The sequence below is a fragment of the Variovorax sp. 10N432 genome, from assembly GCF_056394465.1.
Window position 1 is genome coordinate 1 of record NZ_JBFTHX010000034.1, and the last position, 56,488, is coordinate 56,488.

Genomic DNA, 56,488 nt, shown 5'->3' on the forward strand with positions numbered 1-56,488 from the left:
GGAGCGTGGGGGCCTGGTCCGCCGCCGGGCCGCCCCAAGGCGGACCGCACCCCTCGGGGGGCAGCGACCCACRCGAAGTGGGGGAGCGTGGGGGCCTGGTCCGCCGCCGGGCCGCCCCAAGGCGGACCGCACCCCTCGGGGGGCAGCGACCCACGCGAAGTGGGGGAGCGTGGGGGCCTGGTCCGCCGCCGGGCCGCCCCAAGGCGGACCGCACCCCCTCGGGGGGCAGCGACCCACACGAAGTGGGGGAGCGTGGGGGCCTAGAATCCGCCGCCATGGCAAGCAAGGAACCAGGCAGTTACGGCGAATCCTCGATTCGCGTCCTCAAGGGCCTCGAGCCCGTCAAGCAGCGGCCGGGGATGTACACCCGCACCGACAACCCGCTGCACATCATTCAGGAAGTGCTCGACAACGCGGCCGACGAGGCGCTCGCGGGCTATGGCAAGAAGATCAAGGTCGTGCTCCACGCCGACGGCTCGGTCAGCGTCGAGGACGACGGCCGCGGCATTCCGTTCGGGCTGCATCCGGAAGAAAAGGCGCCGGTGGTCGAGCTGGTGTTCACCCGGCTGCACGCGGGCGGCAAGTTCGACAAGGGATCGGGCGGCGCCTACAGCTTCTCGGGCGGCCTGCACGGCGTCGGCGTGTCGGTGACCAACGCCCTGTCGACCCGGCTCGAAGTGACCTCGTACCGCGAAGGCTCGGTGGCGCAGCTCGCGTTCTCGGCCGGCGACGTCGTCGAGCAGCTCAAGGTCCGGCCCCAGGAGAGCGCCGCGGCCTCGAACGGCGAGGGCGCGCGCGACCGCCGCCAGGGCACCACGGTGCGCGCCTGGCCCGATCCGAAGTATTTCGAATCCGCCGCGCTGCCGATCAACGAACTCACCCACCTGCTGCGCAGCAAGGCGGTGCTGATGCCGGGCGTCACGGTCACGCTGGTGGTCGAGAAGACCAAGGAGACCCAGACCTGGCTCTACAAGGGCGGCCTGCGTGACTACCTCATGCAGACGCTCAACGGCGATCCGGTGATCCCGCTGTTCGAAGGCGCGGGCCATGCCGACAAGAACGCCGACAACTTCGCCGAAGGCGAGGGCGCCGACTGGTGCGTGGCCTTCACGGAGGACGGCCAGCCGGTGCGCGAGAGCTATGTCAACCTGATCCCGACCAGTGCCGGCGGCACCCACGAAAGCGGATTGCGCGACGGCCTGTTCAATGCGGTCAAGAGCTTCATCGAGCTGCATTCGCTGCTGCCCAAGGGCGTCAAGCTGCTGCCCGAGGACGTGTTCGCGCGGGCCTCGTACGTGCTGTCGGCCAAGGTGCTCGACCCGCAGTTCCAGGGCCAGATCAAGGAGCGACTCAACTCGCGCGACGCGGTGCGGCTGGTGTCGAGCTTCGTGCGCCCGGCGCTCGAGCTGTGGCTGAACCAGCACGTCGACTACGGGCGCAAGCTGGCCGAACTGGCCATCAAGGCCGCGCAGACGCGGCAGAAGGCCGGCCAGAAGGTCGAGAAGCGCAAGGGCTCCGGCGTCGCCGTGCTGCCCGGCAAGCTGACCGACTGCGAAAGCAAGGACACGGCGCACAACGAGGTCTTCCTGGTCGAGGGCGACTCGGCCGGTGGCAGCGCCAAGATGGGCCGCGACAAGGAGAGCCAAGYCATCCTGCCGCTGCGCGGCAAGGTGCTGAACACCTGGGAGGTCGAACGCGACCGGCTCTTCGCCAACACCGAGATCCACGACATCTCGGTGGCGGTCGGCGTCGATCCGCACGGACCCAACGACACGCCCGACATGTCGGGCCTGCGCTACGGCAAGGTCTGCATCCTCAGCGATGCGGACGTCGACGGCTCGCACATCCAGGTGCTCCTGCTGACGCTGTTCTTCCGCCATTTCCCCAAGCTGATCGAGGCCGGCCACGTGTATGTGGCGAAGCCGCCGCTGTTCCGGGTCGATGCGCCGGCGCGCGGCAAGAAGCCGGCCTCCAAGGTCTACGCGCTCGACGAGGGCGAACTCACGGCGATCCTCGACAAGCTGCGCAAGGACGGCGTGCGCGAAGGCGCCTGGAGCATCAGCCGCTTCAAGGGCCTGGGCGAGATGAACGCCGAGCAGCTGTGGGAAACCACGCTCAACCCCGATACGCGGCGGCTGCTGCAGGTGCGGCTCGGGCGCTTCGACACCCAGGGCACCGAGGGCGAGATCACCAAGCTCATGGGCAAGGGCGAGGCGGCGGCGCGGCGTGAACTGATGGAGCTGCGCGCGGACGACGTGGAAGTTGACATCTAGCGAAGCGTCCTGCAGTACAACCTGAAATGACGGATCCAAGCCCGGTCGGCGTGGACTATAGCGGCATCCACGGCGACATCGTTGCGCTGCTGGAAATGGCCCGGCGCGCCGCGGCCCGCAGCGTCAATGCGTTGATGACGGCGACGTACTGGGAGATCGGCCGGTGCATCATCGAGTTCGAACAGGGCGGGCAGGATCGGGCGGCCTACGGGCAGTTCCTGCTCAAGCGCTTGTCAGCCGATCTGTCTTCGCGTTTCGGCAGAGGCTTCTCGGAGCGGAACCTCGAGCAGATGCGGCTGTTCTACCTCGCGTGGCCTGCTTCGCACATTTCGCAGACAGCGTCTGCGAAATCCGATCTGGCGGCGCTTGCTCTGGTGTTTCCGCTGCCTTGGTCTGCGTACGTTCGCTTGCTTTCGGTCAAGAACGAGCAGGCTCGCGCCTTTTACGAGACCGAATCCCTGCGCAGCGGTTGGAGCGTGCGTCAGCTCGATCGACAGATCGGCAGTCAGTTCTACGAACGTGCCGCGCTGTCGCGCGACAAGGCGGTCATGCTTCGGCAAGGCGAGGTTGCCGAGCCTGGGGACCTCATGACGCCTGAGCAGGCCATCAAGGACCCGTTCGTTCTGGAGTTTCTGAATCTCAAGGACGAATATTCCGAGTCCGATCTCGAAGATGGGTTGACCAGGCATCTGGCCGACTTCTTGCTGGAATTGGGCGATGACTTCGCTTTCGTCGGCCGCCAACGCCGGCTGCGCATCGACGACAGCTGGTTTCGCATCGATCTGTTGTTCTTTCACCGCCGGCTCAGGTGCCTGCTGGTGATCGACCTCAAAGTCGGCAAGTTCAGCTATGCCGATGCCGGGCAGATGCATCTCTATCTCAACTATGCGCGCGCGCATTGGATGAAGCCTGGCGAAAACCCACCCGTGGGGCTGATTCTTTGCGCAGAAAAGGGCACGGCCGAGGCACATTACGCGCTGGACGGACTGCCGAACAAGGTTCTGGCGGCGGAATACCTGACGGTGCTGCCGAATGAGCAATTGTTGGCGGATGAGTTGGCCCGCACGCGTCGCGAATTGGACGCGCGGCGCAAGGATCACCGATGACGGAAGGTTTCGCTGCGCGATGGGGCAGACCCATCGCTGATCGGTTGACGGCCCTCGAGAAAACAATTTGTGACGCAGTGCCCGCTCATGGCAGCCCTGGTCGAAGTCATAGTGCGCGATGGTGATCTCGTTGAGACTTCCCGGACTGCTTCTGAGCCCGATGTCGGCGTTCGTATTGGCGCTGGGGTTGGCCGCGCAACCGGCTTGCGCCGCCGACATCTACGGCTACATCGACGAGAAGGGCGGCGCCCACTTCGCGGCCGAGAAGCTCGACGAGCGCTACCAGCTGTTCTTTCGCGGCGGCCAGAGCTTCGACACGGCGAATGGCCTGGCGCCGCTGCGCCGTGGGGGCGCCGCCGACGGCAAGGCGCCGCGCGCCTCGCAGGCCCTGGTGGCGCTGGTCGAGGCTTCGCCGGGCTACAAGGTGGCGAAGTCGGCGCTGCGCGATGCCTCGCGCAAGCACGACATCGACTACGAACTGCTGCAGGCCCTGATCGCGACCGAATCCGGCTTCGATGCGCAGGCGGTGTCGCCCAAGGGCGCGCTCGGCCTGATGCAGGTGATGCCAGCGACCGCCCAGCGCTACGGCGTGGCGGCGGACAAGCGGGCGTCGATCGAAACCAAGCTCTTCGATCCGCGCGTCAACATCGCCACCGGATCGCGCTACCTGCGCGACCTGATCGCGATGTTCCCGGGCCGGATCGAACTCGCGCTGGCGGCCTACAACGCCGGCGAGGGCGCCGTGCAGCGTGCCGGCAACAAGATTCCCAACTACCGCGAAACCCAGAACTACGTGACGACCGTGCTGCAGCTCTACGCGTACCTGAAGCCCTCGGCGGCCTTGGGGCGCGGCGGCAGGTCGGCCGGCCGCATCCACATGGAACTGGCGGTGCCCAAGGGCGGCGCCCTCGGACGTGGCAACATGCCGTCCGACCGGTCGCGCATGCCTCAGATGCCGGAATTGCCCGACCTGCCGCCGCCGGCGGCCGTTGAACCCGGCGCCCCGGTGGCGCCCTGAACCTCGAAAACTTCTTCTTTTCGCTTCTTTTTCTCCCATGGATTCCCAACCTTCGCTCGATCTGCAGAGCCCCGAAGACGATGGCGCGCTGACGCTGGCCGACTATGCCCAGACCGCCTATCTCGAATACGCGCTGAGCGTGGTCAAGGGCCGCGCCTTGCCGGATGTCAGCGATGGCCAGAAGCCGGTGCAGCGGCGCATCCTCTATTCGATGTCGCGCATGGGGCTCGGCTTCGGCGGCGCCAACGGCACCGTCGGCGCCAAGCCGGTGAAGAGTGCGCGCGTGGTCGGCGACGTGCTCGGCCGCTTCCATCCGCACAGCGACCAGGCCGCCTACGACGCGCTGGTGCGCATGGCGCAGGATTTCTCGCAGCGCTACCCGCTGGTCGACGGCCAGGGCAACTTCGGCAGCCGCGACGGCGACGGCGCCGCGGCGATGCGCTACACCGAGGCGCGGCTGGCCCGCATCACCAGCCTGCTGCTCGACGAGATCGACGAAGGCACGGTCGACTTCATCCCGAACTACGACGGCTCGACCGAGGAGCCGCGGCTGTTGCCGGCCAGGCTGCCGTTCACTTTGCTGAACGGCGCCAGCGGCATCGCGGTCGGCCTGGCGACCGAGATCCCGAGCCACAACCTGCGCGAGGTCGCCGACGCCTGCGTGGCGCTGATCAAGGCCAACGGCAAGCTGACCGACGAGGAGCTGTTCGCCCTGGTGCCGGGGCCGGACTATCCGGGCGGCGCGCAGATCATCAGCAGCGCGGCCGACATCGCCGACGCCTACCGCACGGGGCGGGGCTCGCTCAAGGTGCGGGCCCGCTGGAAGATCGAAGAACTGGCGCGCGGGCAATGGCAGCTGGTGGTCAACGAGCTGCCGCCGGGCGTCAGCTCGCAGAAGGTGCTCGAAGAGATCGAGGAACTCACCAACCCCAAGATCCGCGCCGGCAAGAAGGCGCTGTCGGCCGAACAGACGCAATTGAAGGCCGCGGTGCTGTCGCTGCTCGACGTGGTGCGCGACGAGTCGAGCAAGGACGCGCCGGTGCGGCTGGTGTTCGAACCCAAGACCTCGCGCATCAGCCAGGACGAGTTCACGACGATGCTGCTGTCGCAGACCTCGCTGGAGAGTTCGTCGTCGATCAACCTGACGATGGTCGGCATCGACGGCAAGCCGACCCAGAAGTCGCTGCGCCAGATGCTCAACGAGTGGATCGCCTTCCGCGAGATCACGGTCGAGAAGCGTTCACGGCATCGGCTGGGCAAGGTGCAGGACCGCATCCACATCCTCGAGGGGCGGCAGCTGGTGCTGCTCAACATCGACGAGGTGATCGCGATCATCCGCGCGGCGGAGGACCCGAAGGCGGCGTTGATCGCGCGCTTCAACCTGAGCGACCGGCAGGCCGAGGACATCCTCGAGATCCGGCTGCGCCAGCTGGCGCGGCTGGAGGCGATCAAGATCGAGCAGGAGCTCAAGGGCCTGCGCGAGGAACAGAAGAAGCTCGAGGACATCCTCGCCAGCCCGGCGGCGCTGCGCCGCCTGCTGGTGAAGGAGATCGAGGCCGACGCCAAGAGCTTCGAGGATGCGCGCCGCACCCTGATCCAGGCCGAGAAGCGCGCCGTGGCCGAGGTGCGCGTGGTCGACGAGCCGGTGACCGTGATCGTCTCGCAGAAGGGCTGGGTCCGCACGCAGAAGGGCTGGGCCAGCGAGCGCGCCGCCGGTGCCGCGGCGCCGGAGTACAGCTTCAAGTCGGGCGATGCGCTGTACGGTGCCTTCGAATGCCGCTCGGTCGACACGCTGCTGGTCTTCGGCACCGCCAAGGACAAGGGCGTGCGGGTCTACAGCGTGCCGGTGGCATCGCTGCCGGGCGGGCGCGGCGACGGACAGCCGGTGACGACCCTGATCGACCTCGACAGCGGCACGCACGTGGCGCACTACTTCGCGGGCCCGCTCGGTGCGAGCCTGCTGCTCGCGAACACCGGCGGCTATGGCTTCATCGCGGCGGTCGAGAACATGGTCTCGCGCCAGCGCGGCGGCAAGGCCTTCATCGACGTCGGCGAGGGCGAGCAACTGTGCCGGCCTTCGCTGGTCGGCGGGGCCGGCGGCGCCGAGCCGATGCCGGCGGCGACTCACGTGGCCTGCGCCTCGACCGGCGGCCGCATCCTGACTTTCGAGATCGGCGAACTCAAGGCGCTGCCGAAGGGCGGGCGCGGACTGACATTGATCGACCTCGAGGCCAAGGACACGCTCGCCGGTGCCGCGGCCTACACGCGCAGCGTGAAGATCGAGGGCATCGGCCGCGGCGGCAAGGAGCGCGAGGAGACGCTGGAGATCCGCACGCTCAACAACGCCCGCGGCGCCCGTGCGCGCAAGGGCAAGGCGGCCGACCTCGGGTTCAAGCCCTCGGCCGTCGTGCGCGTGCTGTAGCGGAGCCGCGGATGGAAATCGGAATCATCGGGCTGGTGATCGCGCTGCTCAGCGGCCTGGCGAGCTTCGCCCTGGGGCGCTGGCTGTCGAAGCGGCGGCGCCAGAAGAAGGCCGACCAGGCGCGCGCGGCGGCCGAGGCCGGGCAGAGCCGGCAGGTGCGGCGGGCGCGAGAGCGGCAGCAGAAGCGCTGAGGCTCGACAGGCGCTGCTACTTCAACCCCGCCCACCAGCGCACGTTGGTGCGCGGACGGCCGATCGTCAGCACCTCGCCGATCACCGGCGTGGCGAGCGTGATGCTTCGCGCCTGCGCCAGGTCGGCGATGCGGTCCAGCGGATCGTGCCAGGTGTGGAACGCGAGGTCGAAGGTGCTGTTGTGGACCGAGAACAGGACCTTGCCGCGCAGGTCCTCGAAGGCCTGCACGCTCTGTTCGGGCGTCATGTGGACCGCCGGCCAGTAGGCGTCGTAGGCGCCGTTCTCCATCATCGCCAGGTCGAAGCCGCCGAAGCGCTCGCCGATCTCGCGAAAGCCCTTGAAATAACCCGAGTCGCCGCTGTAGAAGATGCGCTGGCCGCCGCTCTGGATCACCCACGACGCCCACAGCGTCCGGTCGCGGTCGTTCAGCGTGCGGCCGGAGAAATGCTGTGCCGGGGTCGCGGTGAGCTCGACGCCGTCGAACTGCGCCTGCTGCCACCAGTCGAGCTCGGTGACCCGCTCGGCCGGCACGCCGAGCTCGACCAGCCGCGCCTTGACGCCCAGCGGCACGAAGTAGCGCTGCACCCGCTGCGCCAGGTAGCCGATGGTGGCGGTGTCGAGGTGGTCGTAGTGGTCGTGCGACAGGATCAGCCCGGCGATCGGCGGCAACTGTTCGAGCGCGATCGGCGGTGGGTGGAAGCGGCGCGGGCCGAGCCACTGGAAGGGCGAAGCCCGTTCGCTGAACACCGGATCGATCAGCCAGTACCGGCCCTGCAGCTTGAGCAGGTGCGACGAGTGGCCCAGGCGCACCAGGTGGTTGGCCTGCGGATCGAGCGCCGAGAGCTGGGCGCCGTCGAGTGCCTGCACCGGGATCGGGTCGGTCGGCACGGTGCCGGTCTTGGCTTCGAGGAGGAAGCGCGACCAGATCTTCCAGCTGCCGGCGGAGGGCAGGGCGTCCGGGTTCGGCGGGTTGCTGAAACCGCAGTCCTTGAACTGGGGCGAAGCGGCGTAGGGGCTCTCGCAGGCTTGGACGCGGCTCGCGCAGCCGGCGAGCAGCGTCCAAGCCGCCAGTGCCAGGGCGGCAGTCGCGGCACGGGAGAGCGCAGTGGTCATGGGAGGGATTTCCGGAAAAAGGGGCAGGCCGGGGCGCCGCGAGCTTAACCAATGCGGCGCCCTCGTGCCGTTCCCGGGGCTCCGGCATAGGCCGTTCGAGCCATTGATACCCCGCCGCAGGCGTGAAATATTGCATTGAACGACGAGGAGCCGAATGGACGAGACCATCCAGAAGCTGGTCGCCGAGCGTCGACGCGCCCTGCATGGCGCCGACGATGGCCGACGGCCCTGGGGCCTGGCACTGTCGGGTGGCGGCATCCGCAGCGCCACCTTCTGCCTGGGCCTGCTGAAGGCGCTGGCGGTGCGGCGGCAACTGCTCAAGTTCGACCTGATGTCGACCGTCTCGGGTGGCGGCTACATCGGCGCTGCGCTCGGGCGGCTGTGCACCAACGCGAAGTCGGCGGACGAGGTGCGCGCGATCGAGAGCGCGCTCGGCGACGTCGACCGCGCCCGCTTCGGCTGGTGGCTGCGCGCCAACGGCCGCTACCTGATCCCGGGCGGCATGCGCGACACCCTGTTCGCGACCGCGCTGTACCTGCGCAACCTCCTGGCCACCCACATCGAACTGGCGATCGCCGCCAGCCTCATCGGCATGGTGCTGGCGGCCACCAACCTGCTGCTCTGGGATGCAGTGTTCCGTGCGGTCGACCTCAACAGCGTGCCGCCCGACGCGGTGGTGCGAAGCACCCAGATCGATGCCGCGCAGTTCATGCGCCTGGCCGTCGAGTGGGCCACGCTGTGGCCGACGCTGTGGTTCACGCTGGTCGGGCCCTTCCTCGCCTCGGTGGTGCTGGCCTGCGCCTACTGGTCGGTGCACGACAAGCCATCGACCTCGTCGATGCTGCTGCAGGTCGCGATGTGGCTGGCGCTCGGCATCGGGGCCGCCTTCGTCGCGCCCGAACTGATGCTGCGCTTCAGCGGGCCGCCGTGGCTGGCGCCCAGCTTCGAGGCCTTCGCGGCCTGCTGGGTGATCGCGCTGCTGTGGGTGCTGTACCGAAGCAGGCGGCGGTCGCCGGCCGAATTGCGCAACGAGCTGACCGACCGGCTGGCCTCGGTGCTCAACACCGCGCTGCTGATCGTCATGCTGGGCCTGCTCGACCGCAGCGCCTGGTGGCTGGCCGCCGAGGGCCAGCAGCAGCGGGTCTCCTATGGCGCGGTGCTGCTGGTGGCGGCCGCGGCGCTGCGCGGCGTGCTGCCGATGCTGCTGTCGCACCGGCAGGAACTGCCCGGCATCGGCAAGACCGTGATGCTGACCCTGGCCAGCCTGCTCGGGCTGGTGCTGGCCTTCTGCCTCGCGGCCTGGTGGATCGGCGTGGTCTATGCGGCGGTGCTGCTGCCGGTCTTCACGCCGGCCGGGCTGGACTTCATGCGCGGCTGGGCCTGGCTCGGCACCATCGCCGTGATCATCGGTGTCTACGCGCTGGCGACCGGGCGCAACTTCGCCTTTCTCAATGCGTCGTCGCTGCACATGTTCTACAAGGCGCGGATCGTGCGCGGCTACCTCGGGGCCGCCAATGCGCGGCGGCTCGGCGCGCAGCCGACCGACAAGGTGTCGGGCCTGGAGCCGCCGCAGGTGCCGGTGGGCGAGGTCGACCCGCACGACGACATCTCGCAATTGCGCTACGCGCCGCACGCCCATGGCGGTCCGGTGCACCTGGCGAACGTCTGCATCAACCAGACGCACGACACCAAGGAAAGGCTCTTCAACCGCGACCGCAAGAGCCAGCCGCTGACCATCGGCCCTCTGGGCTGGATGCAGGCCGGCGGCGCGCCCTGGGCGCAGGCGCATGGCGACGGTGCGCTGACGCTCGGCGGCTGGATGGCGATCTCGGGCGCGGCCTTCGCCCCGGGGCTGGGCCGCCTGACCAAGCGCGGCATCTCGGCGCTGTCGCTGTTCGCGGGCCTGCGGCTGGGCTACTGGTGGAACAGCGCCGGGGCCGGGATCGTCCAGCACGGCGCGGTGGTGCATGCGAGCCCGCTTCTCATGAAGACCCGCTTCCTGCTGCTCGAATGCTTCGGCGCCTTTCCGGGCAGCAGTTCGGCCAACTGGTACTTGAGCGACGGCGGCCATTTCGAGAACACCGGCGCCTACGCGCTGCTGCGGCAGGAGGCGGCCTTGATCGTGATCGCCGACTGCGGCGCCGATCCGGACTACCGCTTCTGCGATCTCGAGGTCCTGATCCGGCGCGCCCGCATCGACCTCAACGCAGAGATCACTTTCATGAAGCCGCGCCCGGATGCCGAATGGACGCACCTGGGCGCCTTCGGCTCGCTCAACGACCTGGCCTCGCCGACCAGCCAGGCCTGCCTGGCGCTGGCGCAGGTGCGCTACGCGAGCGGCCAGACCGGGCAGATCGTGCTGGTCAAGCCCAATGTGTCGGCCTCGCTGCCGGTCGACCTGGTCAACTTCAAGGCCGCGAACCCCTTGTTCCCGCAGCAGCCGACCACCGACCAGTTCTTCGACGAGGCGCAGTGGGAGAGCTACTTCCGGCTCGGCTCGGAGATCGGCTTCCGGCTCGACGAGGAGATGCTCGAGCACGTGGCGCAGGGTGCGCCTGGCCTGTTCATGCTCGACGACGGCCAGCCGGATTCGAGCGCCCGCGGCGTCAAGCCGGGCGACAAGGACAGCGCCGCGGCGGCCGCCGTGGGCTCGATGAGCCGGCTGCAGGCGCGGGTGCTGAAGGCCGGTGCGGTGACGGCATCGATCGGCATCGGCACCGCCGCCACCTTCGGCGTCGCCGCCTGGCAGGGCATCGACAGCTGGCGCGCCCAGCGCGCCGACCAGGAGAAGTCCGAGAACAGCGCCTTCAAGGACCTCACCGAGCGCTGGGCCCGCCTGCACGGCGGCGGCGGGGGCGGCGATGCGCCGGCCCTGCTGGCGGCCGAACTGCTGCGCACCGGGGACTTGCTGTGCCGCGAGGGCAGCGACAACTTCATGGCCAAGTTCCGGCTCTCGGTGCGGATGGTGGACGATGCCAAGCAGGCCTGCGCGGGCGAGGCTGCGGGCCAGCGCTCGCCGGCGTGCGCGCGACTGCTCGATCCCGGCAACGGCATCGACTGCCTGCAGCCGGCGCAGGCTCCGCCGTGCGCGCCGCGTTACTGGGCCCGCGACTACAGCGGCCAGACCGGCTCCAAGCAGAACTGCAGCGGCACCTTGCCGCAGCCCTTCCAGCTTGCCGTCTGGCTGCGCGACCGCGTTGCCGGATTCGGGGCCGGCGACCGGGTCGCGAGCGCGCCGCCGCCGACCGCCGCGCCGTCGCCCGACGACACCCGCGGGCCGGCCACGCCGATCGCGGCCGATGCCTGCGAGGGCACGGTGGTCTACATCCTGACCTATGGCACCGGCCTGCGCGACAAGGCGCGCGCCTGGCGCGGCCCGTGGCGCGAACTGGGCGCCTCGGTGCCGCCGATCGAGGACGTGCTGAGCACCTCGCGGCGCGCCGGCCGGGCGCCGCCGGTGGGGCATCCGGTGCCGACCGTCGTCATCCGCGACGAGTCCGCGCGTGCCTGCGCTGAAGCCCTGACCGAGACCGCCGAGTCGCCGACCGGCCAGCCCTGGGCGATCCGGCTGCTGCCGCGCCCGGGCCTGACGGATCCGGCGGCGATCGAAGTCTGGCTGCCGCGGGTCAGGGATGGGGTGGCGAGTACGTCCTAGTCGGAGCCGGGGCGCCAGACCCGCGCCAGCACGCCGAACTTGTCGCGCAGCGTATTGCGCTCGTCGGACAGCGCATCGATGAAGTCCGACAGCCGCTTCGACTTGACCATGGTGTAGACCGTGAGCCAGGTGGTGAATCCGAAGACGATGCCGAACCACAGCAGCTTGCGCCACAACGGCGCATCGGCTTCCGCCAGCAGGTTCATGCCGAGGAAGCCGGTCGTGATGGTGCCGATCAGGCCGAACAGCGTGACCACCGTCAACCGCACCACCGTGTTGGCCTGCCGGCGCAGGCTGTCGGCCTCGAGGTAGGTGTTCATGTCGGCGATGCGCTCCTTGACCTCGTCGTAGAGCGGATCGAGCCCGAGGTGGGTGGTGCACAGTTGGAACAGTGCGCGCACTTGCGCCTGCTCCGAGATCTCGTGGAACCAGTAGCGGTGCGTGAAACGCAGGAAGCCCTCGAAGCTGGCGCGGATCGCGCGCTTGAAGCGCTTGACGCTGGCGACGTCGTTGACGTCCAGCATGCGCAAGGCTTCGACCAGGCGGTCCGAGTACATCAGCAGCGCCGCCTTCTGGAAATGCGCGATCACGAACAGCAGGAAGTGCTGGTGGCGGAACTGCGCCAGCACGCCGCGGTCGCGGCAGCAGAAGTAGTCGGCACGGGCGTCGCCGACGACGATCAGGGCGCGGCCGTTGCACAGGTAGCGGGTGCGCGGCGCGGCGCCGGCATCGACCCAGAAGCGGTCGTAGCAATAGCGCTGCTCGAAGTCCTGCACCAGCTCGTCGGCATAGGGCAGCGGTCCGCCGCCGGTGGTGGCCGGCTCGGCGGCGCCGGTCACCAGCGCCAGCCGGATGAAGTCGTTGCGCGACAGCTGCCGCGGATCGTCGAGTGCCAGATAGGCCATCACGGGCATGCGGTAGTACTCGATCTGGCGAAAGCGCAGCGCGCCGGCTTCTTCCGAATGGTCGCTGACCAGCGGCCGCATGAGCCAGGCCCAGTGCGCGGCCAGGCGCGGCGCGCGGTGCTCGGCCACGTGCGACAGGAAGGCCTCGCGCTGCTGCGCGTCCGACGCCGCCAGCACGCTGCCGTCGGCCGCCAGCCACTCGACGCTGCTCATGCAGTGCAGCGCGTGGCCCTGCGCGTCCCAGCCGCCGGGGTAGGCGCGGCCGAAGCGATAGAGCACCTCGTGCGCCTGCGCGAGGCTCAGCCGGTCGGCGCCGACCTCGACGTTGAGCATCACGACATCGACATCGAAGAAGAAGTAGAGGTCGACATGCACCACCTCGAGGGTGATCGGCGGCGTGCCGGGACGCGCCACCACGCGCACCGCCGCCACGTCGCTGCGGCGGAACACGCGCATCGGCGAATCGCCGCCGTTGGCGCCGCCGGCCGCGCGGCCCTTGCGGCCATCGCCGTAGAGGAAGCGCTGCACGTAGGGCAGGAAGCTCACGAACTCGTTGTAGTGGCGCTCGTGGAAGCGGTCGCTGGCGCCGGTGTATTCGTCGATTTCCTCGCGCCAGGGCGAGGCGTCGCCCAGGTCCCGCAGCACCTGCCACGGGCCGCGCTGCGCATGGCGCGGCTGATGGGTCGGCATCAGTCGCAGCGGCCAGAGAAGGGTTTGACGCAGGTGCTGCACGTCAGGTGCTGCAACTGCGCCGGAAAGCTCCGCTTCGGCGTCCGCCAATTCGGTGATAGGCATGGCGCCAGTGTAGGCATCGCCGCGACCTAGGGGAATCCCTAGGATGGTGCTGAAACCGGTTTCAAATATACTTCGCTGCCCCCCGATGAAGTCTTTCGACTGCGGGGATGCACCAACCCGAACCCGCCTTCGAATCGACGCCCCCCGTGAACTACCAATTCCAGTTCGATGCCGTCTTCGCCGCCTGGCCCCTGCTGCTGAAAGGCACCTGGATCACGATCCAGCTGTCGCTGGTGGCGACGCTGCTGGGCCTGGTGGTGGCGGTCTTCTGCGCCTGGGGCAAGACCTCCGGGCCGGCCTGGCTGCGCTTCGTCGTCAATGCCTACATCGAGGTCATCCGCAACACGCCGTTCCTGGTGCAGCTGTTCTTCTTTTTCTTCGCCCTGCCGGCCATCGGGCTGCGCTGGTCGCCCTACACCGCGGCGCTGACCGCGATGGTGGTGAACCTCGGCGCCTACGCGGCCGAGATCGTGCGGGCCGGCATCGAGTCGATCCCCAAGGGCCAGATCGAGGCCGGCCGGGCGCTCAACCTCAAGCCCTGGGAGATCTTCCGCTTCGTGATCATCAAGCCGGCGCTGAAGGCGATCTACCCGGCGCTCACGAGCCAGTTCATCCTGCTGATGCTGAGCTCGGCCGTGGTGTCGGTCATCTCGGCCGACGACCTGACCTCGGTGGCGGCCAACCTGCAGTCGCAGACCTTCCGCAGCTTCGAGATCTACATCGTGGTTGCCTGTATCTACCTGGCGCTGTCGCTGGCGTTCTCGGCGCTGTTCAAGCTGATCTACCGGCGCACCCTCAACTATCCGGACCGGCGCTAAGGACAGGCCCCAACCATGCGTACCTTCGGCTTCCCCGAATTCCTGTTCATCCTCGAAGCGGCCCAGTGGACGCTGGCGCTGTCGGCGATCGCCTTCGTCGGCGGCGCGGTCCTGGGCCTCGCGATCGCGCTGGCGCGCACCTCCGACAACAAGGCGGCACGCGTGCTGTCGACCGGATTCATCCAGGTGTTCCAGGGCACGCCGCTGCTGCTGCAGCTGTTCCTGATCTTCTTCGGCGCGCCGGTGCTGGGGCTGGAGATCAATCCGTGGATCGCCGCCGGGGTGGCGCTGATCCTCAACAGCGCCGCCTTCCTGGGCGAGATCTGGCGCGGCTGCATCGAGGCGATTCCGCGCGGCCAATGGGAGGCGGCCGAGGCGCTGAACCTCCACTACGGCGCGCGGATGCGTGACGTGGTGCTGCCGCAGGCCTTCAAGATCGCGCTGCCGCCGACCGTGGGCTACCTGGTGCAGATCATCAAGGGCACCTCGCTGGCGGCCATCATCGGCTTCACCGAGATCACGCGGGCCGGCCAGATCATCAACAACGCCACCTTCCAGCCGCTGCATGTGTTCAGCACCGTGGCGGCGCTGTACTTCGTCATCTGCTGGCCGCTGTCGCTGCTGGCCACGCGCATGGAGCGAAAGCGCGCCCGCGCGCTGGCCCGCTGAGTTTTTCCGTTCTTCGATTCCAGTCCTCAACCTAGGAGACCTGACATGATCCGTTCCACCACCCGCCGCGCTGCCCTCGCAGCCCTCGGCCTGGGCGCCGCACTGACCGCCTTCGCGCCCTTCGCCTCGGCCCAAAGCGTGGCCGACATCAAGAAGAAGGGCGAGATCACGATCGGCATGCTGGTCGACTTTCCGCCCTACGGCACCACCGACGCCAAGAACCAGCCCGACGGCTACGACGCCGACGTCGCCAAGCTGCTGGCCAAGGAGTGGGGCGTCAAGGCCAACATCGTGCCGGTCACCGGCCCGAACCGCATCCCCTTCCTGCTGACCAACAAGGTCGACCTGCTGGTCGCCTCGCTGGCGATCACGCCCGAGCGCGCCAAGCAGGTGCAGTTCTCGCAGCCGTACGCGGCGGCGACCATCGTGCTGTACGGCAAGACCGGCACGCCGATCAAGAGCGCGGCCGACCTGAAGGGCCTGCGCGTGGGCGTGGCTCGCGCCAGCACGCAGGACGTGGCCGTGACCAAGGCCGCGCCCGAAGGCACCGAGATCCGCCGCTTCGACGACGACGCCTCGGCCATGCAGGCGCTGATGTCGGGGCAGGTCGACGCCATCGGCGCCTCGACCACGGTCGCCGCGCAGATCGCCAAGCGCGTGCCGCCGAACACCTTCGAGAACAAGTTCAACCTGGTGCAGCAGAACATGGGCATCGCGATGCGCCCGGGCCAGGACGACCTGCTCAAGAACGTCAACGACTTCGTGGCCAAGAACTCGGCCAACGGCGAGCTGAACAAGCTCTACCAGAAGTGGCTGCAGACCGACCTGCCGAAGCTGCAGTAAGCCGGACAACTCCAGGGAACATCCATGACTGACGCAGTCGCGACCGCCGCCGACCCCATCATCCGCATGGACGCGGTGAACAAGTGGTACGGCAGCTTCCAGGTGCTGACCGGCATCGACCTGTCGGTGCGCACCGGCGAGCGCATCGTGATCTGCGGGCCCTCGGGCTCGGGCAAGTCGACCTTGATCCGCTGCATCAACCGGCTCGAGACGGTCCAGCAGGGCAAGATCGTGGTCGACGGCATCGACCTCACGGCCGGCGGCAAGAACGTCGACGCGGTGCGCGCCGAGGTCGGCATGGTGTTCCAGCAGTTCAACCTGTTCCCGCATCTCACGATCCTGCAGAACTGCACGCTGGCGCCGATGCGCTCGCGCGGCATGAGCAAGACCGAGGCCGAAGAGGTGGCGATGAAGTACCTGACGCGGGTGCGCATCCCGGAGCAGGCCCACAAGTACCCAAGCCAGCTCTCGGGCGGCCAGCAGCAGCGGGTGGCGATCGCGCGCGCGCTGTGCATGGCGCCCAAGATCATGCTGTTCGACGAGCCCACTTCGGCGCTCGACCCCGAGATGGTCAAGGAAGTGCTCGACACCATGATCGGCCTGGCCGAAGACGGCATGACCATGCTGTGCGTGACGCACGAGATGGGCTTCGCGCGCAGCGTGGCCGACCGCGTGATCTTCATGGCCGACGGCAAGATCGTCGAGCAGGCGCCGCCGGAAGAATTCTTCGGCAATCCGAAAAACGAGAAGACCCGCCAGTTCCTGGGCCAGATCCTCAGCTCCCATCAAGCGCATTGAAGCGCCCGCCCTCATCGCCATGCCGCCGCCCGTCCTGATTTCCCTTTCCTCCTTCGGCGCCGCAGAGACCGGGCGCCATGGCCAGCTCTGGTGCGCGCAGCTGGCGCGTGCCGCCGGCGCCGACAGCGTCGAGGTGCGCGGCGAACTGCTGCGCGACCCGGCCTCCGAACTGCCCGCGATGGCCGGCCTGGCCTCGGTCTATTCCAGCCCCGAGGGCCTCTGGGCCGAGGGCGGATGGCTCGACAGCGCGGCGCTCGGCCGCGGCATCGCCGCCGCCACGACGCTCGGCGCCCGCCGGCTCAAGATGTCGATCGGCGACTTCGGCCCAGGCTCGCACGGCTCGCTGTGGGGGCTCAAGGTGCAGCTGGCCGAGACCCGGATCGAGCTCGTGATCGAGAACGACCAGACCGTCTCGGCCGGGTCCCTGCCCGCGATGCAGGCCTTCTTCGACGCCGCCGACCGCGCTGGCCTCGAGCTCGGAATGACCTTCGACATGGGCAACTGGCACTGGGTGGGCGAATGCCCGTTGCAGGCGGCCCAGGCCCTGGGCCGGCGGGTGCGCTACGTGCATTGCAAGGGCGCGCAGCGGCTGCCCGCCAAGTGGGTCGCCGTGCCGCTGGCCGATTCGGTGGCGCCCTGGCGCGCCGTGCTGCGGGCGCTGCCGGCCGACGTGCCGCGTGCCATCGAATATCCGCTGATCGGCGACGACCTGCTGGCCGTCACGCGCGACCAGGTCGCCCACATCCGCTCCCTGTGACCACTGCCATGACCCCATCCGCCTTCGATGTCGCGCTGTTCGGCGAAGCCATGCTGCTGCTGGTGGCCGACCGGCCCGGCCCGATCGAAAACGCCACCGCCTTCCACAAGCGCACCGCGGGCGCCGAGACCAATGTCGCGATCGGCCTGTCGCGCCTCGGCCTGAAGGTCGGCTGGGCCAGCCGGCTCGGCACCGACTCGATGGGCCGCGCGCTGCTGGCGACCATGCAGGGCGAGGGCATCGACTGCTCGCACGTGATCTGCGATGCGACGCAGCGCACCGGCTTCCAGTTCAAGGGCCGCGTGACGGACGGCAGCGACCCGCCGGTCGAATACCACCGCAAGGGCTCGGCCGCCAGCCACATGGGGCCGGCCGACGTCGACGAAGCCTGGCTGCGCTCGGCGCGCCACCTGCACGCGACCGGCGTGTTCGCGGCCATCTCCGACACCAGCCTGCAGGCCGCGATCAAGAGCATGGACGTGATGCGCCAGGCCGGCCGCACGATCTCCTTCGACCCCAACCTGCGGCCGACGCTGTGGGCGTCGCCCGAGACCATGCGGCACTGGATCAACGACCTGGCGTCGCGCGCCGACTGGGTGCTGCCCGGCATGGAGGAGGGCCTGTTCCTCACCGGCGAGACGACGCCCGAGGGCGTGGCGCGCTTCTATCGCCAGCTCGGCGCGAAGCTGGTGGTCGTGAAGCTCGGCGCCGAAGGCGCCTACTACGACAGCGACGTGGCCGGCACCGGACGCGTCGACGGCTTCCCGGTCAAGGAGATCGTCGACACCGTGGGCGCCGGCGACGGCTTCGCGGCCGGCGTGGTCAGTGCGTTGCTCGAAGGCCGGACGGTGCCCGAGGCGGTGCGCCGCGGTGCCTGGATCGGCGCCCGCGCGGTGCAGGTGCTCGGCGACACCGAAGGCCTGCCGACGCGCGCCCAACTTGAGGAGACCGGCCTGTGACACGCAAGAACATCCTCGTCTTTCGCGAGTTGCCCGACGATCAACTGGCGCGGCTGCAGGCCGCCCATGAGGTCACGGTCGCCGATCCGCGCTCGCAGCGCGCCGCCTTCGACGCCGCGCTGCCGCTGGCCCATGGCCTGATCGGTTCCAGCTTTCCGGTCGACGATGCGCTGCTGGCGCGCGCGCCGCGGCTCGAAGTCGTGTCCAGCGTCTCGGTCGGCGTCGACAACTACGCACTGGCCTCGCTGCACGCGCGCGGGATCCTGCTGTGCCATACGCCGGGCGTGCTCGACGAGACCGTGGCCGATACCGTGTTCGCGCTCCTGATGGCCACCAGCCGCCGGGTCGTCGAACTCTCCAACCTGGTGCGCGACGGCGCGTGGACGAAGAACATCGGCGAAGACCTGTTCGGCTTCGATGTCCATGGCAAGACGCTGGGCCTGCTGGGCTTCGGCCGCATCGGGCAGGCCATCGCCCGCCGCGCTGCGCTGGGCTTCGGCATGCCCGTGCTGTACCACGCACGCCGGCCGGTCGACCTCGCGGCGCAGGCGCCCGAGCTGCAGGGCCGGGCCGTCCACGCACCGCTCGCCGAACTGCTGGCGGGCGCCGATTTCGTGGTCGCGATGCTGCCGCTTTCGGACAGCACGCGCGGGATGATCGATGCGAGCTTCTTCGCTGCGATGAAACCGGGCGCGGTCTTCATCAACGGCGGGCGGGGTGCCACCGTGCAGGAAGACGCGCTGCTGGCGGCGCTCGATCACGGCACGTTGCGGGCCGCCGGCCTCGATGTCTTCGCGACCGAGCCGCTGCCGGCGGCGTCGCCGCTGCGCACCCATCCGCGCGTGACGCCGCTGCCGCACATCGGCTCGGCGACGCACGAGACCCGGCACGCCATGGCCGAGCTGGCGACCACCAACCTGCTGCAGGCGCTCGCCGGCGAACGCCCCGCGGCGGTCTTCGACACCGCTTCCGCGTGAGCGCCGCCGCCCCAGCGCCGCGGCCGGCGCGCGCCACCATCGCCGACGTGGCCAAGGCGGCCGGCGTCTCGAAGGCCACGGTGTCGCGTTTCCTGAACCACCGCGAGCGGCTGCTGAGCCCCGACATCGCGGCCCGTGTCGAGGCGGCGGTGACCCAGCTGGCCTACACGCCGAGCCCGATGGCGCAGGCCCTGAGCCATGGCCGTTCGCGCCTGATCGGCCTGATCGTGGCCGACATCACCAATCCCTATTCGGTGGCCGTGCTGCGTGGCGCCGAGAAGGCCTGCCAGGATGCCGGCTACCTAGTGATGCTTTTCAACCTCGGCAACGACATCGACCGCGAGCGCGAGGCGATCAATGCGCTGGCTGGCTACCAGGTCGATGGCTTCATCCTCAACACGCTCGGGCGCGGCGCCGGCCTGATCGACGCCGACGCGCTGCACGGCAAGCCGGCGGTGCTGGTCGACCGCCGCCATGCGGGCATGCACACCGATTTCGTCTCGCTGGACAACGCCGCCGCCATGAAGGCGGCCTGCGGCCATCTGGTCGACGGCGGCTATCGCGAGCTGCTCTACATCACCGAGCCGCTGAAAGGCGTGAGCTCGCGGCGCGAGCGGACCGCGGCCTTCGGCGACTGCGTGGCGGCGCACGAGCCGCGCGTGGCCGGCGAGGTGTACGAATCCACGGGTGACGACGGTGATGGCCTCGACGCGGCGCTGCGCGCCCTGCACAAGCGTGCGAAGCGCGGCAGGCGCGCGGCGGTGCTGGCGGGCAACGCGGTCGTGACCCTGCGCGTGGCCGCCGCGATGGCGCGGCTGGGCTTGCGCTTCGGCGAGGACATCGGCTTCGTGGGTTTCGACGATCCCGAATGGGCGCCGCTGATCGGGCCCGGCCTGAGTGCCATCGCGCAGCCGACCGAGGAAATCGGCCGGACGGCGGCGGCCTGCCTGCTGGAGCGGCTGCGAGGGCTGGAGGGGCCGGCGCGGCAGCTGCTGCTGCCGGGGGAACTGGTGGTGCGGGGGTCGTCGGGCGGGGGGTGAGGCCGGGCGACATGCGCATTCGGGCGGGCGCCGCGGCTCGCTCAACCCTCGACCAACGCCAACACCCGCAGCGGACTCCCCGACCCCTCCTGGATTTTCAGCGGCGCCGACACGATCAGTGCCCCGGTCGGCGGCAGTTGGTCGAGGTTCTTCAGGCATTGCAGCCCGTAGCGGTTCGCGCCGTGCATCAGCGTGTGGCAAGGGTAGGCCATCGGCCATCCATGCGACTGTCCCGCGTCGGTGTTGATCGTCTCGACGCCGAAGCCGTGCACCCTGCGTTGGCCGATCAGCCACTCGACCGCCTCCTGCGTCGGCCCCGGCGTGTGGGCGCCGTCCTCGCGCATGTTGACGAAGGCGGCCGGGTCGGCGATGCGCTTGGACCAGTCGGTGCGCAGCAGCACCCAGGCGCCTTCGGGGATGCGGCCGTGGCGCGCTTCCCAGGCCTGCAGGAAGTCCACCGTCAGCAGCCAATCGGCATCCTCTGCCACCTCGGTGCTGGCATCGATCACCACCGCCGGCGCGATGAAGTTGCCGGCGTCGATGGTGTCGACCGTGTTGCCCGGATGGTCCTTGCCGGTCACCCAATGGGCGGGCGCGTCGAAGTGCGTGCCCGTGTGCTCCCCGCAGGTGAAGTTGTTCCAGTACCAGCCGGGACCGGCTTCGTCGTAGCGCGAGATGCGCTCCATCTTGAATGCCGCGACCTGGCCGAATTGCGGCGGCAGCTGCAGCGGCGGGAATTCTTCGCTCAGGGTGTGGGTCAGGTCGATCGTGCGGATCGATCGATCGCGCAAGGCCGCGGCGAGGTGGGTCAGGATGCTCATCGGGGGTTTCCTATCCGTGGGAAAGATTCGTTCGTTCGTTGGTTCGTTCAGGCCCGGCGCCGGGCCGTGACCTCGATCTCGACCTTGGCGCCTTCGACCGCCAGTGCGCTGCACAGGGTCGTGTTGGCGGGCCGGTTGTCGCCCAGGCGGCGCTTGAGCACGCCGCTGACCGCGATCACGTCGGCGCGATCGGGCACGTAGACCCGCACCCGCACCACGTCGGCGAGGCTGGCCTGCGCTTGCGCCAGTGCGCCTTCGATGGTGTCCAGCGCCAGCTCGCATTGCCGCTCGGCCGTGTCCGGGAACTCGCCGCTGGCGAAGTCCTGGCCGACGGTGCCGGAGACGAAGACCCAGTCGCCGTCGACGACGGCGCGAGAGTACCCGGCCAGCTCTTCCCAGCGTGAACCGCTCTGGATGAAAGTGCGTGGGGCGGCGCTCATTGCGCCKTGAACCCCGAATCGCGAATGACCTTGCCCCAGCCGCGCGAGGCATCGACCACCCACTGCTCGACCTCCTTCGAGGGTGCCGCCGTGACCTCGTTGCCCATCTTGGCCAGCTTCTCCTGCAGGTCGGGCTGCGCCAGGACGTTTTTCATCGCGCGGTCGAACTGCTCGACGAATTCGACCGGCAGGCCAACCTCGCCGGCCTGAGCCGGGTCATGACCTCCAACGTGCTGATGCAGCTGCAGGCGCAGGGCGTGATCGAGATGGTCAAGTCGCATTGCGTGATTCGAGAGATGCAGGCGCTGAGGCAGCGGGCCGTGGTCTTGTGATCGAAACCGGGTCGATGGCGGCCCAGTGTAGGAACCGGTCGGGGCGCCGTATGTCAACGGCTTTACAAGCCGCCAACTTTTTCTCTGACCTTTCGATCGTCCAGGCCGTCGTTTCGTCGGCGCGAGGCGCTCCGTCGACGCAATGGCGCCTTCCGCCCGACCGCGAGGCCTCCTAGAGTCGGTTCATCCGATGCCGCAAGGGAGGACCCGATGATCTCGATTCGCAACGTGCTGGTGCTGGGCGCCGGCAAGGTGGGTGGCACGGTGGCCGACATGCTGGCCGACTACCACCGGATTCCGGTCACGCTCGCCGACCGCGACCCGCCGCGACGCGCGCCGGACGACCCGCTGGTCCGGCGCACCGTGCTCGACGTCGAGGACACCGCCACACTGGCGGCCGCATTGGCCGGGCATCAGCTGCTGATCAACGCGCTGCCGTTCCAGCAGGCCGGGCGCGTCGCCGCCGCCGCACGCGCGCTGGGCGCGCACTACCTCGACCTGACCGAGGATGTCGCGGCCACCCGCGTCATCCGTGGCCTGGCCGACGGCGCCGACACCGTGCTGATGCCGCAGTGCGGCCTGGCGCCTGGCGTGATCGGCATGCTGGGCGCGCACCTCGCCGGCCGCTTCGACGATCTGCACGACCTGCACTTGCGCGTCGGTGCGCTCTCGCGCCACGCCACCAACGGCCTGCGCTACAACTTCACCTGGAGCATCGACGGCCTGATCAACGAGTACTGCCATCCGTGCGCGGCCATCGTGCAGGGCCAGCCGGTGTCGGCGCAGCCGCTCGAAGGGTACGAGACCCTGGTGCTCGACGGCGACACCTACGAAGCCTTCAACACCTCGGGCGGGCTCGGCACTTTGTGCGAGACGCTGGCGGGCCGCGTGCGCAACCTCGACTACAAGACGCTGCGCTACCCGGGCCACCGCGATGCGATGGCGCTGCTGCTGCGCGATCTGCGGCTGGCCGAGCGGCGCGACCTGCTGCGGCAGGTGCTGGAACACGCCGTCCCGCACAGCCGGGAAGACGTGGTGATCGTGTTTGCCTCGGCCTCCGGCCTGCGTGCCGGGCGCCTCGAACAGGAGACGCGCATGGCCCGCATCCAGGGTGGCCGCCTGCGCGGCGTGGACCGCACCGCGATCGAGCTCGCCACCGCGGCGGGCGTGGTCGGCGTGTTCGAGCTGCTGCGCACGGGCCGCCTGCCGGCGCGGGGTTTCGTGGGGCAGGAGCAGGCGGCGCTCGAGGACTTCCTGGCCACGCGCGTCGGCAGCTGCTATGCCGCACTCGGCGAACCGGGCAGCTGCGCGGCGCCGGCCAGCCCGCATCGCGGCGCCGCCTTCGCTCATACCTGGCCGCCCCAGCCGCGACGTCGCGCACGCCAGCAGCCACAGCCATGAACGCGAGCCGCTCAGGCCGCCAGCCGCACCGGGATGCGGCGGCGGCCGAAGGCGCGCGCGACGGTGCCGAAGCGGCCGGCGACCGGTGTGCCGCAATCCGGGCAGGCGCCATGTTCGTCGAGCCGGCAATCCAGCACCTCGTACCAGTCGCGCCGCAGCAGTACCGCGTGGCATTGCGCACAGAAGGTGGTGCCGCCCTCGATGTCGTGCACGTTGCCGGTGTAGACGTGGTGCAGGCCGTTGGCCAGGGCGATGCTGCGGGCGCGCCTGAGCGTCGCGGGCGGCGTCGGCGGCAGGTCGAGCATCCGGTAGTCGGGATGGAAGGCCGTGAAATGCAGCGGCACGTCGAGGCCGAGCCGATCGGCGATCCAGCGCGTCATGGCGTCGATCTCCGCATCGCTGTCGTTGAGTCCGGGAATCAGCAGCGTCGTGATCTCGAGCCAGCAGCCGGTGTCGTGCCGCAGGTAGAGCAGGGTGTCGAGCACCGGCGCGAGGTGGGCACCGGTCTGCCGGAAGTAGAAGCTTTCGGTGAAGCCCTTCAGGTCGACATTGGCCGCATCCATCCGGGCGTAGAAGTCGCGTCGTGGCTCGGCATGCATGTAGCCCGCCGTGACCGCGACGCTGTGCAGGCCCATGGCGTGGCAGGCGTCGGCCGTGTCCATCGCGTACTCCGCGAAGACCACCGGGTCGTTGTAGGTGAAGGCCACGCTCGAGGCGCCGTTCGCGCGCGCCGCTTCGGCGATCCGCTGCGGCGAGGCGCTGTCCGAGAGCCGGTCCTGCTCGCGGCTCTTGGAGATGTCCCAGTTCTGGCAGAACTTGCACGCGAGGTTGCAGCCCGCGGTGCCGAAGCTCAGCACGCTGCTGCCGGGAAGGAAGTGATTGAGCGGCTTTTTCTCGATCGGGTCGATGCAGAAGCCCGAGCTGCGGCCATGGGTCGTGAGCACCATCGCGTCGCCGACACGCTGGCGCACGAAGCACAGGCCGCGCTGACCCTCGTGCAGGCGGCAGTCGCGCGGGCACAGGTCGCACTGGACGCGGCCGTCGTCGAGCCGGTGCCACCAGCGGGCAGGGGCCGAACCGGCCGTCCGTGTGTCGAGGTCGGTCATGGCGCTTCCTCGAAGGCGAAGGCCGCGTAGCCCACCACCCGGTCGCGATCGCCCGCCGTGTCGCCGGAGTTGCACAGGTCGAGCAGTCGCGGCGCCAGCCCATGGGCCTGGGCGGCTCGCAGGGCGCCGTTGATCGCCGCCGCCCCGCAGGCCTGCTGCGGTGCGAGGCCGGCATCGAGGTCCAGGATGCGCTGCACGGTCGCGCGGTCCGCGGCCTGCGCCTGCGCGTAGGGCAGATAGTGCGACAGGTCCGAGCTGATCACGATCAGGGTTTCCGGCCCGCCCCAGAGCCGATCGAGGACCCGAGCCACCGCCTCCGGGTCGGCGTCGCCGACCACCAGCGGTGCCAGCGAGAAGGCGCCGAGCACGCTCTGCAGGAAGGGCAGCTGGACCTCGATCGAATGCTCTTGGGCGTGCGCCCGGTCGCTGCGGAGCACCTGCGGCAGGCCGTCGATATTCGCGAGCGCTTCGGCATCGATCGCCGTGCGCCCGAGCGGGGTTTCGAACGCGGCGCAGTCGGGCGCGGCCAGGCCGTCCACCCAGACCCGATGCGCGGGCCCGAGCAGCACGACACGGGTGACCGTGGCATGGCGCCCGCGTCCGAGCAGGGCATAGGCCGCGGCGGCCACCGCGCCGGAGTAGGCGTAGCCGGCGTGGGGTGCGATCAGGAGCTTCGGCGGCCCGCCAGCACGATGGTGGTTGTCGTCAGCGGCCTCGCCCAGGCAGCGTTCGACCTGCTGGCGCAGCGCCGGGGGCGCGGCCGGGTAGAACAGGCCGTCGACAGCGGCGCGGCGAACGGCAGGCATGGGCGGATCTCCAGCCGCCCAATTTGAACCGTCCGCTGCGGAAAATCAATCCGGTCCGCCCTGGGCCTGCCCCGGCGGCACCGCGCTGCGCCGGTCGATCTTGCGGCTCAGCACCACCGAGGTGTGCGTGTGCTGGATGCCTTCGATCAGGCCGATGCGGTCGAGCAGCGCGTCGAGCTGCTCGTTGGTCTCGCAGCGCAGGGCCAGCATGTAGTCGTACTGGCCGCTGACGGCCGAGAGTTCCTCGACCTCGGGCAGCCGTTCGAGCGCGCGGACCACCGCGGCGCCGGCCTTCGGGGCCACGCTGAGGCCGCAGTACGCACGCACGGCTGCGTGTTCGAGGCGCTGGCCGAGCCGCACGCCATAGCCGGCGATCACGCCGTCGCGCTCCAGCCGCGCGATGCGGGCGACCACCGTGGTGCGCGCCACGCCGAGCTTGCGCGCCAGCGTCGCGGCGGGCTCGCGGGCGTCGGCCTGGAGCAGGCTCAGCAGGTGGCGGTCGGTGTCGTCCAATGAATCACTTATTGAACTTCGGCGATCAGTTCGATCTCGACGCAGGCGCCGAAGGGGATCTGAGCGACGCCGAAGGCGCTGCGCGCATGGGCGCCTTTCTCGATGCCGAAGACCTCGGCCATCAACTCGCTGGCGCCGTTGGTCACCAGGTGCTGCTCGGTGAAGGTGGGCGTGGAGTTGACCAGGCTCATCAGCTTGACGATGCGCTTGACCTTGTTCAGGTCGCCGACCGCCGCGTGCAGGGTGCCGAGCAGGTCGATCGCGATCGCGCGCGCGGCCTGCTTGCCTTCGTCGGTGCCGAGTGCGCCGCCGAGCTGGCCGACCCAGGGCTTGCCGTCCTTGCGGGCGATGTGGCCGGAGAGGAAGACCAGGTTGCCGGTGCGCGCGAAGGGCACGTAGGCCGCGGCGGGCGTGGCCACCGGGGGCAGGGTGATGCCGAGGGCGGTGAGTTTGTCGTAGACGCTCATGAGGATTCCTTGTTCTGGGATTGGGATTGGGATTGGGATTGGGACTGCGTTTGGGACTGCGACGCCGCCACGGCCGCCGCCTGCTCCTTCAGCTCTTCGAGCGGCCGCACCGTGACGCTGACCGCGAGCGTGTGGCGTGCACCGCCATGCAGCACGCCGCGCATCGGCGAGACATCGGAGTAGTCGCGTCCGATGGCCAGCGTCACGTAGTCCTCGCCGGGCTGGCGGCCGTTGGTCGGGTCGAAGTCGGCCCAGTCGCCGGGGCCGTCGGCGCCCGGCAGGTAGACCGAGACCCAGGCATGCGAGGCGTCGGCGCCGATCAGGCGCGGCCGGCCCGGCGGCGGCTGGGTCAGCAGGTAGCCGCTCACGTAGCGGGCCGGCAGCCCGAGGGTGCGCAGGCAGGCGATCATGATGTGGGCGAAGTCCTGGCAGACGCCCTTGCGCTGGGCCAGCGCCTCGATCGCCGGCGTGCTGATCTCGGTGCTGCCGGCGTCGTATTCGAGATCGCGGTACATGCGCAGCGTCAGGTCCATCGCGGCGTCGAAGGCCGGCCGGCCGGGCGCGAAGCTGGCCCGTGCGTAGGCGGCGAAGTCGTCATGGCGCGGCACATAGCGCGACGGAAAGACGAAATCCGAGGCCGGGTCGTAGCTCGAATCCTTGACATAGCGGAAGCGCTCGCGCACCTCTTCCCAGGGCAGCTCCCGGGCGATCGCCGGCGACAGCACCGGCGGGGCGGTGTCGACCACGCTCTCGGCGGTGACCACCAGCTCCTCGTGGGTCGCTTCGAGCGCGAAGAAGGCGCGGGTGTTGCCGTAGACGTCCGGCGATTCGCCGTGCTGGGCCGGGGTCGGGCTGATCGTCAGCGCGTGGCTCACCAGGCGCTGGGAGGCCGTGTTCATCGGCTTCAGGTGCGCCAGGTGCTGCGCCGTCTCGACCGGCGGCGCGTAGTCGTAGCGGGTGGCGTGGGTGACGTGAAGCAGCATGGACGGGACTTTACTCGCCCCCGGGCGCGCGGCCTCAGGCGCCCACGGAACGCAGCGATTCGGAGGTCAGCGTGAAGTAGCGCGTGCCGATGGCATCCGACACATGGTAGGCGGCGGTTTCGCTGGCGGCGAACAACTGCACCAGGGCCGGGTATTGGGCCTCCGGACCGGCCTCGCAAAGCCCTTCGAGGGTCCAGGTGTCGGGGTCGGGCAGGTCGTACGACAGCGCGGTGAGCTTGTCGGGCGCGCTGCCCGCCAGCTTGGCGATGCGCTTGCGCAGGGTGTGCGTGACCCACGCCAGCGAGCGCGGGTTGTCGCCGTCCTGCACCAGCAGGTCGACCAGGGTGGCGACGTCGCGCCGCTGCTGGTAGCGTGCATGGAAGGTGATGGTGCTGTCGAACAGCGCCACCATCGCCTCGAAGCCGCTGACCTCGTGCACCGAGCCATGCTCGAAGCCGGCGGCCAGCGCGCTCGACAGGAAGCCGAGCCGCTCGATGTGGCGGCCGATGGAGAGCAGCCGCCAGGCGTCGTCGCGCGTCATGCGGTCGGTCTGGGCACCGGTCATGGCCGACAGCGAGGTGCTGGCCGATTCGAGCAGGCGCAGCGCGATGCCGGTGGCGTAGCCGCCCTCGGCCTTCTCGCCGGCCTGTTCGGCGCTGCGCCGCAGGAAGTCGGACTCGGCGCGCACGATCTGGTTCCAGTGGTCCTGCGACAGGCGTTCGCGCACCGCGGCGGCCGACTGGCGGATGCAGCGCAGGCTCCAGCCCACGCTGCCCCCGGTGTCGACGTTGCCGAGCTCGGCGATCAGCGCCCGCTCGAAGACGCGCCGCGACTTGGGCAGGCTCGGTACTTCGGGCGGCACCAGCGCATTGCGCTGGGCCAGCTGATGCAGCCAGACCAGCAGGGCGCGCGAGGACTGGTCTTCGCCGCTCAGCAGGTCGAGCGTGAGCCGGGCCAGCCGCACCGCGTTCTCGGCCCGCTCGGTGTAGCGCCCGAGCCAGAACATGTTCTCGGCCGCGCGGCTGGTGACCGGGGCGCGGTGGCGCGCCAGCGAGGCCGGCGTGGCGTGCGGCTGCAGCAGCGTGGTGCGGTCGACCTCGCCGTCGGTGCGCACCCATACGTCGGCGCTGCTGCCGCCGCGCTGCATCGAGGCGATCTGCGCGTCGCGTCCGGCCAGCCGCGCCAGCCCCCCCGGCAGCACGCGCCAGGAGCGCGGACCGTCGCTGACCGCGAACACCCGCAGCAGCACCGAGCGCTGCGCGATGTGGCCGCGGCCGAGGTCCTGGGTCCAGGTCGGCATCTGCGACAGCGGCAGGTAGCTTTGTACCGTGTGGGCCTCGCCCTGGCGCACGATGCGGCCGGCCCATTCGTCGAGCTCGCGGCGGCCCATGTGGCGCCCCAGCACGGCATCGAAGCTGGTGTGGGCGTCGACATCGGGGTAGGTCGCCTTGATCGCGCAGTCGGCCAGCTGCGGCAGCACGGCTTCCATCGCCGCGCGCTCGCCGCACCACCAGGTCGGCAGCGCGGGCAGCTGCAGCTTCTCGCCGATCAGGCGTCGCGCCAGTGCCGGCAGGAAGCCCAGCAGCGCCGGCGATTCGAGGAAGGCCGATCCGGGCATGTTGGCCACCAGCACGTTGCCGGCGCGGATCGCCTGCAGCAGGCCCGGCACGCCGAGCGTGGAGTCGGGTCGCAGTTCGAGCGGGTCGAGGAACTGGTCGTCGAGCCGCTTGACCAGGCCGTGCACCGGCCGCAGGCCCTGCAGCGTCTTGAGATAGAGGCGCTGGTCGCGCACCGTGAGGTCATTGCCCTCGACCAGCGTGATGCCGAGGTAGCGCGCCAGGTAGGCGTGCTCGAAGTAGGTCTCGTTGTAGGGGCCGGGCGTCAGCAGCGCGATGTGCGGCGGCTGGCCGGCCGGGCACATGCGCTGCAGGCCTTCCATCATCGCGTTGTAGGTGGCGGCCAGGCGCTGCACCTGCAGGTTCTCGAAGGCCTGCGGAAACTGGCGCGCGATGGCGAGCCGGTTCTCGAGCAGGTAGCCCAGGCCCGAAGGCGCCTGGGTGCGCTGCGAGACCACCCACCAGTTGCCGTCGGGCCCGCGCGCGAGGTCGAAGGCGGCGATGTGCAGCCAGGTGTCGCCCGGCGGGCGCACGCCGTGCAGCGCCCGCAGGTAGCCCGGATGGCCCTGCACCAGCGCCGGCGGCAGCAAGCCTTCGGCGAGCAGCTGCTGGGGACCGTAGACGTCGGCCATCACGTGGTCGAGCACCCGCACGCGCTGCTGCACGCCGGCCTCGATCTGGGCCCAGCTGTCCGGCGAGACGATCAGCGGAAAGAGGTCGAGCGACCACGGCCGCTGCGGACCGTCGGCGTCGGCATAGACGTTGTAGGTGACGCCGTTGTCGCGGATCTGGCGCTCGAGGCTGATCGCGCGCCTTGGCAGGTCGTCGAAGCCGCCCGGACCGAGGTTCTCGAAGAAGCCGCTCCAGGCGGGCGCCAGCGGTGCCCGGTCGCCGGCATCGTCGTCCGCCTGCGCGGGCGGCGTCTCGGGACGGGGGGCGGCGGCATCGTAGAGCGGCGCCGGCTGCGACGGGGCACCCTGGCGCGCTTCGTCCTCCGGGGTCGCGCCGCCGCGCAGTTCGTCGAAATGGCCGGGTGCGGCCGGGGGGGCGAGCGCGGCCGCGAGCGCCGCAGGCGCTTCCAGGGCCTGGGCGTCGAAGAGGGATTCGTTCAGTGGGTCCACGGTGCGCCGATTGTCACACTGCGGTCACGACGACGAGATTCGCTCGCGTGAGAAAAGTCCGAAACGCCGCGCCGCTTCGGCATCCGCTCAGCGCCGCAGGTCGAGCGTGAACGGGAACTCGCGGCTGCCCGCCAGCTCTATGGTCGCCGGCGGCGTGCTCATCAGGCCCGGCGTGTGGCCCATGCGCGTGAAGCGCGAGTGGCGCCGGCTCTCAGCCTCGTAGGCGTTGACCGGGAAGGTGTCGTAGTTGCGCCCGCCCGGATGGGCGACGAAGTACTGGCAGCCGCCGAGCGAGCGCTTCATCCAGGTGTCGACGATGTCGAAGGTCAGCGGCGCATGGGCGCCGATGCTCGGATGCAGCGACGACGGCGGATTCCAGGCCTTGTAGCGGACGCCGGCCACGAACTCGCCGACCGTGCCGGTGGGCTGCAGCGGCAGCACTTTGCCGTTGACCGTGACGACGTGGCGGCTCTCGTTGAGGCCGGTGACGCGCACCTCGATGCGTTCGAGCGACGAGTCGACATAGCGCACGGTGCCGCCGGCCGAGCCTTCCTCGCCCATCACGTGCCACGGTTCGAGGGCATTGCGCAGCGACAGCTCGACGCCCATCGCCTGCACCTGCCCGACCAGCGGGAAGCGGAACTCGAAATGCGGCGCGAACCAGTTCGGGTCGAAGGCGAAGCCGGCTTGGCGCATCTCGCTGATGACGTCGTCGAAGTCCATCTTGACGAAGGTCGGCAGCAGGAAGCGGTCGTGCAGCTCGGTGCCCCAGCGCGTGGCCGGCGCCTGGTACGGCGCGTCCCAGAAGCGGGCGATGAAGGCGCGCAGCAGCAGTTGCTGGGCGATGCTCATGCGCGCATGCGGCGGCATCTCGAAGGCGCGCAGCTCGAGCAGGCCCAGGCGGCCGGTGCTGGAATCGGGCGAATAGAGCTTGTCGATGCAGAACTCGCTGCGGTGGGTGTTGCCCGTGACGTCGACCAGGATGTTGCGCAGGGTGCGGTCGACCAGCCAGGCGGGCATGTTCTGGCCGTAGATCTCGCGGTTGCGGGCGATCTCCTTGAGCGCGATCTCGAGTTCGTAGACCTGATCGTTGCGGGCCTCGTCGACCCGCGGCGCCTGGCTGGTCGGGCCGATGAACATGCCCGAGAACAGGTAGCTCAGCGATGGATGGTTGTGCCAGTAGAGCAGCAGGCTGGCGAGCAGCTCGGGCCGGCGCAGGAAGGGGCTGTCGGTGGGCACCGCGCCGCCCATCACGAAGTGGTTGCCGCCGCCGGTGCCGGTGTGGCGGCCGTCGGTCATGAACTTCTCGGCCGACAGGCGGGTCTCGAAGGCCGCGTTGTAGAGGAACTCGGTGTGGTCCACGAGCTCGCGCCAGTTGTGCGCGGGGTGGATGTTGACCTCGATCACGCCCGGGTCCGGCGTGACCTGCAGCAGCTTCAGGCGCGGATCGCGCGGCGGCGGGTAGCCTTCCATGACGATCTTCACGCCGAGCTGCTCGGCCGTGGCCTCGATCGCCGCGACCAGGTCGAGGTAGTCCTCGAGCCGTGCCAGCGGCGGCATGAAGACATACAGCACGCCCGAGGCACTGCCGAGCTTCTCGGCCGCCGGGCCATTGGCGCGGCGCGGGTCGCGGACCTCGACGCAGAGCGCGCTGCGCGTGATCCAGTGCGCCGACTCGCCGCGCCGAGGCTGGCGCGGCGTGGTCGGGTCGATGGTGTCGTCCGTCGAGCGGTCCGGGCCGTCGCCCGGCGACTGCATGCGCAGCGCCGCCGGCGTGGCTTCGGGCGCGCCGAAGGCATAGGGCACGGCGCCGCGGTCGCCGCTCGCGCCGCTCGGCGCGAGGGCGCTGTAGCGGGCGCGGTAGTCGGCGGCACTGGGCAGGCTGCCGAGCGGCGCGGTCGGGTCGCGTTCGACCAGGTAGGGGTAGTCGCCCTTGCGGGTCCAGGGCTGGGAGTCGAGCGGCAGCCGGTAGCCCATCGGCGAGTCGCCGGGGATCAGGTACATGCGGTCGTCGCGCAGGAACCAGGGGCCGGTCTTCCAGCCCGGGCCGGCCAGCGCCGGCGCATCGCTGTCGGCGTTGCCGGCCTCGATCGGCAGCATGTAGCCGATCACCGCATCGAGCTTCTGCGTGAACACCCGTCGCAAGCGCACACGCTCCATCTCGTCGTCGAGCTTGGAGTCGAAGGGATCGACGTTGACCGGCAGCCGGCGTTCGCGCCAGAGGTAGTAGTAGACGTCCTCGTAGCCGGGCTGGATGTAGCGCTCGGTGAGGCCCAGGCGATGCGCCAGCACGGTGGTGAAGCGTTGCGCGTCCTCGCTGGTGTAGTGCGTGGGATGGCGCTCGTCGGCGAACAGCTCGGGGTTGTGCCAGAGCGTCTGGCCGTCGGCCCGCCAGTAGATCGACAGCGCCCAGCGCGGCAGCTGCTCGCCCGGGTACCACTTGCCCTGGCCGAAGTGCAGGAAGCCGCCCTGGCCGTATTCGGCCCGCAGCTTGTGCACCAGTTCGGTGGCATAGCCGCGCTTGGTCGGGCCCAGCGCATCGGTGTTCCATTCGGGCGCATCGCGGTCGCTGGTCGCGACGTAGGTCGGCTCGCCGCCCATCGTGAGCCGCACGTCGCCGGCTTTCAGGCGCTTGTCGACCGCATCGCCCAGGGCCACGATCTCGGTCCATTGCTCGTCGGTGTAGGGCTTGGTGACACGCGGCGACTCGTAGATGCGCGTGACCTTCATCTCGTGGCCGAACTCGACCTCGGCATCGTCGACCACGCCTTCGATCGGCGCGGCGCTCGAGGGCGTCGGCGTGCAGGCCAGGGGGATGTGGCCTTCGCCGGCCAGCAGGCCGGAGGTGGCGTCGAGCCCGATCCAGCCGGCGCCCGGCAGGTAGACCTCGCACCAGGCGTGCAGGTCGGTGAAGTCGACCTCGGTGCCGCTCGGGCCGTCGAGCGCCTTGACGTCGGGCGTGAGCTGGATCAGGTAGCCCGACACGAAGCGCGCAGCCAGCCCGCAGTGGCGCAGCAGCTGTACCAGCAGCCAGCCCGAGTCGCGGCAGGAGCCCGAGGCGTTGGCGAGCGTTTCTTCCGGCGTCTGCACACCGGGCTCCATGCGGATCAGGTAGTTGACGTCCTGCTGCACCTGTTGGTTGAGGCCGACCAGGAAGTCGATGGTGCGCTGTTCCTTGCGGTCGATCTTCTCGAGGTAGGCCTTGACCAGCGGCGTCGCCTCGTCGGCCACCAGGTAGGGCGCGAGTTCCTGGGCCTGTGACTCGGTGTACTTGAATGGGAAGTTCTCGGCCTGTGGCTCGAGGAAGAAGTCGAAGGGGTTGTAGACCGCCATCTCGACCACGAGGTCGACCGTGACCTTGAACTCGCGCGTCTTCTCGGGAAACACCAGCCGCGCCTGGTAGTTCGCGAACGGGTCCTGCTGCCAGTTGACGAAATGCTCGGCGGGTTCGACCTGCAGCGAATACGAGATGACGTTGCTGCGGCAGTGCGGCGCCGGGCGCAGCCGGACCACCTGGGGGCCGAGTTGCACCGGACGGTCGTACTTGTAGTGGGTGACGTGGTGGAGTGCGGCGTGGATGGACATTGTTTCTCGGTGCGTCGAGGGTGCCTCGGAGTGAGACGCATACTAGCCGACACACAAAGCAATTTGCGCGCCAAAGAAGTGCGCAGGGAGTGAATTGCACATGAAGTCTGGAGTCGGGTCGTGAGGGCCGGCCGGGAGCGGCACGCCCTGGCCGCCTTCGCCGCGATGGCGGGGTCGGTGCTGGGCGCTGCGCTGCAGCTGCAGCAGGGCGCGTTGTGGCATGGCGCTGTCTATGCCGGGCTGCTCGGCGTCGGGGTGGCCGGCTGGTTCGCGCTGCGTGCGATGCGCTGGGGGCTGCCGGCCGGCCTGCAACTGTCGGTGGCCCTGTGGGTCGGTGCGATGGCGGGGGGCGGCCTGGCGGGCTGGCGCGCGGTGGCGTACGCCGCTGGTGCCCTGCCTGCGGCGGTCGAGGGTCGCGACCTGTGGGTCGAGGGGCGGGTCGCGGGCATGCCCCAGCATGGCGCGGGCGTGACGCGGTTCACCTTCGAGGTGGCGTCGGCGCGCTGGGTCGCCGGATCGATGGACGGCGAAGAACCGCCGCGCGTGCCGGCGCGGATTTCGCTCGCCTGGTACGCGCAGGGCGGTGGCCTGTGGGGCCGGTCCGAAACCGACGCGGCACCGCCCGCGGCCCTGGCCGCATCGGTCCGGGCGGGCGAGCGCTGGCGCCTGGCGGTTCGGCTCAGGGCGCCGCACGGCAGCTTGAACCCCCACGGCTTCGATCGCGAGCTGTGGATGTGGGAACGGGGCGAGCAGGCCAGCGGCCAGGTGCGCAATGGCGCCCGCGATCCGCAGCCCGAACGGCTGGCTTCGACCTGGCGCCATCCCGTGGAGCGCCTGCGCGAGGCGGTGCGCGACGCCATCTTCGAGCAGGTCGACGAGCCACGCCATGCCGGCGTGATCGCGGCGCTGGTCACCGGCGACCAGAACGCCATCGAGCGCAGCGACTGGGACGTCTTCCGCGCCACCGGCGTGGCCCACCTGGTGTCGATCTCGGGGCTCCACATCACGATGTTCGCCTGGCTCGCCACGCTGGGCGTCGGCGTGCTGTGGCGCCGCAGCACCCGCCTGATGCTGCGCTGGCCGGCGCCGCATGCCGCCCTGATCGGCGGCGTGCTGCTCGCCACCCTCTACGCGGTGTTCAGCGGCTGGGGCGTGCCTTCGCAGCGCACGGTGCTGATGCTCGCGGCCATCGGGGTCCTGCGCCTCACCGGCCGGCGCTGGCCCTGGCCCTTCGTCTGGCTGCTGGCCTGCGCGGTGGTGGTCGCGGCCGACCCCTGGGCCCTGATGCAGGCCGGCTTCTGGCTCAGCTTCGTCGCCGTCGGCGTGCTGTTCGCGGCCGACGCCGCGGCGCCCGGCGACGCGCCGTCGGGCATCGGTGCCCGCCTGCTGCGCCTGCTGCGCGAGCAGTGGGTCGTGACGCTGGCGCTGACGCCGCTCACATTGCTGCTGTTCCAGCAGGTCTCGGTCGTCGGCCTGCTGGCGAATGCGATCGCGATCCCCTGGGTCACGCTGGTGGTGACGCCACTGGCGATGCTGGGCGTCGTCGTGCCATCGCTCTGGCACCTGGCCGCCGGGTCGGTCCAGGCGCTGCTGGCCGTGCTGGAGTGGCTGGCGGGCCTGCCGTTCGCGACCTTGTCGATGGCGGCGCCGCCGCTCTGGACCGCCATCGCCGGTGTGGCCGGCGGCGTCCTGCTGGCGATGCGGCTGCCCTGGTCGATGCGCATGCTGGGGCTGCCGCTGCTGCTGCCGGCCCTGGTGTGGCAGGCGCCGCGCCCGGCGCCGGGAGAGTTCGAACTGCTGGCCGCCGACATCGGGCAGGGCAATGCGGTGCTGGTGCGCACCGCCTCGCACAGCCTGCTCTACGACACGGGCCCGCGCTACAGCCTCGAAAGCGATGCCGGGCAGCGGGTGCTGGTGCCGCTGCTGCGCGCGCTCGGCGAGCGGCTCGATGCGATGGTGGTGAGAGCCACCGCGACAGCGACCACAGCGGCGGTGCCGCCGCGGTGCTCGCCGCGCAGCCGCAGTCGATGCTGCTGAGCTCGATCGAACCCGGGCACCCGCTGCAGGCGGTGCGTGCCGCGCAGCGCTGCGAGGCCGGCCAGCGCTGGACCTGGGACGGCGTTGATTTCGAAGTGCTGCATCCCCGGGCCGACGACTACACCGTGTTTGCGCCGCCGAAGCCGAATGCCATCTCGTGCGTGCTGCGCATCGGCAATGGCCGGGTGGCCGCCCTGCTGGCCGGCGACATCGAGCGGCTGCAGGAGGCGGCGCTGGTGGCCCGCACGCCCGGGCTGCGGGCCGACCTGCTGCTGGTCCCGCACCATGGCAGCAAGACCTCGTCGAGCGGGCTGCTGCTCGACGCCATGCAGCCGCGCATCGCGCTGGTCCAGGCCGGCTGGCGCAATCGATTCGGGCATCCGGCCGGGGAGGTGGTGGCGCGCTACCGGGCGCGGGATATCTCGCTGGTGGAGTCGGCGCGCTGCGGTGCCGCCACCTGGGCGAGCAGTGCCCCGGAACAGCTCCGGTGCGAGCGGGTGCAGGGTCGGCGCTACTGGCATCACCTGCCGCCCTGAGCGTCCCGGGGGCGCAAATTCCGTCATTCGCCGCCCGGGTTTGGCCTTGAACTTGCTAAGCTATGGCCAAGGAGATTGGTCGTCCCATGCACAAATTCGATGAGATGTACGAACAGCTGCCCTACAACGGCGCGGCGGTCCGGAGCCACTACAAGCGTTACGACCAATGGCTCGCCAGGCAACCCGGCGAGGTGATGCGGTCGCGGCGCGAGGAAGCCGAATTGATCTTTCGGCGGGTGGGCATCACCTTTGCCGTCTACGGCGCCAAGGACGAGGACGGTTCGGGCACCGAGCGCCTGATCCCGTTCGACCTGCTGCCGCGGATCATCCCGGCGCACGAATGGGCCTCGATGGAAAAAGGCCTGGTCCAGCGGGTCACGGCGCTGAACCGCTTCATCCACGACGTCTATCACGGGCAGGAGATCATCAAGGCCGGTGTGATCCCGGCCGAACAGATCCTGAACAACGCCCAGTACCGGCCCGAGATGGTGGGCGTCAAGGTACCGAACGACATCTATTCGCACATCTCGGGCATCGACATCGTCCGCGCCCCCGACGCCCAGGGCAACGGCGAATACTACGTGCTCGAGGACAACCTGCGGGTTCCCAGCGGCGTGAGCTACATGCTCGAGAACCGCAAGATGATGATGCGGCTGTTCCCCGAGCTGTTCAGCCAGAACCGGATCGCGCCGGTCGCCCACTATCCCGACCTGTTGCTCGAGACCCTGCGCGCCTCGGCGCCGCCGGCCACCGCCGAGCCGACGGTGGTGGTGCTGACGCCCGGCATGTACAACAGCGCCTACTTCGAGCACGCCTTCCTGGCGCAGCAGATGGGCGTCGAGCTGGTCGAGGGGCAGGACCTGTTCGTCAAGGACGACTTCGTCTACATGCGCACCACGCGCGGCCCGCGCCGGGTCGACGTGATCTATCGCCGGGTCGACGACGACTTCCTCGACCCCGAGGTGTTCCGCCCGACCTCGACCCTGGGCTGCGCCGGCCTGATGCAGGCCTACCGCGAAGGCAACGTCGTGATCTGCAACGCGGTCGGCACCGGCGTGGCGGACGACAAGTCGATCTATCCCTACGTGCCGAAGATGATCGAGTTCTATCTCGGCGAGAAGCCGATCCTGAAGAACGTGCCGACCTACATGTGCCGCAACAAGGACGAGCTCGCCTACACGCTCGAGAACATGAAGGACCTGGTCGTCAAGGAGGTGCACGGCGCCGGCGGCTACGGCATGCTGATTGGTCCGGCCGCGACCCAGGCCGAGATCGAGGACTTCAAGAAGGCCGTGCTCGCCAAGCCCGACGGCTACATCGCGCAGCCGACCTTGAGCCTGTCGACCTCGCCGACCTTCGTCGACGCCGGCATCGCGCCGCGCCACATCGACCTGCGGCCCTTCGTTCTGTCGGGCAAGGAGGTGCAGATGGTGCCCGGCGGCCTCACGCGCGTGGCGCTCAAGGAGGGCTCGCTGGTGGTCAACTCGTCGCAGGGCGGCGGCACCAAGGACACCTGGATCCTCGAGGCCGATCGCAGTGCCCGGCCGCGCGCGCCGGCGCAGTCGCAAAGCCAGTCCTGATCAGAAGAAGAGAGCACACGGAAGCACACCCATGATGTTGTCACGCACCGCCGATCACCTCTACTGGATGTCGCGCTACACCGAGCGGGCCGAGAACACCGCGCGCATGCTCGACGTCAACTACCAGACCTCGATGCTGCCGCAGTCGGCCGAGGTCGCGCAGTACGGCTGGCAGGGCCTGCTGTCGATCAGCGAACTGCTGCCGCTCTACAACGAGGAGCACCAGGGATTCAAGCCCGACGAGGTGATGGAGTTCATGGTCAAGGACGAGTCGAACCCGTCGTCGATCCTGTCCTGCCTGCGCGCGGCGCGCGAGAACGCGCGGGCCGTGCGCGGCTCGCTGCCGACCGAAGCCTGGGAGACCCAGAACACGACCTGGCTGGAAGTCAACCGGATGCTGCGCGCGGGCGATTTCGAGCGCGACCCGGGCCAGTTCTTCGAGTGGGTCAAGTTCCGCTCGCACCTGTCGCGCGGCGTGACGCTGGGCACCATGCTGCAGGACGAGGCCTTCTACTTCTCGCGCCTGGGCACCTTCCTCGAGCGGGCCGACAACACGGCGCGGCTGGTCGACGTCAAGTTCCATGCGCTCAACAGCGAGTTCTTCGGCACCGCCACCGAGGAAGACCAGGAGTACGACTTCTATCACTGGAGCGCGATCCTGCGCAGCGTCTCGGCCTTCGAGGTCTACCGCAAGGTGTACCGCGACGTGATCAAGCCCGAGCGCGTGGCCGAGCTGCTGATCCTGCGCGCCGACATGCCGCGATCGCTGCACGCCAGCCTGCGCGAGGTGGTGAGCAACCTCGACATGGTCAAGAACGAGCAGAGCGCCGAGACGCAGCGCCGCGCCGGCAAGCTGCTGGCCGACCTGCAGTACGCGCGGGTCGACGAGATTCTCGCGACCGGGCTGCATGCCTACCTGACGCAGTTCCTCGACCGGGTGAACGAGCTGGGGTGGCGGATCAGCCAGGACTTTCTGGTGCCGGGGCACTGAGCGGGCTTTGGATCGTGCCCCAGACGAGTCAGCCCTGAAGACGGTTCTGGCTCATACGGGAAGCGCTTCGGCCAGCACCTGTTCGCGGAATTTGGGTGGAAGGTCGGCGGGCGTCTTCAGGCCGACCTGGATGCCGAGCAAGTGTTCCAGCTCATCCTGCAGCCCCCCCAGGTCGAACAGCGTTGCACCCGGAAGAGCATCCACCAGCAGATCCAGGTCACTGCCGTCTTCGTCGGTGCCGTGGAGCGTCGATCCGAACACGCGCGGATTGGCGACGCGATAGCGGGCAGCGGCTTCGCGAATGGCACCGCGTTGGCGTTCCAGGGCAAGCGACGGCTTCATGGGGTTGCATCTTAGCGAACAGGCGCTGACTCACACCAGCGTCGCCCTGCGCACCGCCAGCGCCCACCGCCCCATCGCCTCCTCGGCCTTGGCGCGGCTCAAGGTCGGCATGAAGCGGCGCTCGACCCGCCACAGCTTCGACAGCTGTCCGACGTCGGCATAGACCCCGGTCGACAGCCCCGCGAGATAGGCGGCCCCGAGCGCCGTGGTCTCTGTGACCTCGGGCCGCACCACAGGAATCCCCAGCAGATCCGCCTGGAACTGCATCAGCAGGTCGTTCACGCAGGCGCCGCCATCCACCCGCAGTTCCGCCACCGGCATGCCGCCCGCGGCGACCGCGTCTCGGCTCATGGCCTGCAGCAGCGCGGCGCTCTGGTAGGCGATGCTCTCCAGCGCCGCGCGCGCGATGTGGGCGACGGTGGTGCCCCGCGTCAGGCCGGTGATGGTGCCGCGCGCGTCGGCGTCCCAATAGGGCGCGCCGAGCCCGGTGAAGGCCGGCACCATCATCACGCCGCCGGCATCGGGCACGCTCTCGGCCAGCGCCTGCACCTGGGCGCTGCCCTGGATCGCCTTGAGGCCGTCGCGCAGCCATTGCACCACCGCGCCGCCGACGAAGACGCTGCCCTCCATCGCGAACTGCGGCGTCGCACTGGTCTGCGCCGCGCTGGTCACCAGCAGGCCGTTGTGCGAAGGCTGGAAGGCGCCGCCCGTGTGCATCAGCATGAAGCAGCCGGTGCCGTAGGTGTTCTTGGCCATGCCGGCCGCGAAGCAGGCCTGGCCGAAGAGGGCGCTCTGCTGGTCCCCCGCGACGCCGCCGATCGGCAGGCTGCGGCCGAGCAGGGCGGCGTCGATGTCGGCGAAATGCGCACTCGACGGCTTGACCTCGGGCATCAGCGAGGCCGGGATGTCGAGCGCCTTCAGCAGCTCGGCATCCCATTGGTTGGCGTGGACGTTGAACAGCATCGTGCGCGAGGCATTGCTGACGTCGGTCACGTGCACCTTGCCGCCGGTCAGCTGCCACATGAGCCAGCTGTCGACCGTGCCGAAGGCCAGCTCCCCGCGCCCGGCGGCGGCGCGCGCGCCCGGCACGTTGTCGAGCAGCCAGCGCAGCTTGGTGCCCGAAAAGTAGGCGTCGATCACCAGGCCGGTCTTCTCGCGGATCGGGTCGGCCATGCCGTCGGCGCGCAGCTGGGCGCACAGCGGCTCGGCGCGACGGTCCTGCCAGACGATCGCGTGATGCACCGGCTGGCCGGTCTTGCGGTCCCACAGCAGCGTGGTCTCGCGCTGGTTCGTGATGCCGACGGCATGGATGTCGGCGGGCTGCAGCCCGGCCTTGTCCAGCACTTCGCGTGCGGTGGCGAGCTGGCTGTTCCAGATCTCCATCGGATCGTGCTCGACCCAGCCGGGACGCGGGTAGATCTGGGTCAGCTCGCGCTGCGCGATGGCGACGATGCGGCCTTCGGCATCGAACACGATGCTGCGTGAACTGGAAGTGCCCTGGTCGAGGGCCAGCAGGTAGGTCATGGAAAGAATCCTTCAGGTGTCGCGCGCGATCTCGCAGCGTACCTGGGCGCGCTCCAGCAGTTCGGGAAAAGGCGGCGGCGGCTCGGCATCGGTGAACAGGCAATCGATCTGCGACAGCTTCGCCAGCTCGATCATCGCCGGCCGGTTGAACTTGCTGGCGTCGGCCGCCAGCCAGACTTCGCGCGCCTGGGCGATGATGGTCTGCGCCACCTTCACCTCGCGCAGGTCGAAGTCGCGCAAGGTGCCGTCGTCCTCGATGCTCGAGACGCCGATCAGCGCGATGTCGACCTTGAACTGGCGGATGAAGTCGACCGTCGCCTCGCCCACGATGGCGCGGTCGCGCAGCCGCACCGAGCCGCCCGCCACGATCACCTCGCAGGCCGGGTTGTCGCTCAGGATGCTGGCCACGTTGAGGTTGTTGGTGATCACCCGCAAGCCGGTATGGCGCAGCAGCGCCTTGGCGATCGCCTCGGTGGTGGTGCCGATGTTGAGGATCAGCGAGCAGTCGTTGGGGACTCGGGCCGCCACCGCGCGCGCGATCCGCGCCTTGCCTTCGGCGTGCAGCGTCTCGCGCTGCCGGTAGCCGATGTTCTCGGTGGTCGAGCTCGGCACCCGCACGCCGCCGTGGAAGCGCGCCAGCAGGCCTTCGTCGGCCAGTCGCTGGACGTCGCGGCGCACCGTCTGGAGCGTGACGCCGAGCATGTCGGCGAGCTGCTCGACCGTGATCGAGCCTCGCGTGCGGACGGTGTTGAGGAGCTTGAGCTGGCGCGGGTTGGAATTCACGGGGGGAAGGGAGAAGCGGCGCGTTCTACTTTAGAACGAACAAAAACGAATGGACTTTAGGGTTAACGACTAGGAAAATCGCATCGTAAGGAACCAAAATGAAAAGATTCGAAAGCGAAAAGCCCCTTGATCGTGAACCAAGTCACATCGGATCGGAACCTATCGCCGTGAGCGCCATTGCCTCGCCACAGCAGCCGTCGGCCACCGACTGCGACGTGCTCATCGTCGGCGGCGGCATCAACGGCTGCGGCATCGCGCGCGACCTCGCGGGTCGCGGCTGGCGCGTGCTGCTTTGCGAGAAGGACGACCTCGCGGCCCACACCTCGTCCTCGTCGACCAAGCTCATCCACGGCGGCCTGCGCTACCTCGAGTACTACGAGTTCTCGCTGGTGCGCAAGGCGCTGCAGGAGCGCGAGGTGCTGCTCAAGAGCGCGCCTCACATCATGTGGCCGCTGCGTTTCGTGATGCCGCACGACCCCTCCATGCGGCCGGCCTGGATGATCCGCATCGGCCTGTTCCTGTACGACCACCTGGCCAGGCGCGAAGTGCTGCCGGGCTCGCGCACCGTCGACCTGCGCCGCCACGAGGCCGGTGCGGCGCTCAAGCCGGCGTTCAAGCGCGGCTTCGTCTATTCGGATGGCTGGGTCGACGATGCACGCCTGGTGGTGCTGAACGCGATCGACGCCCGCGCCCGCGGCGCCGAGGTGCTGACCCGCACCCGTTGCGCGAGCGCGCAGCGCAGTGCCGACGGCTGGACCGCGGTGCTCGAGGGGCCCGAGGGACGGCGCACGGTGCGTGCCCGCGCCGTGGTGAACGCCGCCGGCCCCTGGGCCGAGGCCTTCCTGCGCGGCGTGGCGCATTCGGCGCAGGGCGAGGCGCTGGCGACGCGGCACCTGCGGCTGGTCAAGGGCAGTCACATCGTGGTCCCGCGCGTCTTCGGCCACGACCACGCCTACATCTTCCAGAACCCCGACAAGCGGATCATCTTCGCGATTCCCTACCAGGACGACTTCACGCTGATCGGCACCACCGACATCGAGCTGCAAGGCGACGATCCGGGCGCGGCGCGCATCGGCGCCGACGAGATCGATTACCTGTGCGAGCAGGCCAGCCGCTATTTCGCGCAGCCCGTGAAGCCGTCGGACGTGGTCTGGACCTATTCCGGCGTGCGGCCGCTGCTCGACGACGCCTCGGGCGACCCCGCTGCCGTGACGCGCGACTACATGCTCGAGTCGAACACCGCGGCGGCGCCGCTGCTGTCGGTCTGGGGCGGCAAGATCACCACCTTCCGCAAGCTGGCCGAGGACGCCGCCGACGAGGTGGGACGGATGCTGGGCGAAACCCGCAGCGCCTGGACCGACGGCGCCTTCATGGCGGGCGGCGACCTCGCCGACTGGATCGGCGCGACCACCCGCAGCACGCGCCCCGACGACGACTTCGAACGCTTCGTGGCCGCCGTGCAGGTGCGGCACCCCTGGCTCGAGCCCGCGCTGGCGCACCGCCTGGCACGGGCCTACGGCGCCCGGATCTCCGAAGTGCTGGGTGACGCCGCGTCGATGGCCGAGCTCGGGCCGGCCGTGGCCCCCGGCCTGCACGAGCGCGAGCTGCATTACCTGCAAGACCAGGAGTGGGCCTGCAGCGGCGACGACGTGCTCTGGCGCCGTTCGAAGCTCGGCCTGCGCTTCACGCCGCAGCAGCGCGACCAGGTGGGCGCCTGGATGCAGCGCCACGCCCGCTCGAAGGAAGGAGCCCCATGCAGCTGAGCCTCGAACGCGTCACCAAGAAGTCGGGTCCGCAGACCTGGCTCTACCCGCAGAGCATCGCGCCCCACAGCGGCGCGGTGACGGTGCTGCTGGGCGCGACGCAGGCCGGCAAGACCAGCCTGATGCGCCTGATGGCCGGGCTCGACGCGCCGACCGAAGGCAAGGTCCTGGTCGACGGCCAGGACGTGACCGGCGTGCCCGTGCGCCAGCGCAACGTGGCGATGGTCTACCAGCAATTCATCAACTACCCGTCGCTCAGGGTGGCCGACAACATCGGCTCGCCGCTCAAGCTGCGCGGCGAGAAGAACGTCGAGGCGCGGGTGCGCGAACTGGCCGACAAGCTGCATATCGGCATGTTCCTCGACCGCTATCCGGCCGAGCTGTCGGGCGGCCAGCAGCAGCGCGTGGCGCTGGCGCGCGCACTGGCCAAGAACGCGCCGCTGATGCTGCTCGACGAGCCCCTGGTCAACCTCGACTACAAGCTGCGCGAGGGCCTGCGCGAAGAACTCACGCAGCTCTTCGCGAGCGGCGATTCGACCGTCATCTACGCCACCACCGAGCCCGGCGAGGCGCTGCTGCTCGGCGGCTACACGGCCGTGATGGATGCCGGCGAGCTGCTGCAGTACGGCCCGACCGCCGAGGTCTTCCATGCGCCGCAATCGCTGCGGGTGGCACGCGCCTTCAGCGATCCGCCGATGAACCTGATGGCCGGCCGCGTGGTCGCCGAAGGCGTCCAGATCGAGGGCGGCCCGCTGCTTCCGATCGCGCTGCCGGCCGGTGTCGACGGCGCGGTCACGGTCGGCGTGCGCGCCAGCGCGCTCGACGTGCAGGCGGGCGAGGGCGGCATCGCGCTGCCGGGCAAGGTCGAGCTGGCCGAGATCTCGGGCTCCGACACCTTCGTCCACGTCGAGACCCTGGTGGGCGAACTGGTCGCGCAGCTGACCGGCGTGCACCGCTTCGATCTCGGCGCCGCCGTCACGCTGTACTTCCATGCGCCGCAAGCCTATGTGTTCGACGGCGGCGAGCGGCTCGCCGTGGCGCCCGACTGGCGCCGCCCGAAAGGCTGACATGGCACGCATCGATCTCGACCTCGCCCATGCCTACCGCGCGAATCCGACGCAGGACAGCGACTACGCGCTGCTGCCGCTGCGGATGAGCTTCCGCGACGGCGGCGCCTATGCCCTGCTCGGGCCCTCTGGCTGCGGCAAGACCACGATGCTCAACATCATCTCGGGCCTGCTGGCGCCGTCGAAGGGCAGCGTCAAGTTCAACGGCCGCGACGTGACGCTCGAGACCCCGCAGCAGCGCAACATCGCCCAGGTGTTCCAGTTCCCGGTGATCTACGACACCATGACCGTGGCGCAGAACCTCGCCTTCCCGCTGCGCAACCGCAACGTGCCGGCCGAGCAGATCCGCAGGCGGGTCGGCGAGATCGCCGAGATGCTCGACATGAGCGGCCAGCTCAACCAGCGCGCGGCCGGCCTCGCCGCCGATGCCAAGCAGAAGATCTCGCTCGGCCGCGGGCTGGTGCGCAGCGACGTCTCGGCGGTGCTCTTCGACGAACCTCTGACCGTGATCGATCCACACCTCAAGTGGCAGCTCCGGCGCAAGCTCAAGCAGATCCACCGCGAGCTCAAGCTGACGCTGATCTACGTCACGCACGACCAGGTCGAGGCGCTCACCTTCGCCGAAGAAGTGGTGGTGATGACGCGCGGCAAGGCGGTGCAGATCGGCAGCGCCGAGGCCCTGTTCGAGCGCCCGGCCCACACCTTCGTGGGCCATTTCATCGGCTCGCCCGGCATGAACTTCCTGCCGGTGATCAGCACGGGCGGCATGCTCGACATCGCGGGCACGCGGCTGGCGGCGACGCGCGAGTTGCCGCAGGGCGCGCTCAAGCTCGGCATCCGGCCCGAGTACGTCGCGCTGGCCGAGCCCAGCGCGCCGGGCGCCGTGCCCGCGACGCTGACGCAGCTGCAGGACGTGGGCACCCACCTGATGCTCACCGCGCAGGTCAACGGCAGTGCCCTGAAGGCCAGGCTCGCTTCCGAGGCCGTGGTGCCCGCGGCCGGCGCCACGGTGTGGCTGAAGGTGCTCGGCGCCAAGAGCTGCTTCTATCGAGACGAGGAGCTGGTGGCATGAACGGATCCAACAAGCCCATCAACCAGAAGGCCTGGTGGCTGGTGCTGCCGGTGCTGCTGTGCGTCGCCTTCTCCGCCATCGTGCCGCTGATGACGGTCGTCAACTACTCGGTGCAGGACATCATCTCGCCCGAGCGGCGCGTGTTCGTCGGCACCGAGTGGTTCGCCGCCGTGATGCGCGACGACGAACTGCACGCGGCGCTGTGGCGGCAGCTCGGGTTCTCGATCGCGGTGCTGGTGGTCGAGATCCCGCTCGGCATCCTGCTCGCGCTGTCGATGCCGGCCACCGGCTGGAAGGCCTCCGCCGTGCTCGTGATCGTCGCGCTCTCCCTGCTGATCCCGTGGAACGTGGTCGGCACCATCTGGCAGATCTTTGGCCGGGCCGACATCGGCCTGTTCGGCTACACGCTGCAGAAGATGGGCATCGACTACAGCTACACCGGCAATGCCAGGGATGCCTGGCTCACCGTGCTGCTGATGGACGTCTGGCACTGGACGCCGCTGGTCGCGCTGCTGTGCTTCGCGGGCCTGCGCTCGATCCCCGATGCCTACTACCAGGCGGCGCGGATCGACGGCGCCAGCAAGTTCGCGGTGTTCCGCTATATCCAGCTGCCGAAGATGCGCGGCGTGCTGGTGATCGCCGTGCTGCTGCGCTTCATGGACAGCTTCATGATCTACACCGAGCCCTTCGTGCTCACCGGCGGCGGGCCCGGCAATGCCACCACCTTCCTGAGCCAGTACCTCACGCAGAAGGCCGTCGGCCAGTTCGACCTGGGCCCGGCGGCGGCGTTCTCGCTGATCTATTTCCTGATCATCCTGCTGCTGTGCTTCGTGCTCTACAACTGGATGCTGCGCGTCGGCACGCTGGACGTCGAGGAGGAAAAATGAACGAAGACCGCTTCCAGAAGCGCACCCTGTTCATGGTGCTCTACCTCGTCTTCGCGCTGTTGCCCATCTACTGGATGGTCAACATGAGCTTCAAGACCAACGAGGAGATCCTGTCGAGCTTCTCGTTCTTTCCGCAGCAGCTCACCTGGGAGAACTACCGGCGCATCTTCACCGACGAGTCGTGGTACTCGGGCTACATCAACAGCCTGATCTACGTCGGCATCAACACCGTCATCTCGCTCACCGTCGCACTGCCGGCCGCCTATGCGTTCTCGCGCTATTCCTTCCTTGGCGACAAGCATGTCTTCTTCTGGCTGCTGACCAACCGCATGACGCCGCCGGCCGTGTTCCTGCTGCCGTTCTTCCAGCTCTACTCGACGGTCGGCCTGATGGACACCCACCTGGGCGTGGCGCTGGCGCACCTGTTGTTCAACGTGCCGCTGGCGGTCTGGATCCTCGAGGGCTTCATGAGCGGCATCCCGCGCGAGATCGACGAGACGGCCTACATCGACGGCTACTCGTTCCCGCGTTTCTTCCTCACCATCTTCCTGCCGCTGATCAAGGCCGGCGTCGGCGTCGCGGCCTTCTTCTGCTTCATGTTCAGCTGGGTCGAGCTGCTGCTGGCGCGCACCCTCACCAGCGTGAACGCGAAGCCGATCGTCGCGACCATGACGCGCACCGTGAGCGCCTCGGGCATGGACTGGGCCACGCTGGCGGCGGCCGGCGTGCTGACCATCGTGCCGGGCGCGATCGTGATCTGGTTCGTGCGGCACTACATCGCCAAGGGCTTCGCGATGGGCCGCGTCTGAGAATCGAGGAGCACACCATGTTCGAATGGATGGTCTGGACCACGCCGGTGGCGATCTTCTTCAGCTGCATCGCGCTGATGCTGGTCGGCATGACCGTGTGGGAGCTCAAGTCGCCCACCACCTTGCGTCGCGGCTGGCTGCCGCTGGAGACCACGCGCGGCGACCGGCTCTTCATCGGGCTCCTGGTCGCGGCCTACATCAACCTGATCTTCATCGGCATTGCCGGCAGGCTCCAGGAGTGGATGAGCCTGGAGGCCGAGCCGTCGATCTGGATCAGCTTCGTCATTTCAATGGGTGTGCTCGCGCTGGTGATGCGCAAGGGCTGAACCCACCTTTTCCACGGACCGGCTCTTTCGCTTTCCCGGAGCCGGATCTGCAAGAAGCGGGAAGCGCCATCGAGGAGACAAGCATGAAGATTCGCTACACAGCGTTGGCAGCGGCGGCGGCGGCTTTCGCCCTGCAGAGCGCCTGGGCCGGGGAGGCGGAGGCGAAGAAATGGATCGACAGCGAATTCCAGCCGTCGAGCCTCAACAAGGAGCAGCAGGCGGCCGAGATGAAGTGGTTCATCGACACCGCCAAGAAGCTGCAGGACAAGGGCGTCAAGGAAATCGCGGTGGTGTCCGAGACCATCACCACCCACGAGTACGAATCGAAGACGCTCGCCAAGGCCTTCGAGGAGATCACCGGCATCAAGGTCAAGCACGACATCATCCAGGAAGGCGACGTGGTCGAGAAGCTGCAGACCTCCATGCAGTCGGGCAAGTCGATCTATGACGGCTGGATTTCCGACTCCGACCTGATCGGCACGCACTACCGGTACGGCAAGATCATGTCGCTGACCGATTACATGGCCGGCGCCGGCAAGGAGTGGACGAACCCCGGCCTGGACGTCAAGGACTTCATCGGCACCAGCTTCACGACCGCGCCCGACGGCCAGCTCTACCAGCTGCCCGACCAGCAGTTCGCCAACCTCTACTGGTTCCGCGCCGACCTTTTTGCGCGCCAGGACCTCAAGGACAAGTTCAAGGCCAAGTACGGCTACGACCTCGGCGTGCCGCTGAACTGGAGCGCCTACGAGGACATCGCGGAGTTCTTCACGGTCGACGTCAAGAACATCGACGGCAAGCCGATCTATGGCCACATGGACTACGGCAAGAAGGACCCGTCGCTGGGCTGGCGCTTCACCGATGCCTGGCTGTCCATGGCCGGCACGGCTGACAAGGGCATCCCGAACGGCATGCCGGTCGACGAATGGGGCATCAAGGTCGCGGCCGACAAGTGCACGCCGGTCGGCGCCACAGTGGCGCGCGGTGGCGCGACCAATTCGCCGGCGGCGGTCTATGCGCTCACCAAGTACATCGACTGGATGAAGAAGTACGCGCCCAAGGAAGCGACCGGCATGACCTTCGGCGAGGCCGGGCCGGTGCCGGCGCAGGGGCAGATCGCGCAGCAGATCTTCTGGTACACGGCCTTCACGGCCGACATGACCAAGGCCGGGCTGCCGGTGGTCAACGCCGACGGCTCGCCCAAGTGGCGCATGGCGCCCGGGCCGAACGGGCCCTACTGGAAGCAGGGCATGCAGAACGGCTACCAGGACGTCGGCTCGTGGACCTTCTTCAAGAGCCACGACCCCAACAAGACCGCGGCTGCCTGGCTCTATGCGCAGTTCGTGACTTCCAAGACGGTCTCGGCGAAGAAGAGCGTGGTCGGCCTGACCTTCATCCGGGAGAGCGACATCCAGCATGAGTACTTCACGCAGAACGCCAACAAGTACGGCGGCCTGATCGAGTTCTATCGGAGCCCGGCGCGCGTGGCCTGGACGCCGACCGGCACCAACGTGCCCGACTACCCGAAGCTGGCGCAGCTGTGGTGGAAGAACGTGGCCGAGGCCGTGACCGGCGAGAAGACACCGCAGAAGGCGATGGACACGCTGGCCGAGGAGATGGACAACGTGATGGGCCGTCTGGAGCGCGCGGGCATGGCCAAGTGCGCGCCCAAGCTGGCGCCGAAGGGCGATCCGGCCAAGATGCTCAGCGACGAGCATGCGCCGTGGAAGAAGCTCGCCAACGAGAAGCCGAAGGGCGAGACCATCGACTACACGAAGCTGCTGACGGCGTGGAAGGAGGGCAAGGTGCGCTGAGGCGAGGAGGCGCGCGCGGGCGGAGACCGCCGCGCGCGCGTATTCTCATTCTTATTCTCCAAGCCGATGCACCGAGAATGCTGCCCACTACGCAACACTAGTGGTGCGAGATTCAATATGTGTAGAACGGCCTTGTCGCGAGGTAGTAGTCAATGAACTGCCACTCTGCACCTTGCGACGGTTCGCGGCCCAGGGTGAATTGCTCCGTGTAGATTTCCGGTCTTGCGCCAAACATTGAATCAAATGTGACGATGCAGTACTGACCATCCGGATGGTTCGGGAGAAATTTGAATCCGCCTTCGACGCCCTGCAGTACGCGTTCGCGAAGTGGCCCTAAACCTTCGCGCCACTTCATCAAGCGTCTAACAAACGTCGCTTCTGTACTTCGCGCTCTCAAGGCCGGAGCACCACGCTGGTAGACGCCAGATATGCGTCCCGCGTCCAGCGGCGTCGCATCCAACTCCGCGGACAGCAGGCTCGCCATTTCACGCGCCGTCGCGCGGTCACGCTCTGACAGCCAGAACAGGTACTCGGATTGATTCGCCGATGTACTAGCAGCAGATTGTTGAGAATGTACCGTGCTCGCCAGAGAGGTCGCGGCAATCAGTGAAATCGCTCGAGCGGCCATGCCGCTCAACTCACGCCTATTCATTTCGACTCCCTAATTCGAGCGACGGCAGCTGCAAGCGTTCTCGCGGCTGCCTCGTTATCAGTGAATTCAAGCGCCAGCCGAGGTTTGCTATCTACGGAGACCAACAGGTAGTCACCCGCGACGCGGTCCACGAAGAGACGGCCCCCAGCTCGGGAATTGAACCAGCCGGACTGGAAACCGGGAAGCCCAACTCCGTTAACGCGCATGCGGACAAGGTCGCCTTCAGATCCTCGCAGCACTGTGCGGACGTCGGTGATGCTTGTCATCGCTATGGTGGTTGAATAGAACGTCGAGGTGACTCTGAATTCGTCGCCCTGAATGGTTGCGCTTCGATTTAGCATCGAGATACCAATCACGCCGAACGTAAGAATGGCAATGGTCAGGATGCCCCAAAATGCAAGATGGTTGGCGGTACCTGCCTGGCGTTGAAGAAATACGGCTGCGACGATCGGACCGATTGCGAGGATCGCAAGCAAGATGGAATATGGTTTCACGCCAATGTCTTGGAGTTGCATGTCGAAATTCCCTTAATCGAGTGCTGCCGCTCGCAGTGCAATGTTTTGAATGGTGAAGACAACGTCCTTCCTGGTCGCTGCTGAGATTTGCAGCAATCCAACTTCTTCAGCCGCTTCGACGAAAACGCTAACCTCATCCTTGACGAGTTGGCGGTTTGCTTCAAGCACGAACTGATCTTGATTCAGCAGCCGAGCAAGCCGGGCGGCCTGCTGAGCTTCTTGAAGCCTCTCGGGACTGAGCAGAAGCATTCGTTTGCCGAGCAATTCACGCTGCACGATGGCTTGTTGAATGCGGCGCTGCCGCTCCGATCTGCTCGTCTGAGGCATACTCGCAGGCCCTGCAAACAGGGCATCGCGCGTCGAGTCGTAGCAATTGCTGCCAACTGTTACTGCCGTCGAAACCGCCACAGAAATGTACACACCTGCCGTTATACCAACAGTCACGGCAGCGGCGACCGAAACATATATGACAGCAATCGCCGCGATGGCTACGGGCACAGCCGCCATTGCGATCTGCTCGATGCTCGATTCGAGTTGCCCGTAGAGATAAGTCAAATCCTGGGATTGAGTGTAAGAGACGCCTAGGCGATTGCCTTTCCCTTCGACGCGCGCAACCTTCCCTTTGATATCGTCTAAATTGGTTCGAAGAATTAAAATTATCTGCTGTTTTAGGCCCGATTTAGTGGTCCGACTGGTGACGCCCAAAGCTTTAAGTCGCTGAAGAAATTCCTGATAGTCACCAGATAGGGCTGATCGCATGACGTCTTGGTCTGTCATAGCCTTTAACAACACGACCTCTTGGTCTCGAGCCTCCAGTACCGTCTTCGGAATCCCGTATTCCTCGAGAAAGCCCGATGGGTCCCGTTGAAACCGTTGCTTTTCGGATTCGCTGCCCAATACTCCCTCCCAAATCGCACCGAACCGTGTCAAGAGCGGGATTGCTTGCGCAGGAACGTCGATCGTGCCTAGCATCAAGCGCAGTGGCTCGGACGTTCTGGCGAGCGGCCCAGACACACTCACGGGTGTACCGTAGAGACTCGATGCTTGGCCGATTCCAGGAATGCCCATGACTCCCATGGCGCCAAGAATTCTTCTGCGCTTCATACGGATGTCTCTGCTTCTTCGAGCCGACTCGCGAACGCGACGGCTCGCGTCGCGTCGGCGAACTCCCTCCGTCTGATTTCAACCTTGAGCGCAAACCTCGCCAGCACATCCGGCACAAATTCTTGATACCGGCGTAAGAGTTCGAATCGAACTTTCGGATGGAGATGCAAGACTGCACATGCTTGGCAGATATGTCGAACCTCCTTTAGCTCGTCGTTGATTTCATCGCCAAAGAGCTTGCGCAGAATCGTTGCGGGACCGTCCATGTGAATCCAAACCTTTAAAAAGTCGTTCAGGGCTTTGTCAAAGAGACTTTGCATCTCTTCTACATTGAGATCACCCAAGGTCAGTTCCGGTATGTGTTCAAAAGTCAGCCCGCAGCACGCAGCGAGTCGTCCGTAGGGTGTCACAACCAGGTTGTTGAAAATCTGACTGCAACCGTCCGTGAGGGACTCGAGCCCAGCGGGGGTGCCTCGTTCGATGTAGTTTTCATGGAAAGGCATCCAACTATTGCACTGAATGGAGAAGAGTTGGGGATACTGTTCCTGCAATAACCTGAGCCTTCTGCTGAGTCTTGCTCGCAGCAGACAGTTTGTTGTCGGCGAGTCGTTCTCTACGGTCACCAACGTCTTGACACCTGCACTTACGAGCGCTTCGCAAGCATTCTCTATACTTTCAAAGGGCATATGCTCCTGATGGTCCGATCCAGTGCTGATGTTTATCTCGGAAACGTCCGCTTCGAGCAGTCGGGCGACGGTGCGCTCAGCCGTCCTCGAAGTCTTTCCCCAGAATGCATTTGTGACACAACGCACAAGCAAGCCTAGCGATCGCGCGTGTGCAATCGCTAAAAAAAGATCACCCTTCAAAAGAAAAACCTCACCTCCACTAAAAACTAAAAGCTGGAGTGATGGGAAGGCGGCGCGTGCGCGATCGATGGCACCAATGATCTCCCTGAGCCCCAGTCGTTGCTTAATTCTTGGATTTGATTCAAAGCAGCATTCTGTGCATTCAGCGTTGCAGCGATATGTCGGCAATATCGTTATCGATTGCGGAAATACCTCTCTCATTCGGCTTGATTGTGTGTGCATACCCATCCCTTGCGACATTTTTGCCGGCGTACTATTAAGAAATCGAACCACGAAGAATTGAAGATGGCCCCTCCTTTGAAAAGCGATTGCAACGATTGAGCTATTTGCAAATCACCAGCAGATAAGCTTGAAAAAAATTGTTTCCAAATCCAAGCACCTTCATGGAGGGAACGTGCACGTAGTACACGAAACCAACCTCGTGGGCTCTGTTTGTGGTCCAATAAATGCCATGCGGGAACGAGTTATTGGTAACCAGATTGGCGGTTGCCCAATCGGCTATTTCATTTGAATCCGGCAGCCTACAATGATTTGTAGAAGTTATTTCAAAAACTTCATCGGAACTAAAAAGACCGGGAACCAGAACTCTGGATTGCTCTATTTTGAAGGCTTGGAGCCTCGGGTTGGAGATTATCGAAAGAGAATTGCATTGACCTTCGTTGACATGGTTTATAACGTGGTCAGAGTGGATGGGCTGTTGTCCAGTTGGCATCACGGCGAGAGCGACGCCGGAAAATTCAAAAATGCCAACCATCGAGATGAATTTAAGTTTGCTCTTCACAGTGCTTCCCCTAAATAAATAATAGAGCGAAACAGACAGTTAAATCAATCAAAGACCTTGGATTTCAGCGGAAATGGGCAAAAACCCTTTCAGTAGTTCGTTTGTCATCGTAAATCTAATGCCTGCACGGCGACGATGATTGTTGGTGATTTGTATTAGGCAAGCGTTTTTTCTCCCACAAAAAACACGTTCTGGATCAGGCATTCGACAAAGGCAGTCCTGCGCTCGTGCAGGGGCGCGCCGCTGATCTCCGTCCAAAGACGAAGTGGCCTGGACACCGACCGGCACCAACTTGTTCGACTACCCGAAGCTCGCGCGGTGTGGTGGAAAAACGTGGCCCAGCCGTGATCAGCGAGAAGACACCGCAGAAGGCGATGGACACGCTGGCCGAGGAGATGGACGAACGTCATGGGCCGCCTGGAGCGCGCGGGCGTGGCCAAGTGCGCCCCATGCCTCTCGCGCCTGCGGCTAATATCTTCGAGTCGAAACCCTCAGACCCTTTCGAGCCACCATGAAAATCACCGTCGAAACCACCGTTGCCGCGCCGATCCATGATGTCTGGCGCGCCTACACCACGCCCGAGGACATCATTCAGTGGAACGCCGCGTCCGACGACTGGCACACCACGGCGGCGACAGTGGACCTGCGGGTGGGCGGTGCCTTCTCGTCGCGCATGGAGGCCAAGAACGGCAGCATGGCGTTCGATTTCGCCGGCACCTACACCGAGATCGTGCCCCAGGCGCTGATCGCCTATGCCTTCGGCGACCGGACCGGGCGGGTCGAATTCACCGAGGGGCCCGATGGCGTCAAGGTGCGCGTCACCTTCGACGGCGAGGACCAGTATCCGGTCGAGCAGCAGCGCCAGGGCTGGCAAGCCATCCTCGATCGCTTCGCACGGCATGTCGAGGCCATGCGGTAGATGGTGTCGGCCAGGAAAAGTGCGGAATCGGCCGGGCTGAAGGCTGCGCTGGACTATGTGCCCCGGTGGCTCGGCTTCCAGCTCGAGCGCTACCGGCAGCCCGGGTGCTCTGTCGCGATCGCCCAGGGCGAGAAGGTGGTCGCCGAGATCGCGCTGGGTGTCGCGGACATGCGCACCGGCAAGCCGCTCACGCCCAGGCACCGCTTTCGCATCGCGTCGCATTCCAAGAGCTTCACGGCCAGCGGCGTGATGCTGCTGCGCGAGCAGGGCAAGCTCGGCCTCGACGATCCCATCGGCCGCCACGTGGGTGGCCTGCACAAGGAGCTCGCCAAGGCCCGCATCGGCGAGCTGCTGTCCCATGGTGCCGGCGTCGTGCGCGACGGTGCGGACGGCGGCCAGTTCCTGGACCGGCGGCCATTTCTTTCGCGCGCCGAACTGCGCGACGAGCTCTCCAGGAAGCAGCCGCTCGCGCCGGGCCTGCAGCTGAAGTACTCGAACCATGGCTACGGCCTGCTCGGCCTGATGATCGAGGAGATCAGCGGCACCGAATACCCGGCGTGGATCACGCGCCACGTGATCGAGGCCGCAGGCTTGAAAGAGACGGTGCCCGACATGCCCCAGTTGCCCAGGTCGGCGCCCCTGGCCATGGGCCACAGCGGCGAGTTTCCCTTCGGGCAGCGCCTGATCGTGCCGGGCGACAACGTCTGCAACGCGATCGCCCCGGCGGGCGGCTTCGTCTCGACCGCCTCGGACGTGGCGCGCTTCTTCGCGCAGCTGGCGCCGGACAGCAAGGAGGGCATCCTTTCGCCGGCCAGCCGGCGCGAGATGATGCACCGCCGCTGGCGCGACGACTGCAACAGCATGGAGGCTTACTACGGCTACGGCACGATGATGAACGAGCGCGGCCCCAAAGAGTGGTTCGGCCACACGGGCAGCCTGCAAGGGTTCATTTCGCGGACCGCGCGCTTTCCGGCTTCGGGCTACACCGTCACCGTGCTCACCAATGCGCAGGATGGCATGGCCTATGGCTGGGTCGATGGCATCGTGAGCATTCTCTCTGCCTTCGGACGGCACGGCGCCCCTGCCAGGCGGCTGGAAAGCTGGAACGGCCGCTGGTGGTCCATCTGGGGCGCGAGCGACCTGGTCGCCATGGGCCAGGTGGTCTGCCAGGTGGCACCGGCCCTGGCCACGCCCTTCGACGCGGCCACCACCGAGATCTCGGTCACCGGCAAGGACAGCGGCGTGATCCGCAAGACGTCGGCCTACAACAGCCCCGGACAGCCGGTCCGCCGCGTCCACGACCGCAAGGGCAAGCCATCGGAGCTCTGGGTCGGCGGCACCCGGCTGCTGCCGAAGGATGCGATGGTGGCGGAGGCGACCCGGCGCTACCCGAAGACGCGGCCGTCCTGATTCGCCATGAACCCCAAGACCCTGCTCATCGTGTACCACTCGATGACCGGCGGCACCGCCCAGATGGCGCAGGCCGCCGCCGAGGGAGCGGGCGACGAAGCGGGCGTGCAGGTGCGCCTGCTGCGCGCGCCGGAGGCCCAGCCGGACGACGTGCTGGCTGCCGATGGCTATGTGTTCGCGACACCCGAGAACCTGGCCGCGATGGCCGGGCTGATGAAGGATTTCTTCGATCGCTGCTACTACGCCGCGCTCGACCGCCTGAACGGCCGGCCCTACGCCGCGCTGGTGTGCGCGGGCAGCGATGGCCAGAATGCGGTGCGCCAGCTCGAACGCATCGCCACCGGTTGGCGGCTGCGACAGGTTGCGCCGACGCTGATCGTCTGCACCCATGCGCAGACGCCCGAGGCGATCCTGCGGCCGAAGCAGATCGGTGCCGCCGATCTCGCGCAATGCCGCGAAGTCGGGGCGGCGCTGGCCGCCGGCCTGGCGCTTGGCGTGTATTGATGCCTAACCGGCGACCGCCTGGCCCAGGTTGGCACGGGCTGCTGCTTCCAGTCGGGTGCGCATCGACGCCGTGAGGTAGAGCGGATCGCGGGCGAGGAAGCCGCCCAGGATCTGGCGCCGCCGAGGCTCGAAGACCGCCGGCGGCACGTGCCCGTATTCGCTCCGGATCTGGCGCTCGTATTCGGCGAAGCGCGCCGGTGGCGCACCGAGGATCGCCAGGTCGATGTCGACCAGCAGGCGGGCATCGGCGCCGACAGGCTGGGTGTCGTGGCGGGTGGCCATCACGAGCGCATGCAGGCGTTCGGCAGCATCGGGCGCCAGGCCGGCGTCGAGGGCGGCCTGCCGCGCCCAGTCGGCGCTGCGCGCCTCGTTGTCGTGCCGATGCACGTCGTAGATGGCGTCATGGAACCAGAGCGCCAGCGCGACTTCGGCCGGGCGCTCGGCGCCGCCGCGCTCGCGCGCCAGGTGGGCGAGGCACTCGCCCAGATGCTGCAGCGTGTGATATGCGCGATGGGCCTCGCCGTAGCGGTCCAGCAGCTCGGCCAGCACGGCGTCGTCGGGAGATGCATCGAGCGCGCGCCAGGCATCGGACCACGACGCACGCAGCGCGGCTGTATCCATCGCTACTGCTCCATCGCGGTTCGCACTTCGCGCCCCAGTTCGATCACCGACATC

Annotated in this window: 50 protein-coding genes and 2 pseudogenes (1 of these 52 cut by a window edge); 30 read left to right on the plus strand and 22 right to left on the minus strand. The window is 67.9% G+C overall.

Going from position 1 to position 56,488, the window contains the following annotated elements:
- Positions 1-275: 275 nt before the first annotated feature.
- From AC1DF3_RS28355 to AC1DF3_RS28375, 5 genes are all read left to right on the plus strand, one after another.
- Positions 276-2,273, plus strand: coding sequence for a DNA topoisomerase IV subunit B (locus tag AC1DF3_RS28355; RefSeq protein ID WP_478141578.1), 1,998 nt, complete (start codon positions 276-278; stop codon positions 2,271-2,273).
- A gap of 26 nt (positions 2,274-2,299) precedes the next feature.
- Positions 2,300-3,379: a PDDEXK nuclease domain-containing protein gene (locus AC1DF3_RS28360; protein ID WP_478141579.1), complete on the plus strand. Its 1,080-nt coding sequence runs from the start codon at positions 2,300-2,302 to the stop codon at positions 3,377-3,379.
- A 160-nt stretch (positions 3,380-3,539) separates the two neighbouring features.
- On the plus strand, positions 3,540-4,397 hold the full coding sequence (locus AC1DF3_RS28365) for a lytic transglycosylase domain-containing protein (RefSeq protein ID WP_478141610.1): 858 nt from the start codon (positions 3,540-3,542) through the stop codon (positions 4,395-4,397).
- A gap of 37 nt (positions 4,398-4,434) precedes the next feature.
- Complete coding sequence (gene parC / locus AC1DF3_RS28370) at positions 4,435-6,819, plus strand: DNA topoisomerase IV subunit A (protein WP_478141580.1); 2,385 nt, start codon at positions 4,435-4,437, stop codon at positions 6,817-6,819.
- Positions 6,820-6,830: 11 nt separating this feature from the next.
- On the plus strand, positions 6,831-7,010 hold the full coding sequence (locus AC1DF3_RS28375) for a hypothetical protein (RefSeq protein ID WP_286524772.1): 180 nt from the start codon (positions 6,831-6,833) through the stop codon (positions 7,008-7,010).
- A gap of 16 nt (positions 7,011-7,026) precedes the next feature.
- On the opposite strand, the gene AC1DF3_RS28380 is transcribed toward AC1DF3_RS28375, so the two are convergent.
- The gene (locus tag AC1DF3_RS28380; protein WP_478141581.1) at positions 7,027-8,124 is read right to left on the minus strand and encodes an MBL fold metallo-hydrolase; all 1,098 of its coding nucleotides are present in this window, start codon (positions 8,122-8,124) and stop codon (positions 7,027-7,029) included.
- A 154-nt stretch (positions 8,125-8,278) separates the two neighbouring features.
- On the opposite strand from AC1DF3_RS28380, the gene AC1DF3_RS28385 reads away from it, so the two are divergent.
- Positions 8,279-11,779: a patatin-like phospholipase family protein gene (locus AC1DF3_RS28385; protein WP_478141582.1), complete on the plus strand. Its 3,501-nt coding sequence runs from the start codon at positions 8,279-8,281 to the stop codon at positions 11,777-11,779.
- Here AC1DF3_RS28385 and AC1DF3_RS28390 read toward each other — a convergent pair.
- Positions 11,776-13,479 (minus strand): hypothetical protein, encoded by a 1,704-nt coding sequence (locus AC1DF3_RS28390; RefSeq protein ID WP_478141583.1) that lies wholly within the window; start codon positions 13,477-13,479, stop codon positions 11,776-11,778. The genes AC1DF3_RS28385 and AC1DF3_RS28390 overlap by 4 nt on opposite strands.
- Before the next feature lie 146 nt (positions 13,480-13,625).
- Here AC1DF3_RS28390 and AC1DF3_RS28395 point away from each other — a divergent pair, with 146 nt between their 5' ends.
- From AC1DF3_RS28395 to AC1DF3_RS28430, 8 genes are read left to right on the plus strand one after another with little or no spacing between them, the layout of a single operon-like run.
- Positions 13,626-14,297 carry an amino acid ABC transporter permease gene (locus tag AC1DF3_RS28395; protein ID WP_286532378.1) on the plus strand — a complete coding sequence of 224 codons (672 nt, stop codon included), beginning with the start codon at positions 13,626-13,628 and terminating at the stop codon, positions 14,295-14,297.
- Positions 14,298-14,312: 15 nt separating this feature from the next.
- Entirely contained in the window at positions 14,313-14,966 is a 654-nt protein-coding gene (locus AC1DF3_RS28400) for an amino acid ABC transporter permease (RefSeq protein ID WP_478141584.1), read from the plus strand.
- Positions 14,967-15,011: 45 nt separating this feature from the next.
- On the plus strand, positions 15,012-15,809 hold the full coding sequence (locus AC1DF3_RS28405; RefSeq protein WP_286524766.1) for a transporter substrate-binding domain-containing protein: 798 nt from the start codon (positions 15,012-15,014) through the stop codon (positions 15,807-15,809).
- 24 nt (positions 15,810-15,833) lie between these two features.
- On the plus strand, positions 15,834-16,607 hold the full coding sequence (locus AC1DF3_RS28410) for an amino acid ABC transporter ATP-binding protein (RefSeq protein WP_286532383.1): 774 nt from the start codon (positions 15,834-15,836) through the stop codon (positions 16,605-16,607).
- Positions 16,608-16,626: 19 nt separating this feature from the next.
- The gene (locus AC1DF3_RS28415) at positions 16,627-17,364 is read left to right on the plus strand and encodes a sugar phosphate isomerase/epimerase family protein (RefSeq protein ID WP_478141585.1); all 738 of its coding nucleotides are present in this window, start codon (positions 16,627-16,629) and stop codon (positions 17,362-17,364) included.
- 8 nt (positions 17,365-17,372) lie between these two features.
- Positions 17,373-18,323 carry a sugar kinase gene (locus AC1DF3_RS28420; protein ID WP_478141586.1) on the plus strand — a complete coding sequence of 317 codons (951 nt, stop codon included), beginning with the start codon at positions 17,373-17,375 and terminating at the stop codon, positions 18,321-18,323.
- Positions 18,320-19,300, plus strand: coding sequence for a 2-hydroxyacid dehydrogenase (locus AC1DF3_RS28425; protein ID WP_478141587.1), 981 nt, complete (start codon positions 18,320-18,322; stop codon positions 19,298-19,300). Before AC1DF3_RS28420 ends, AC1DF3_RS28425 begins: the two co-directional genes overlap by 4 nt.
- Positions 19,297-20,340: a LacI family DNA-binding transcriptional regulator gene (locus AC1DF3_RS28430; protein WP_286532390.1), complete on the plus strand. Its 1,044-nt coding sequence runs from the start codon at positions 19,297-19,299 to the stop codon at positions 20,338-20,340. Before AC1DF3_RS28425 ends, AC1DF3_RS28430 begins: the two co-directional genes overlap by 4 nt.
- A 41-nt stretch (positions 20,341-20,381) precedes the next feature.
- Here the strand turns inward: AC1DF3_RS28430 and AC1DF3_RS28435 are convergent, their stop codons facing one another.
- Genes AC1DF3_RS28435 through AC1DF3_RS28445 form a run of 3 tightly spaced genes read right to left on the minus strand, consistent with a single transcriptional unit; the run spans position 20,382 to position 21,756 of the window.
- Positions 20,382-21,161 carry a cyclase family protein gene (locus AC1DF3_RS28435; protein ID WP_286532391.1) on the minus strand — a complete coding sequence of 260 codons (780 nt, stop codon included), beginning with the start codon at positions 21,159-21,161 and terminating at the stop codon, positions 20,382-20,384.
- A gap of 47 nt (positions 21,162-21,208) precedes the next feature.
- Positions 21,209-21,601: a RidA family protein gene (locus AC1DF3_RS28440; RefSeq protein ID WP_478141588.1), complete on the minus strand. Its 393-nt coding sequence runs from the start codon at positions 21,599-21,601 to the stop codon at positions 21,209-21,211.
- Complete coding sequence (locus AC1DF3_RS28445; RefSeq protein ID WP_478141589.1) at positions 21,598-21,756, minus strand: hypothetical protein; 159 nt, start codon at positions 21,754-21,756, stop codon at positions 21,598-21,600. Before AC1DF3_RS28445 ends, AC1DF3_RS28440 begins: the two co-directional genes overlap by 4 nt.
- A 63-nt stretch (positions 21,757-21,819) precedes the next feature.
- Between AC1DF3_RS28445 and AC1DF3_RS28450 the strand changes: the two genes are divergently transcribed.
- Together AC1DF3_RS28450 and AC1DF3_RS28455 are read left to right on the plus strand one after the other, a co-directional pair.
- Positions 21,820-21,933, plus strand: coding sequence for a hypothetical protein (locus tag AC1DF3_RS28450; protein WP_353506697.1), 114 nt, complete (start codon positions 21,820-21,822; stop codon positions 21,931-21,933).
- 210 nt (positions 21,934-22,143) lie between these two features.
- A complete protein-coding gene (locus AC1DF3_RS28455; protein ID WP_478141590.1) occupies positions 22,144-23,334 on the plus strand; it encodes a saccharopine dehydrogenase family protein in 1,191 nt (396 codons plus the stop codon).
- Positions 23,335-23,345: 11 nt separating this feature from the next.
- Here the strand turns inward: AC1DF3_RS28455 and amrS are convergent, their stop codons facing one another.
- From amrS to AC1DF3_RS28490, 7 genes are all read right to left on the minus strand, one after another.
- The gene (gene amrS / locus AC1DF3_RS28460; protein WP_478141591.1) at positions 23,346-24,440 is read right to left on the minus strand and encodes an AmmeMemoRadiSam system radical SAM enzyme; all 1,095 of its coding nucleotides are present in this window, start codon (positions 24,438-24,440) and stop codon (positions 23,346-23,348) included.
- Positions 24,437-25,246: an AmmeMemoRadiSam system protein B gene (gene amrB / locus AC1DF3_RS28465; protein WP_478141592.1), complete on the minus strand. Its 810-nt coding sequence runs from the start codon at positions 25,244-25,246 to the stop codon at positions 24,437-24,439. Before amrB ends, amrS begins: the two co-directional genes overlap by 4 nt.
- Positions 25,247-25,291: 45 nt before the next feature.
- A complete protein-coding gene (locus AC1DF3_RS28470) occupies positions 25,292-25,771 on the minus strand; it encodes an Lrp/AsnC family transcriptional regulator (protein ID WP_286533104.1) in 480 nt (159 codons plus the stop codon).
- Positions 25,768-26,226, minus strand: coding sequence for a RidA family protein (locus AC1DF3_RS28475; protein ID WP_286532406.1), 459 nt, complete (start codon positions 26,224-26,226; stop codon positions 25,768-25,770). The genes AC1DF3_RS28470 and AC1DF3_RS28475 overlap by 4 nt, the downstream gene beginning before the upstream one ends.
- Positions 26,223-27,209 carry a transglutaminase family protein gene (locus AC1DF3_RS28480; RefSeq protein ID WP_478141593.1) on the minus strand — a complete coding sequence of 329 codons (987 nt, stop codon included), beginning with the start codon at positions 27,207-27,209 and terminating at the stop codon, positions 26,223-26,225. Before AC1DF3_RS28480 ends, AC1DF3_RS28475 begins: the two co-directional genes overlap by 4 nt.
- A gap of 34 nt (positions 27,210-27,243) precedes the next feature.
- Positions 27,244-29,946: a circularly permuted type 2 ATP-grasp protein gene (locus tag AC1DF3_RS28485; protein ID WP_286532410.1), complete on the minus strand. Its 2,703-nt coding sequence runs from the start codon at positions 29,944-29,946 to the stop codon at positions 27,244-27,246.
- An 87-nt stretch (positions 29,947-30,033) separates the two neighbouring features.
- The gene (locus AC1DF3_RS28490; RefSeq protein ID WP_478141594.1) at positions 30,034-33,531 is read right to left on the minus strand and encodes a transglutaminase family protein; all 3,498 of its coding nucleotides are present in this window, start codon (positions 33,529-33,531) and stop codon (positions 30,034-30,036) included.
- 165 nt (positions 33,532-33,696) lie between these two features.
- Here AC1DF3_RS28490 and AC1DF3_RS28495 point away from each other — a divergent pair.
- The 3 genes and pseudogenes from AC1DF3_RS28495 (at position 33,697) to AC1DF3_RS28505 (ending at position 38,675) form a co-directional block, all read left to right on the plus strand.
- Positions 33,697-36,104 (plus strand): annotated as a pseudogene (locus AC1DF3_RS28495) (DNA internalization-related competence protein ComEC/Rec2).
- 86 nt (positions 36,105-36,190) lie between these two features.
- Positions 36,191-37,684 (plus strand): circularly permuted type 2 ATP-grasp protein, encoded by a 1,494-nt coding sequence (locus tag AC1DF3_RS28500; RefSeq protein WP_286532413.1) that lies wholly within the window; start codon positions 36,191-36,193, stop codon positions 37,682-37,684.
- A gap of 34 nt (positions 37,685-37,718) precedes the next feature.
- The gene (locus tag AC1DF3_RS28505; protein WP_286524877.1) at positions 37,719-38,675 is read left to right on the plus strand and encodes an alpha-E domain-containing protein; all 957 of its coding nucleotides are present in this window, start codon (positions 37,719-37,721) and stop codon (positions 38,673-38,675) included.
- A gap of 51 nt (positions 38,676-38,726) precedes the next feature.
- Here AC1DF3_RS28505 and AC1DF3_RS28510 read toward each other — a convergent pair whose 3' ends face one another.
- The 3 genes from AC1DF3_RS28510 to AC1DF3_RS28520 are packed head-to-tail and all read right to left on the minus strand — an operon-like array spanning position 38,727 to position 41,324.
- Positions 38,727-39,017 (minus strand): nucleotidyltransferase family protein, encoded by a 291-nt coding sequence (locus tag AC1DF3_RS28510; RefSeq protein ID WP_478141595.1) that lies wholly within the window; start codon positions 39,015-39,017, stop codon positions 38,727-38,729.
- A gap of 30 nt (positions 39,018-39,047) precedes the next feature.
- Complete coding sequence (glpK, locus tag AC1DF3_RS28515) at positions 39,048-40,541, minus strand: glycerol kinase GlpK (protein ID WP_478141596.1); 1,494 nt, start codon at positions 40,539-40,541, stop codon at positions 39,048-39,050.
- Positions 40,542-40,553: 12 nt separating this feature from the next.
- Entirely contained in the window at positions 40,554-41,324 is a 771-nt protein-coding gene (locus tag AC1DF3_RS28520; RefSeq protein WP_286532418.1) for a DeoR/GlpR family DNA-binding transcription regulator, read from the minus strand.
- Positions 41,325-41,422: 98 nt separating this feature from the next.
- On the opposite strand from AC1DF3_RS28520, the gene glpD reads away from it, so the two are divergent.
- The 7 genes from glpD (at position 41,423) to AC1DF3_RS28555 (ending at position 49,062) form a co-directional block, all read left to right on the plus strand.
- Positions 41,423-43,087 carry a glycerol-3-phosphate dehydrogenase gene (gene glpD / locus AC1DF3_RS28525; RefSeq protein WP_478141597.1) on the plus strand — a complete coding sequence of 555 codons (1,665 nt, stop codon included), beginning with the start codon at positions 41,423-41,425 and terminating at the stop codon, positions 43,085-43,087.
- Entirely contained in the window at positions 43,078-44,154 is a 1,077-nt protein-coding gene (locus AC1DF3_RS28530) for an ABC transporter ATP-binding protein (protein ID WP_286532421.1), read from the plus strand. Before glpD ends, AC1DF3_RS28530 begins: the two co-directional genes overlap by 10 nt.
- Before the next feature lies 1 nt (position 44,155).
- Complete coding sequence (locus AC1DF3_RS28535) at positions 44,156-45,226, plus strand: ABC transporter ATP-binding protein (RefSeq protein WP_286532422.1); 1,071 nt, start codon at positions 44,156-44,158, stop codon at positions 45,224-45,226.
- The gene (locus AC1DF3_RS28540; protein ID WP_286532424.1) at positions 45,223-46,113 is read left to right on the plus strand and encodes a carbohydrate ABC transporter permease; all 891 of its coding nucleotides are present in this window, start codon (positions 45,223-45,225) and stop codon (positions 46,111-46,113) included. The genes AC1DF3_RS28535 and AC1DF3_RS28540 overlap by 4 nt, the downstream gene beginning before the upstream one ends.
- Positions 46,110-46,922 carry a carbohydrate ABC transporter permease gene (locus tag AC1DF3_RS28545; RefSeq protein ID WP_286524725.1) on the plus strand — a complete coding sequence of 271 codons (813 nt, stop codon included), beginning with the start codon at positions 46,110-46,112 and terminating at the stop codon, positions 46,920-46,922. The genes AC1DF3_RS28540 and AC1DF3_RS28545 overlap by 4 nt, the downstream gene beginning before the upstream one ends.
- Positions 46,923-46,939: 17 nt before the next feature.
- The gene (locus AC1DF3_RS28550; RefSeq protein ID WP_286532426.1) at positions 46,940-47,248 is read left to right on the plus strand and encodes a DUF2160 domain-containing protein; all 309 of its coding nucleotides are present in this window, start codon (positions 46,940-46,942) and stop codon (positions 47,246-47,248) included.
- 83 nt (positions 47,249-47,331) lie between these two features.
- Complete coding sequence (locus AC1DF3_RS28555; RefSeq protein WP_286532428.1) at positions 47,332-49,062, plus strand: ABC transporter substrate-binding protein; 1,731 nt, start codon at positions 47,332-47,334, stop codon at positions 49,060-49,062.
- A 112-nt stretch (positions 49,063-49,174) separates the two neighbouring features.
- On the opposite strand, the gene AC1DF3_RS28560 is transcribed toward AC1DF3_RS28555, so the two are convergent.
- The 5 genes from AC1DF3_RS28560 to AC1DF3_RS28580 all read right to left on the minus strand — a co-directional run bounded on the left by AC1DF3_RS28560 (position 49,175) and on the right by AC1DF3_RS28580 (position 52,980).
- Entirely contained in the window at positions 49,175-49,714 is a 540-nt protein-coding gene (locus tag AC1DF3_RS28560) for a DUF4019 domain-containing protein (protein WP_478141598.1), read from the minus strand.
- Positions 49,711-50,229 (minus strand): hypothetical protein, encoded by a 519-nt coding sequence (locus AC1DF3_RS28565; protein ID WP_478141599.1) that lies wholly within the window; start codon positions 50,227-50,229, stop codon positions 49,711-49,713. Before AC1DF3_RS28565 ends, AC1DF3_RS28560 begins: the two co-directional genes overlap by 4 nt.
- 12 nt (positions 50,230-50,241) lie before the next feature.
- Entirely contained in the window at positions 50,242-51,333 is a 1,092-nt protein-coding gene (locus AC1DF3_RS28570) for a hypothetical protein (protein WP_478141600.1), read from the minus strand.
- Positions 51,330-52,400: a radical SAM protein gene (locus tag AC1DF3_RS28575; protein WP_478141601.1), complete on the minus strand. Its 1,071-nt coding sequence runs from the start codon at positions 52,398-52,400 to the stop codon at positions 51,330-51,332. Before AC1DF3_RS28575 ends, AC1DF3_RS28570 begins: the two co-directional genes overlap by 4 nt.
- A 121-nt stretch (positions 52,401-52,521) precedes the next feature.
- Entirely contained in the window at positions 52,522-52,980 is a 459-nt protein-coding gene (locus tag AC1DF3_RS28580) for a hypothetical protein (RefSeq protein WP_478141602.1), read from the minus strand.
- A 253-nt stretch (positions 52,981-53,233) separates the two neighbouring features.
- Between AC1DF3_RS28580 and AC1DF3_RS28585 the strand changes: the two are divergent.
- From AC1DF3_RS28585 to AC1DF3_RS28600, 4 genes and pseudogenes are all read left to right on the plus strand, one after another.
- Positions 53,234-53,439: pseudogene (locus AC1DF3_RS28585) on the plus strand (carbohydrate ABC transporter substrate-binding protein); the annotation flags it as partial.
- A gap of 52 nt (positions 53,440-53,491) precedes the next feature.
- A complete protein-coding gene (locus AC1DF3_RS28590; RefSeq protein ID WP_478141603.1) occupies positions 53,492-53,899 on the plus strand; it encodes an SRPBCC family protein in 408 nt (135 codons plus the stop codon).
- Entirely contained in the window at positions 53,900-55,309 is a 1,410-nt protein-coding gene (locus tag AC1DF3_RS28595; RefSeq protein WP_478141604.1) for a serine hydrolase domain-containing protein, read from the plus strand. It begins immediately after the preceding gene.
- A gap of 6 nt (positions 55,310-55,315) precedes the next feature.
- Complete coding sequence (locus AC1DF3_RS28600; RefSeq protein WP_286532434.1) at positions 55,316-55,813, plus strand: flavodoxin family protein; 498 nt, start codon at positions 55,316-55,318, stop codon at positions 55,811-55,813.
- A gap of 3 nt (positions 55,814-55,816) precedes the next feature.
- On the opposite strand, the gene AC1DF3_RS28605 is transcribed toward AC1DF3_RS28600, so the two are convergent.
- Entirely contained in the window at positions 55,817-56,434 is a 618-nt protein-coding gene (locus tag AC1DF3_RS28605) for an HD domain-containing protein (protein ID WP_478141605.1), read from the minus strand.
- Between the two features lie 2 nt (positions 56,435-56,436).
- Positions 56,437-56,488: the final stretch of a lytic murein transglycosylase B gene (mltB, locus tag AC1DF3_RS28610; protein ID WP_478141606.1), read on the minus strand. It continues 1,025 nt past the right edge of the window; the window shows 52 of its 1,077 coding nt (coding positions 1,026-1,077); its start codon lies off the right edge, out of view; the stop codon is at positions 56,437-56,439.

Bases quoted from the DNA above. Each gene is read 5' to 3' on its own strand.
- AC1DF3_RS28360 (WP_478141579.1), top strand. From the start codon at position 2,300: ATGACGGATCCAAGCCCGGTCGGCGTGGACTATAGCGGCATCCACGGC.
- AC1DF3_RS28365 (WP_478141610.1), top strand. From the start codon at position 3,540: ATGTCGGCGTTCGTATTGGCGCTGGGGTTGGCCGCGCAACCGGCTTGC.
- parC (WP_478141580.1), top strand. From the start codon at position 4,435: ATGGATTCCCAACCTTCGCTCGATCTGCAGAGCCCCGAAGACGATGGC.
- AC1DF3_RS28375 (WP_286524772.1), top strand. From the start codon at position 6,831: ATGGAAATCGGAATCATCGGGCTGGTGATCGCGCTGCTCAGCGGCCTG.
- AC1DF3_RS28380 (WP_478141581.1), bottom strand. From the start codon at position 8,124: ATGACCACTGCGCTCTCCCGTGCCGCGACTGCCGCCCTGGCACTGGCG.
- AC1DF3_RS28385 (WP_478141582.1), top strand. From the start codon at position 8,279: ATGGACGAGACCATCCAGAAGCTGGTCGCCGAGCGTCGACGCGCCCTG.
- AC1DF3_RS28390 (WP_478141583.1), bottom strand. From the start codon at position 13,479: ATGCCTATCACCGAATTGGCGGACGCCGAAGCGGAGCTTTCCGGCGCA.
- AC1DF3_RS28400 (WP_478141584.1), top strand. From the start codon at position 14,313: ATGCGTACCTTCGGCTTCCCCGAATTCCTGTTCATCCTCGAAGCGGCC.
- AC1DF3_RS28405 (WP_286524766.1), top strand. From the start codon at position 15,012: ATGATCCGTTCCACCACCCGCCGCGCTGCCCTCGCAGCCCTCGGCCTG.
- AC1DF3_RS28410 (WP_286532383.1), top strand. From the start codon at position 15,834: ATGACTGACGCAGTCGCGACCGCCGCCGACCCCATCATCCGCATGGAC.
- AC1DF3_RS28415 (WP_478141585.1), top strand. From the start codon at position 16,627: ATGCCGCCGCCCGTCCTGATTTCCCTTTCCTCCTTCGGCGCCGCAGAG.
- AC1DF3_RS28420 (WP_478141586.1), top strand. From the start codon at position 17,373: ATGACCCCATCCGCCTTCGATGTCGCGCTGTTCGGCGAAGCCATGCTG.
- AC1DF3_RS28435 (WP_286532391.1), bottom strand. From the start codon at position 21,161: ATGAGCATCCTGACCCACCTCGCCGCGGCCTTGCGCGATCGATCGATC.
- AC1DF3_RS28440 (WP_478141588.1), bottom strand. From the start codon at position 21,601: ATGAGCGCCGCCCCACGCACTTTCATCCAGAGCGGTTCACGCTGGGAA.
- AC1DF3_RS28450 (WP_353506697.1), top strand. From the start codon at position 21,820: ATGACCTCCAACGTGCTGATGCAGCTGCAGGCGCAGGGCGTGATCGAG.
- AC1DF3_RS28455 (WP_478141590.1), top strand. From the start codon at position 22,144: ATGATCTCGATTCGCAACGTGCTGGTGCTGGGCGCCGGCAAGGTGGGT.
- amrS (WP_478141591.1), bottom strand. From the start codon at position 24,440: ATGACCGACCTCGACACACGGACGGCCGGTTCGGCCCCTGCCCGCTGG.
- amrB (WP_478141592.1), bottom strand. From the start codon at position 25,246: ATGCCTGCCGTTCGCCGCGCCGCTGTCGACGGCCTGTTCTACCCGGCC.
- AC1DF3_RS28475 (WP_286532406.1), bottom strand. From the start codon at position 26,226: ATGAGCGTCTACGACAAACTCACCGCCCTCGGCATCACCCTGCCCCCG.
- AC1DF3_RS28480 (WP_478141593.1), bottom strand. From the start codon at position 27,209: ATGCTGCTTCACGTCACCCACGCCACCCGCTACGACTACGCGCCGCCG.
- AC1DF3_RS28490 (WP_478141594.1), bottom strand. From the start codon at position 33,531: ATGTCCATCCACGCCGCACTCCACCACGTCACCCACTACAAGTACGAC.
- AC1DF3_RS28500 (WP_286532413.1), top strand. From the start codon at position 36,191: ATGCACAAATTCGATGAGATGTACGAACAGCTGCCCTACAACGGCGCG.
- AC1DF3_RS28505 (WP_286524877.1), top strand. From the start codon at position 37,719: ATGTTGTCACGCACCGCCGATCACCTCTACTGGATGTCGCGCTACACC.
- AC1DF3_RS28510 (WP_478141595.1), bottom strand. From the start codon at position 39,017: ATGAAGCCGTCGCTTGCCCTGGAACGCCAACGCGGTGCCATTCGCGAA.
- glpK (WP_478141596.1), bottom strand. From the start codon at position 40,541: ATGACCTACCTGCTGGCCCTCGACCAGGGCACTTCCAGTTCACGCAGC.
- glpD (WP_478141597.1), top strand. From the start codon at position 41,423: ATGAAAAGATTCGAAAGCGAAAAGCCCCTTGATCGTGAACCAAGTCAC.
- AC1DF3_RS28530 (WP_286532421.1), top strand. From the start codon at position 43,078: ATGCAGCTGAGCCTCGAACGCGTCACCAAGAAGTCGGGTCCGCAGACC.
- AC1DF3_RS28535 (WP_286532422.1), top strand. From the start codon at position 44,156: ATGGCACGCATCGATCTCGACCTCGCCCATGCCTACCGCGCGAATCCG.
- AC1DF3_RS28540 (WP_286532424.1), top strand. From the start codon at position 45,223: ATGAACGGATCCAACAAGCCCATCAACCAGAAGGCCTGGTGGCTGGTG.
- AC1DF3_RS28545 (WP_286524725.1), top strand. From the start codon at position 46,110: ATGAACGAAGACCGCTTCCAGAAGCGCACCCTGTTCATGGTGCTCTAC.
- AC1DF3_RS28550 (WP_286532426.1), top strand. From the start codon at position 46,940: ATGTTCGAATGGATGGTCTGGACCACGCCGGTGGCGATCTTCTTCAGC.
- AC1DF3_RS28555 (WP_286532428.1), top strand. From the start codon at position 47,332: ATGAAGATTCGCTACACAGCGTTGGCAGCGGCGGCGGCGGCTTTCGCC.
- AC1DF3_RS28560 (WP_478141598.1), bottom strand. From the start codon at position 49,714: ATGAATAGGCGTGAGTTGAGCGGCATGGCCGCTCGAGCGATTTCACTG.
- AC1DF3_RS28565 (WP_478141599.1), bottom strand. From the start codon at position 50,229: ATGCAACTCCAAGACATTGGCGTGAAACCATATTCCATCTTGCTTGCG.
- AC1DF3_RS28570 (WP_478141600.1), bottom strand. From the start codon at position 51,333: ATGAAGCGCAGAAGAATTCTTGGCGCCATGGGAGTCATGGGCATTCCT.
- AC1DF3_RS28575 (WP_478141601.1), bottom strand. From the start codon at position 52,400: ATGAGAGAGGTATTTCCGCAATCGATAACGATATTGCCGACATATCGC.
- AC1DF3_RS28590 (WP_478141603.1), top strand. From the start codon at position 53,492: ATGAAAATCACCGTCGAAACCACCGTTGCCGCGCCGATCCATGATGTC.
- AC1DF3_RS28595 (WP_478141604.1), top strand. From the start codon at position 53,900: ATGGTGTCGGCCAGGAAAAGTGCGGAATCGGCCGGGCTGAAGGCTGCG.
- AC1DF3_RS28600 (WP_286532434.1), top strand. From the start codon at position 55,316: ATGAACCCCAAGACCCTGCTCATCGTGTACCACTCGATGACCGGCGGC.
- AC1DF3_RS28605 (WP_478141605.1), bottom strand. From the start codon at position 56,434: ATGGATACAGCCGCGCTGCGTGCGTCGTGGTCCGATGCCTGGCGCGCG.